Source organism: Vibrio sp. 11986-1-5 (genome assembly GCF_963878025.1).
GTDB lineage: Bacteria > Pseudomonadota > Gammaproteobacteria > Enterobacterales > Vibrionaceae > Vibrio > Vibrio injensis.
On the sequence record NZ_CAWNVW010000033.1, the window covers coordinates 288169 to 345839 of the forward strand.

General features: G+C 45.1%; 36 protein-coding genes and 1 pseudogene (1 of these 37 running past the window's edge). 23 read left to right on the forward strand and 14 right to left on the reverse strand.

Translation table 11 applies throughout. From position 1 onward, the window contains the following. Positions 1-63: 63 nt before the first annotated feature. Positions 64-756: a tRNA (adenine(22)-N(1))-methyltransferase gene (locus AACS00_RS09215; protein ID WP_110167187.1), complete on the reverse strand. Its 693-nt coding sequence runs from the start codon at positions 754-756 to the stop codon at positions 64-66. A gap of 106 nt (positions 757-862) precedes the next feature. Between AACS00_RS09215 and AACS00_RS09220 the strand changes: the two genes are divergently transcribed. The 3 genes from AACS00_RS09220 to AACS00_RS09230 all read left to right on the forward strand — a co-directional run bounded on the left by AACS00_RS09220 (position 863) and on the right by AACS00_RS09230 (position 2915). Beyond that, a complete protein-coding gene (locus AACS00_RS09220) occupies positions 863-1285 on the forward strand; it encodes a VOC family protein (RefSeq protein ID WP_110167188.1) in 423 nt (140 codons plus the stop codon). Positions 1286-1487: 202 nt separating this feature from the next. Continuing rightward, positions 1488-1841: a GlpM family protein gene (locus tag AACS00_RS09225; protein WP_072671087.1), complete on the forward strand. Its 354-nt coding sequence runs from the start codon at positions 1488-1490 to the stop codon at positions 1839-1841. Between the two features lie 33 nt (positions 1842-1874). Then, the gene (locus AACS00_RS09230) at positions 1875-2915 is read left to right on the forward strand and encodes an AbrB family transcriptional regulator (RefSeq protein WP_110167189.1); all 1041 of its coding nucleotides are present in this window, start codon (positions 1875-1877) and stop codon (positions 2913-2915) included. A 61-nt stretch (positions 2916-2976) separates the two neighbouring features. Here the strand turns inward: AACS00_RS09230 and glpD are convergent, their stop codons facing one another. The 4 genes from glpD to ahpC form a co-directional block, all read right to left on the reverse strand. Continuing rightward, positions 2977-4521 (reverse strand): glycerol-3-phosphate dehydrogenase, encoded by a 1545-nt coding sequence (gene glpD / locus AACS00_RS09235; RefSeq protein WP_110167190.1) that lies wholly within the window; start codon positions 4519-4521, stop codon positions 2977-2979. A 353-nt stretch (positions 4522-4874) separates the two neighbouring features. After that, positions 4875-5312 (reverse strand): DUF3069 domain-containing protein, encoded by a 438-nt coding sequence (locus AACS00_RS09240; protein ID WP_110167191.1) that lies wholly within the window; start codon positions 5310-5312, stop codon positions 4875-4877. A 269-nt stretch (positions 5313-5581) separates the two neighbouring features. Next, positions 5582-7150 carry an alkyl hydroperoxide reductase subunit F gene (gene ahpF / locus AACS00_RS09245; RefSeq protein WP_110167192.1) on the reverse strand — a complete coding sequence of 523 codons (1569 nt, stop codon included), beginning with the start codon at positions 7148-7150 and terminating at the stop codon, positions 5582-5584. 179 nt (positions 7151-7329) lie between these two features. Beyond that, complete coding sequence (gene ahpC, locus AACS00_RS09250; RefSeq protein WP_004396579.1) at positions 7330-7887, reverse strand: alkyl hydroperoxide reductase subunit C; 558 nt, start codon at positions 7885-7887, stop codon at positions 7330-7332. A gap of 249 nt (positions 7888-8136) precedes the next feature. On the opposite strand from ahpC, the gene AACS00_RS09255 reads away from it, so the two are divergent. The 3 genes from AACS00_RS09255 (at position 8137) to AACS00_RS09265 (ending at position 11887) form a co-directional block, all read left to right on the forward strand. Further along, positions 8137-9384 carry a S1 family peptidase gene (locus AACS00_RS09255; protein WP_110167193.1) on the forward strand — a complete coding sequence of 416 codons (1248 nt, stop codon included), beginning with the start codon at positions 8137-8139 and terminating at the stop codon, positions 9382-9384. After that, positions 9381-9740: a hypothetical protein gene (locus AACS00_RS09260; protein ID WP_072671093.1), complete on the forward strand. Its 360-nt coding sequence runs from the start codon at positions 9381-9383 to the stop codon at positions 9738-9740. Before AACS00_RS09255 ends, AACS00_RS09260 begins: the two co-directional genes overlap by 4 nt. Before the next feature lie 587 nt (positions 9741-10327). Continuing rightward, positions 10328-11887, forward strand: coding sequence for an AbgT family transporter (locus AACS00_RS09265; RefSeq protein WP_072671094.1), 1560 nt, complete (start codon positions 10328-10330; stop codon positions 11885-11887). An 81-nt stretch (positions 11888-11968) separates the two neighbouring features. On the opposite strand, the gene AACS00_RS09270 is transcribed toward AACS00_RS09265, so the two are convergent. Further along, on the reverse strand, positions 11969-12682 hold the full coding sequence (locus AACS00_RS09270; protein WP_072671095.1) for a GntR family transcriptional regulator: 714 nt from the start codon (positions 12680-12682) through the stop codon (positions 11969-11971). A 185-nt stretch (positions 12683-12867) separates the two neighbouring features. Here AACS00_RS09270 and AACS00_RS09275 point away from each other — a divergent pair, with 185 nt between their 5' ends. Next, positions 12868-14193 (forward strand): 6-phospho-alpha-glucosidase, encoded by a 1326-nt coding sequence (locus tag AACS00_RS09275; RefSeq protein WP_110167194.1) that lies wholly within the window; start codon positions 12868-12870, stop codon positions 14191-14193. Positions 14194-14252: 59 nt separating this feature from the next. Further along, entirely contained in the window at positions 14253-15815 is a 1563-nt protein-coding gene (locus tag AACS00_RS09280) for an alpha-glucoside-specific PTS transporter subunit IIBC (protein WP_110167195.1), read from the forward strand. Between the two features lie 304 nt (positions 15816-16119). Here the strand turns inward: AACS00_RS09280 and AACS00_RS09285 are convergent, their stop codons facing one another. After that, a complete protein-coding gene (locus AACS00_RS09285; protein ID WP_110167197.1) occupies positions 16120-17823 on the reverse strand; it encodes an FAD-dependent oxidoreductase in 1704 nt (567 codons plus the stop codon). A 163-nt stretch (positions 17824-17986) separates the two neighbouring features. Here AACS00_RS09285 and AACS00_RS09290 point away from each other — a divergent pair, with 163 nt between their 5' ends. The 3 genes from AACS00_RS09290 to AACS00_RS09300 are packed head-to-tail and all read left to right on the forward strand — an operon-like array spanning position 17987 to position 19202. After that, on the forward strand, positions 17987-18307 hold the full coding sequence (locus AACS00_RS09290; protein ID WP_072671228.1) for an ArsR/SmtB family transcription factor: 321 nt from the start codon (positions 17987-17989) through the stop codon (positions 18305-18307). A gap of 10 nt (positions 18308-18317) precedes the next feature. Next, the gene (locus AACS00_RS09295) at positions 18318-18737 is read left to right on the forward strand and encodes a YeeE/YedE family protein (RefSeq protein WP_110167198.1); all 420 of its coding nucleotides are present in this window, start codon (positions 18318-18320) and stop codon (positions 18735-18737) included. Between the two features lie 33 nt (positions 18738-18770). Further along, the gene (locus AACS00_RS09300; protein WP_110167199.1) at positions 18771-19202 is read left to right on the forward strand and encodes a YeeE/YedE family protein; all 432 of its coding nucleotides are present in this window, start codon (positions 18771-18773) and stop codon (positions 19200-19202) included. 103 nt (positions 19203-19305) lie between these two features. Here AACS00_RS09300 and AACS00_RS09305 read toward each other — a convergent pair whose 3' ends face one another. Further along, entirely contained in the window at positions 19306-20205 is a 900-nt protein-coding gene (locus tag AACS00_RS09305; RefSeq protein WP_110167283.1) for an endonuclease/exonuclease/phosphatase family protein, read from the reverse strand. 289 nt (positions 20206-20494) lie between these two features. On the opposite strand from AACS00_RS09305, the gene nrdD reads away from it, so the two are divergent. Then, on the forward strand, positions 20495-22615 hold the full coding sequence (gene nrdD, locus AACS00_RS09310) for an anaerobic ribonucleoside-triphosphate reductase (protein WP_110167200.1): 2121 nt from the start codon (positions 20495-20497) through the stop codon (positions 22613-22615). 34 nt (positions 22616-22649) lie between these two features. Then, positions 22650-23126, forward strand: a complete 477-nt coding sequence (nrdG, locus tag AACS00_RS09315) for an anaerobic ribonucleoside-triphosphate reductase-activating protein (protein WP_110167201.1) — start codon at positions 22650-22652, stop codon at positions 23124-23126. Here nrdG and AACS00_RS09320 read toward each other — a convergent pair. The 3 genes from AACS00_RS09320 to rtxB are packed head-to-tail and all read right to left on the reverse strand — an operon-like array spanning position 23095 to position 28729. After that, positions 23095-25263, reverse strand: a complete 2169-nt coding sequence (locus AACS00_RS09320; RefSeq protein ID WP_110167202.1) for a type I secretion system permease/ATPase — start codon at positions 25261-25263, stop codon at positions 23095-23097. The genes nrdG and AACS00_RS09320 overlap by 32 nt on opposite strands. A 2-nt stretch (positions 25264-25265) precedes the next feature. Then, on the reverse strand, positions 25266-26627 hold the full coding sequence (locus AACS00_RS09325) for an HlyD family type I secretion periplasmic adaptor subunit (protein ID WP_258306850.1): 1362 nt from the start codon (positions 26625-26627) through the stop codon (positions 25266-25268). Then, positions 26624-28729 carry an RTX toxin T1SS ABC transporter subunit RtxB gene (gene rtxB, locus AACS00_RS09330; RefSeq protein WP_181397535.1) on the reverse strand — a complete coding sequence of 702 codons (2106 nt, stop codon included), beginning with the start codon at positions 28727-28729 and terminating at the stop codon, positions 26624-26626. The genes AACS00_RS09325 and rtxB overlap by 4 nt, the downstream gene beginning before the upstream one ends. Positions 28730-29150: 421 nt before the next feature. On the opposite strand from rtxB, the gene rtxH reads away from it, so the two are divergent. From rtxH to AACS00_RS09360, 6 genes and pseudogenes are all read left to right on the forward strand, one after another. Next, positions 29151-29498 carry a protein RtxH gene (gene rtxH, locus AACS00_RS09335; protein ID WP_072671106.1) on the forward strand — a complete coding sequence of 116 codons (348 nt, stop codon included), beginning with the start codon at positions 29151-29153 and terminating at the stop codon, positions 29496-29498. Between the two features lie 25 nt (positions 29499-29523). Further along, positions 29524-29985, forward strand: a complete 462-nt coding sequence (rtxC, locus tag AACS00_RS09340) for an RTX toxin-activating lysine-acyltransferase RtxC (RefSeq protein ID WP_110167205.1) — start codon at positions 29524-29526, stop codon at positions 29983-29985. A gap of 23 nt (positions 29986-30008) precedes the next feature. Further along, the gene (gene rtxA, locus AACS00_RS09345) at positions 30009-44678 is read left to right on the forward strand and encodes an MARTX multifunctional-autoprocessing repeats-in-toxin holotoxin RtxA (protein ID WP_181397537.1); all 14670 of its coding nucleotides are present in this window, start codon (positions 30009-30011) and stop codon (positions 44676-44678) included. Positions 44679-44775: 97 nt separating this feature from the next. Continuing rightward, positions 44776-44925: pseudogene (locus AACS00_RS09350) on the forward strand (4Fe-4S cluster-binding domain-containing protein); the annotation flags it as partial. A gap of 75 nt (positions 44926-45000) precedes the next feature. Beyond that, positions 45001-46185, forward strand: a complete 1185-nt coding sequence (locus AACS00_RS09355; RefSeq protein WP_110167208.1) for an amino acid aminotransferase — start codon at positions 45001-45003, stop codon at positions 46183-46185. 23 nt (positions 46186-46208) lie between these two features. Continuing rightward, a complete protein-coding gene (locus AACS00_RS09360; protein ID WP_110167209.1) occupies positions 46209-46829 on the forward strand; it encodes an ATP-dependent zinc protease family protein in 621 nt (206 codons plus the stop codon). Between the two features lie 108 nt (positions 46830-46937). On the opposite strand, the gene fruA is transcribed toward AACS00_RS09360, so the two are convergent. From fruA to fruB, 3 genes are all read right to left on the reverse strand, one after another. Further along, on the reverse strand, positions 46938-48677 hold the full coding sequence (fruA, locus tag AACS00_RS09365; RefSeq protein ID WP_110167210.1) for a PTS fructose transporter subunit IIBC: 1740 nt from the start codon (positions 48675-48677) through the stop codon (positions 46938-46940). A gap of 78 nt (positions 48678-48755) precedes the next feature. Beyond that, positions 48756-49682 (reverse strand): 1-phosphofructokinase, encoded by a 927-nt coding sequence (pfkB, locus tag AACS00_RS09370; RefSeq protein WP_072671112.1) that lies wholly within the window; start codon positions 49680-49682, stop codon positions 48756-48758. A 10-nt stretch (positions 49683-49692) separates the two neighbouring features. Continuing rightward, complete coding sequence (gene fruB, locus AACS00_RS09375; protein ID WP_110167211.1) at positions 49693-50841, reverse strand: fused PTS fructose transporter subunit IIA/HPr protein; 1149 nt, start codon at positions 50839-50841, stop codon at positions 49693-49695. Between the two features lie 440 nt (positions 50842-51281). On the opposite strand from fruB, the gene cra reads away from it, so the two are divergent. The 4 genes from cra to AACS00_RS09395 all read left to right on the forward strand — a co-directional run. Further along, a complete protein-coding gene (gene cra / locus AACS00_RS09380) occupies positions 51282-52262 on the forward strand; it encodes a catabolite repressor/activator (protein ID WP_110167212.1) in 981 nt (326 codons plus the stop codon). Between the two features lie 74 nt (positions 52263-52336). Beyond that, positions 52337-53479: an exonuclease SbcCD subunit D gene (locus AACS00_RS09385; protein WP_110167213.1), complete on the forward strand. Its 1143-nt coding sequence runs from the start codon at positions 52337-52339 to the stop codon at positions 53477-53479. Positions 53480-53482: 3 nt separating this feature from the next. Continuing rightward, a complete protein-coding gene (locus AACS00_RS09390) occupies positions 53483-56527 on the forward strand; it encodes an AAA family ATPase (RefSeq protein ID WP_110167214.1) in 3045 nt (1014 codons plus the stop codon). A gap of 53 nt (positions 56528-56580) precedes the next feature. Continuing rightward, positions 56581-57671, forward strand: the 5' portion of a protein-coding gene (locus AACS00_RS09395; RefSeq protein ID WP_072671117.1) for an ATP-binding response regulator. It continues 958 nt past the right edge of the window; the window shows 1091 of its 2049 coding nt (coding positions 1-1091); it begins with the start codon at positions 56581-56583; its stop codon lies off the right edge, out of view.

Consider the following 57671-nt stretch of genomic DNA (forward strand, 5'->3'; position numbering starts at 1 on the left):
TTAATGGCGTTATTATGGTTGCTACCACTTGTTATCGATGCACCCCAGTTTAGGGCTGATATTTCATTCTGATAACGTGATTGAAACGGAGTGATAAGCACGGACAATTGGCGCGGCTTTTTCAGGGTGACTTTTTTCAACACGCTGATAATGGCTAAGTAACTTAGTTAAATATCCTTGAGCTTGCTGATATTCAGCGAGGGTCTTGACTTGCCAGAGTGAGTCGCCCACCAGACTGATCGTTGGTGCGTTATTATCAGTAGAAGATGGGGCCGCGATATACAGCACTTCATAATAACGGCGGTTGTCTTCGACAAGGCTTTCATGATACAGCTGGCAGGACAACTGACGTAACTGTTGTCTTAAGCGATAGGTGTGATAAACCGGACAAAGTATAAAATCGATCGATTGGTTTGGATGAGTCGTGATGATTTTGTTCATCAACTCCGCGGTTAAATCACCACCGACACCGGCGATGATCACTAAATGACGACCGCTATAGTCACTCAGTGGTAAAGCAGCTACGTCTAGGCAGTCGGCGGTCCATTGAGTTTGATTAGGAAAGTGGCGTAAAAGGCGTTGACGTAATTCATCAATCAGCTCGGGGACAATATCAACAAAATGAATGCAGCTCGCCGCTTGGCGCGTTAATAGCGCTTGTCCCAACCAACCATGATCACAGCAGCAATCCCAAATATGATCATAAGGCTGGGTAATCAGTTGCTCAATGTGTTGTAGGCGTTGGCTTAGCTTCATGGAAAATAACGATTAGTCAATTAAGGAAGCGGATTATACTCAACTTAACTCGCGAACCACAATTTTAAACGATCAAGCTAAGATAAACAGCCATAAGGAGAAAATAATGTTGACCATCCACGGTTTGGATCACGTGGTGTTACGCACCACTCAGTTAGATAAGATGCTCTATTTTTATAGCACTGTGCTTGGTTGCCCGATTGAACGCACTTTGCCAGATGAAGTTGGATTAATTCAATTACGAGCTGGTTCAGCCTTAATTGATATTGTTACCGTTGATAGTGAGCTGGGTAAATTAGGTGGCAAAGCGCCACAGCAAGATGGACGTAACGTGGAGCATATTTGTCTGCAAGTTTCTCCATTTGAAGAGACGGCGTTATTAACCTTTCTGGATCGGCACGATATCCCTCACTCTGATTTTGACACTCGTTATGGCGCACAAGGTTTTGGACGTTCGATTTATATAGAAGATCCTGAAGGTAATGTAATTGAATTAAAAGCTTTTCAGCAATATACCCTTCCTACTTGAAGCAGCAGGGGTGTTGGCTACGTTCGTTCGCCCCAATCACATAGTCTATCTATGCTCATGGGGACTCACTCACTTGCCGCCTACCTGCAACTCCAAGTGGTTTGGGTATAACGGTCTATTTTCACAGGTTGAGAACTTCATCTTTACATCTTGTAACAACTGGTTATAGTAAGCACGCGTTGAGAATAACCAAGGAATGACCATGCTGGCTCTGTTTTTGAAATGTTTATTGGGCGCAGTAGCGGTGTTGATCATTGCTATTCTTTCAAAAAGCAAAAGCTTTTTTATTGCTGGTTTAGTGCCATTGTTTCCTACCTTTGCTTTGATTGCACATTATATCGTTGGCTCTGAGCGTACCATGGCTGATCTGCGTATCACGGCTTTATTCGGCCTCTATTCTTTGATCCCTTATGCCGCCTATCTATTAGCGATTTATTATTTTAGCTATCACTTCTCTTTACTGTGGACATTGAGTTTATCTACCTTGGTGTGGCTAGCTTTCGCTGGCGTATTGATTTTGAGTTGGGGTCGCTTTCATCCAAGCATCGCGGCGTGATCGGCCGTTATATCTGTATAAATAGGAGAAAGTATGCGCATAGCAAGTGTTAACTTGATGACCATTACTCTGATTGCTTTGTGTGCCATGTTAGTGGGAAGCTTTTTCTCTTTGCCGTTAAGTGAGTTATTTATCGCTGCCATTGTTGTGGTGCTATTGCGCAATCAAGCGCAAATCACCTTGAATCTCCCGAAAAGTTTGTTGATGTTTGTACAGGTGATATTGGGGATCAGTGTTGGAGCGACCATTTCGCTGGTTGAGTTAGCGCAAACCTTGAATATATCCGTAGTCGCAGGACTGATGGTTTGTCTATTGTTGCAGACGGGGGGCGGCTTTTGGTGGCTACACAAACGGGAAGGTTGGCATCCATTTGAGGCATTATTGGGTGCCATTCCTGGTGCGATGGCGGCGATATTGGTGATCAGTGAGTCGGGGAGTAAGCCATCGAGTAAAGTGGTTTATGCTCATTCAGTTCGGTTAATTATTTTGATCTTATTGGCAGGGATTATTTCTCTTAACGGCCCCCGTATTGCGGTTAGTCATCCGTTGATGGGTATTGAACAATGGTTAGTGTTAGGAACTATTGTTGGGGTAAGTATGGTTTGTGGCAAACTGTCAATAAAATTGGGTATTCCCGCCCCTTATATGTTGGCCTCGTTACTGATCGCTGCTGCCTTCAATAGTTTCGTCCCCACCGTTTCTTTCACCGTGCCGATCCATTTGGTGTTATTTGCTACCGCTTTATTGGGCGTGTTAATTGGCGTGCGTTTGGCAGAAACGACATTGCGTGAAGCAGCTTCTTATTCTAAAGCTGGGGTGATAGTCACCCTGATTGGCTTAATGGTTGCCGCAGGCGTATCGTGGATTGCCGCTCACGTCTTGGGCATCAGTTGGTTAGTATTACTGTTATCTTGGGTGCCCGGCAGTGTTGAAGCGATGACCGCGGTTGCTTTATTACTCGGTTTAGAGCCGGCTTTTGTGATGGTCAATCATGCTATTCGATTACTGCTTTTATATACCATGCCTGCGCTGTTCAAGAAGCAGTTAGAGCAGTTACGCCCGTCTGAACAGTAAATTAATTCATCGTATAAAAAACCACCGCGCAAGGCAGTGGTTTTTCTATTTTTGATTCTGTCTATCCAGCCGCGCGTTGAGCGCTATTCGTTTCTGCTTTCGTACTTAGGTATTGAGCGACGCTATCAACACACGCCAACGTATGGTCAATACCTAGCTTGCTTCGGCGCCAGAAAATATCATCTACCTGATGGGCATATTCATGCTCAATCAAATAATCGATTTCGATTTGATACAAATCATCGCTAAACTGAAGACCCAAATCCGCTTGGTTTTGCACGCTATCAAGCATGGTATTACAGCGGGTACCATAGTTAGTGACCCAACGCTCTAAGATGGCTTGATTGACAAATGGCAGCTGTTGTTTCAATTTGGCCAGTAGCTTATCACGAGCGAAGGCTTCTCCTCCCGGTAATGCAGATTGTGCTGTCCAACTTGGTTTCATCTGTGGGAAGAAGGGGGCAAGCTGTTTCATCGCTGATTCGGCCAATTTACGATAGGTAGTCAGCTTACCACCAAAAATCGACAGCAGTGGAGCTTCATCACCGTGTTGGTCGAGAGATAAGGTGTAATCACGAGTAATGGCTTGTGGTGAGTCCGATTCATCATCACATAAAGGACGCACACCGCTAAACTCAGAGACGATATCACTGACAGCGATCTCTTTCGCAAAATGCTTATTGACGATATCAATCAGGTACTGACGCTCTTCTGCTGAAATAGTGACTTGTCTTGGATCGCCTTTATATTCGACATCAGTGGTACCGATCATAGAATACTTACCCAAATAAGGGATAACAAATACGATACGCTTATCTTCGTTTTGCAAGATATAAGCTTGTGGCTCATCGTGAATTTTCGGCACAATGATGTGTGAGCCTTTAATCAGGCGAATACCGTAAGGTGAATCGATTTGGATATTGTTATCTAAAAATTGCTTAACCCAAGGTCCAGTCGCATTGACTAAGGCATGGCTTTTACGCACAAAACGCGTTTGCGTTCGTTCATCAAAGAGCGTAACAGACCAGATATCATGTTCACGAGTGGCTTTTTCTACTCGGCAATAATTCATTACCTCTGAGCCGAGTTCTTTGGCTTGCATCGCATTAAGAATGACCAAACGAGCATCGTCTACCCAGCAATCGGAATATTCAAAACCGACCGACATTTCAGGTTTCATTACGCTGCCGGCCTGCAAGGCGACTTTTTTACTGCTTGGCAGTGACGTTCGCTTACCTAAATTATCGTAAAGAAATAGGCCTGCACGAATCATCCACGCAGGGCGAAGAAATGGGCGATGAGGAAGACGAAACCGCATCGGTGTGACAATATGCGGTGCTTTTTTAAGTAAAACTTCTCGTTCAGCTAATGCTTCACTCACTAAACGAAACTCGTAATGTTCGAGATAACGCAGGCCACCATGGATTAATTTAGAGCTGGCTGATGAAGTGGCACTGGCAAAATCTTGTGCTTCATAGAGCCCGACTTTTAAACCTCGCCCAGCGGCGTCGGCGGCGATGCCAGCACCATTAATGCCGCCACCCACCACGATAATATCTAACACTTGGTGTTCGTTAAATTGCGTTGAACTGTGCTGTTGTTTCATTTTGATGGCCTTTGTGTTCGTTTTTGTCTTTTAATGTTCGTATGAAAACATTAAATGGTCAAGATTGGCAGTTATTACGTGTGTTTTTTTGATATGGATCATGTTTAATGCGCGTTTGAAGGTTAAGGTGATTCATTAATCGCGTTACTGCGTATTTATTTACCTTAATGATCGAGAAATGTACCAATCAGATGAGTATAGGCCAGTTAAATGACGACGAAATGAAAGTTATTGGTAGTGATAACAATCAGCCAGCAGAAAGGAGAGAAGTGAAATGATCTGCGGAACTAGAAAATAAAAAAGCTCGCGATTACGGTTAGGTAACGGCGAGCTAGGTATCGATGGTTATTGAACTATTTAACAAACACGTCTTTAAAATCACGTTTTAAAATAGGATCACGACGGGCTTTCTTGATTTGCTTGACCATGTCTTTAACGCAGTTATGTAAGACTTGATCGAGTAATTCAGCACGGTATTCTTCTTTGTCTTGCTCACTCATGTCTTTTGGTAACTTCAGCGTTGGAAACTCTTCCATTACATTGACACCTGCAAACGCTTGGCTTACTGAAATCAGCGCATGGAACTGCTCAAAGTTATCAAGGATATTTTGCGCACTAGCAGGCAGGCTATTCCATGCTTCTCTAACGACCTCTTCTGAGACTTCATGAATCGAAGCTACCATGTTGTACATTTGCTCGGGTACTTGGTCAAATTCAATCACCTGACGTAGTTCAGGGGATACGGTATCCAAATTAACGATCGGCGTTTCAGCTTGAGTCGTGTCTGACATGAAAAATTTCTCATCAAGGAAAAACCTCATGCTAAAAAGTTACACTGAAAAGTCAACCTAAACGTATCAATAAAGCGCTAAGCGCGGAGATTTTGTTCGTATCATCAGCATGGCTAACAGCCGGCAAAGGTTGAAACAGAGCTTTTCTGCTAAAAATTAGACTAAAAGCCAGATCGCGATTAAATTCATGGCAAAAAAAGACTCCTACGATAGCGACCTAGAAAAGGAGTCAGCCGCATCGCAAGAGTCAGAGTCGTCATCAGGTGAGGTTAGTTCTGTTGACGGATAAGGTAGTCAAAAGCACCTAAGCTGGCCTTGGCCCCTTCGCCCATCGCAATGATGATCTGTTTGTAAGGAACCGTTGTCGCATCACCTGCGGCAAATACCCCCTCAAGACTGGTTTCACCGCGACTGCCGATTTCAATTTCACCACGTGGTGATAAGTTAACCGCGGAATCTTTCAGCCATTCGGTGTTCGGTACCAAACCGATTTGCACAAAGATCCCCGACAATTCAATGTGTTTAATTTCATCAGTATGACGATCTTTGTAGTTCAATCCGGTAACTCGTGTCCCGTCACCGATCACTTCAGTGGTTTGCGCCATCGTGATGATATCGACGTTTGGCAATGAGTTAGCTTTGTTGATTAATACTTGGTCAGCGCGCAAAGTATCTGCAAACTCTAATACCGTAACGTGTTCAACGATACCCGCTAAGTCAATCGCCGCTTCAATACCTGAGTTACCACCACCGATCACTGCAGTTCTTTTGCCTTTAAATAATGGGCCATCACAGTGTGGGCAGTAAGCCACGCCTTTATTGCGATATTCTTGCTCTCCTGGTACGTTCATTTCACGCCAGCGAGCGCCGGGGCTTAAAATCACGCTGCGACTTTTAAGGCTAGCACCGCTTTGTAAACCGACATGAATACGCCCATCATCAGTAAATTCTGCGCCCATTAATTTATTGGCTTGCTGTTCAGTAATGATGTCTACGCCGTACTCTTTTAGGTGCTCAGTTAGGTTAGCAGTAAGCTTCGGACCTTCAGTATGTTTGACTGAAATAAAGTTTTCGATAGCCATAGTATCCATGACTTGACCACCAAGACGCTGGGCAACAATACCGGTGCGAATGCCTTTACGAGCCGCGTAAATCGCTGCTGCTGCACCGGCTGGACCACCACCAACAACCAGCACATCGTAAGGGGCTTTTTCATTCAGGCTTGCCGCTGCTTTTTCGGCTGCGCCATCGTCTAACTTGTGTAGAATTTCAGTTAGACTCATGCGCCCTTGACCAAACAGTTCACCGTTTACGAATACGCTTGGCACCGCCATAATGTCGCGCTGTTTGACTTCATCTTGGAATAGAGCGCCATCGATCATCGTAGTACGAATATCGGGATTAATTGCCGACATCATATTGAACGCCTGCACGACATCGGGGCAGTTTTGGCAAGACAGTGAAATAAAAATCTCTACGTCTAATTTTTTGTCTAACTGGGCAATTTGCTCAATTACTTCTGGCTCTAGTTTCATTGGATGGCCGCCAGAGTGAAGTAGGGCAAGAACTAAAGAAGTAAACTCATGGCCCATAGGCACACCAGCAAAACTTAATTGAGTTGCTTTGTCTGGGTTACTGACGGTCATGATAGGCTTACGCGCACTGGCATTGTCGTCACGCTCGACCGAAACTAATGGGCTGAGTTCAGCAATTTCATTAGCCAGAGCTAGAATGTCTTGCGCTGCTTTACTTTCATCGAGGCTGACCACTAAACGGACGTCTTGTTTCAGATTACTGAGATATTGTTTTAATTGTTGTTTAATCGCTTGGTCTAACATAGAAACACCTTGTCGAATACGTTGAAAAAAATGGCCACTCTGGATGAATGTCTTTAAGAGAGAGCAAGCTAGGCATTTAGGTCGTCAGAGTAAAACACCCAGCCTGCTCTTAATCGGTTAACGTCTGTGCTTGCGGATGTGGTTTAACACCACAGGTTCGCTATCAGCGTTAATGAGAATTAGATTTTGCCTACAAGGTCTAAAGATGGCGCTAGCGTTTCTTCGCCTTCTTTCCATTTTGCAGGGCACACTTCACCTGGATGAGAAGCAACGTATTGTGCTGCTTTGATCTTACGCATGAGGTCTTGTGCATCACGGCCAATACCTTCAGCAGTGATTTCCATCGCTTGGATAACACCTTCTGGGTCGATAACGAAAGTTGCACGGTCTGCTAGGCCTTGACCTTCACGCATTACACCGAAGTTGTTGGTGATGTTGCCAGTTTGGTCACCTACCATGTAGTAGTTGATTTTGCCGATAGTGTCAGAGCTGTCGTGCCATGCTTTGTGAGTGAAGTGAGTGTCTGTCGATACAGAGAACACTTCAACACCGCGTTTTTGTAACTCTTCATAGTGATCAGCAAGGTCACCAAGTTCTGTTGGACAAACAAACGTGAAGTCAGCTGGATAGAAGAAGAACACGGCCCATTTACCGAGAACATCTTTTTCTGTGATTTCTACGAACTCACCGTTTTTGTATGCAGTTGCGCTAAATGGTTTGATTTGAGTGTTAATCATTCTTTACTTTCCTTTTCTGTAAGTTTTTGATTTCGCAATGTGTTGCGCTCGGTAAGTATATTCCCACTTTGAGTTGATAAAAGAAAATTGCTTATGTCTATCCTATTAATAGGCGAAAGCTATTTTAATGGAAGAGACGTTATCTAGATATGTTTAAAAAATACAAACACATACAAAAAGTTGCTATATTTATCAGCCACTAAAATTATACTGGATGCATATCATAAGGATGAGGGGTAAGGATTATTTATGCGTAACACAATAGGTCTTTTATTGGCCGCTGGATTGGTTGCTGGGCCAGTAGTGGCAACAGAATCGACAGAAATGCAAACCAGTTTTTCGAGTCGTATTATTGGTGGAGAACCAGCAGAAAAAGGTCAATGGTCTTTTATGACTGCGTTGATAAGAAATCAAGCGAGCAATAGTTATGAAGGACAATTTTGTGGGGCGAGTTACTTAGGTGATGGCTGGGTGTTGACCGCTGCCCACTGTGTGGAGAGAATCAACTTTAACGATTTCCATGTGCATATTGGCGTGCATGATCTGCTGAGAGCGAGCATTGAAGGTGAACGTGCCGAGATTAAAGCAGTTTATGTAAATGAAAAATATGCAGATGCTAGTGATTACAGCAATGATATTGCTTTGATTGAGTTAAAGCCGAAACCTAATGCTGACGCAGTAGCACTAAAAACAACTGAAGGAGATCTGTCGGAAGGGAAACTTCTAACAGTCATGGGCTGGGGAAATACGATATCAGATCGTAATCAAACACCCCAATATCCATCAGTGTTGAGACAAGTTGATTTGCCTTATGTGCCGAGGGCAACTTGCCAAAATCTTGGTGGTGATTATAGCGATATTGGTGACGATGCCATTTGTGCTGGCTTTCCAGAGGGTAAAAAAGATTCTTGCCAAGGGGACAGTGGCGGCCCATTAGTGTACAGCCATAATGGTAGCATTGAGCAGGTGGGTGTGGTGAGTTGGGGAAATGGCTGCGCTCAGCCAAACGCCTATGGGGTTTATGCTAATGTTGCTTATTTTCAAGATTGGATCGCTGAGATAAAAGAATCGGGTATCAGTTATACCCAATATACTTATCGTAAAGTGACTCAATCAACCGTAGAGGAAAAGCTTGTTATAGAGAATACCTCTAATACGGAATTGTCTATTCTTGACATAGAACTTGAGCCTGATTCCAAACTCACCATAACAACCAATACTTGTCTTGATGCGACTTTGGATCCTTCTGATAGCTGTAGTATCCATCTAACCTCAACCTCAAAAAAACTGTTTACTCAACTGGATGATATTCGCGAGGTACAACAGTTAGTGGTGACGACTGACCGCTCGAATGATGAATTATCGCTTTTCTTGGTGTTTGAACGTGATAAACCAGATTTGCCTTCTTCTTCTGGTTCAGGCGGCAGTATCGGTTGGTCTTTATTTGGGTTAGGTTTACTCGGCTGGTTCCGTTTTCGTAAAGGAGTGAGATTATGATAAGAGTCGTATTCAGTACATTATTAGTATTCATATTGAGCGCTTGCAGCGGTGCAGAGAGTGCAGCAACTGACCCAGTAGTTGGAGATAAAATTCCTCTACTGAGTTATCAAGTTAATCCCAATCATATCGCCTTTGAAGCGCTAGGTAATGGATGCAGTCAAGCGGATCATTTTGCGCTACAAATCGATTCAATCCACCGACAAGCAGCAACGGTATCGGTGATACGCGTTAAACAAGATATGTGTCGTCGTATGCCGATGTGGGAATCGTTCACGCTTGCTTTACCTAAAGAGATCCAAGGTAAAACCCTTTCCGTGACCAATCCCCAAGGGCAGGCAGATAGTAAAGGTTAATAATCACAACGTGTTTATGGTTTGTGAGATAAACCAGCGGCGCAGTGCCTAGTTATGGCTGCGCCGTTTGAGTTTTTAACGCGCTAGGTTATCAAGGGTCGATCATTCAGATCAGGTTAAATCAGGTAGCTAGAAGATATCTCGCTAATTGAGCCTGTTTTGAAGAGAATCATTCTGTATATAAATTAAACCGCAGGCTTACTTTTCCTCCCTTCTTTTGACAGTTTTCTTCAACAAATACCGATATCAGTACTCATTTTTAATCATTTATGACCTTTATTGATAGATAATGCTTGAAATGTTCCATTAACTTTTGATTTACTCTGCGGCAGCATTGCTAAGGTGAATGCAATTTACTTGGTGATATATGCTGAGTTGATGAACAGTAACCTCGGTTAGTCTGCTGAAATACTGAATCAGCTCATCGCAATGACTCGGCTCACTTTCTTACTATTGATAGCAATGGCTGCATAAACATCCTTATACGCCCTCATTCATCCCAATGATCTAGGTCGATATAGGCGCTGCAGTGAAGTAGTTTGAGCATAGCTATGATTTTAATGGATGACATAAGGATAGAGAAATCAATGAGTGAAATCGCGGATAAGGAATCAACGCAAGGCCGTGGTGTACTGCGTTTTATTGCCCTTGCGGGACAGAAAATCCCAGACCCTATTGTGATATTTATGGTGCTATTTGCTGTCTGCTTACTCCTCACTGGGGTGATGAATGGTGTGCAGTTTGTAACCACGGGAGCGGATGGCGCGAGCACCACGCACAGCATTAAAAACATGCTGGCAACCGAGCACGTGCGTTGGGTATTTGATAATGCGTTACTACAAAACTGGCTAGCCTTTGGTGGCGGTGTTCTGGGCGTCATTTTGATCGTCATGATTGGTGTCGGCATTGCCGAACATTCCGGTTTATTGAGCACCGTAATCAAACGAGTAGGCACTAAAATCAGTGATCGTTGGTTACCTTTGCTACTGGTCTTTTTAGGGATTATGAGCTCGATCGCCAGTGATGCTGGTTATTTAGTCTTAATTCCTTTAGCTGGTATGCTTTACGCTGGTTTAGGTAAAAACCCACTAATCGGTATGAGTGCGGCATTTGCGGGTGTTTCTGCCGGCTTTAGTGCCAACTTGATCCCCGCTACGCCTTCAGACGTGATCATCGGCGTTAATGCCCGAGTCTTTGCTGAAGCGCAAGGTGTGCCGTTTGTGAATGCGGCGGGAGAGGCGCTTAATCCTGCAACAATGCACTATTATTTTATTTTTGTTTCCACCATTTTGCTTGCCGTTGTTGGTGCTTGGGTGACAAAACGTTTCGTAACTCCACGCTTAGAGAAGATGAGTTATCAGCTTCCTGAAGATTTGAATTTAGATGACTTTAAGGTTACTGAGAAAGAGCAAAAGGGATTACGCGCTGCAGGAGTGGGTCTAGTTCTTGCGCTGTTAATGGTGTGGGGACTGATTGTTGGCCCATTAGCAACCTATACTGATGCCTCTGGCCGTGAAGTTACGCCGTACCTGAATAATGTCATTTTATTGATTGCCTTAGTTTTTACCATTATTGGTGTGTTTTTTGGTGTCGCGAGCGGTAAATTCAAGAAAGTTCAAGACGTCGTACAAGCGATGGTTAAGCAGATGAACACCATGGGCTATATCTTAGTCTTGACCTTTTTCTGCTATAACTTCTTGGCTCTGCTTAGTTATTCCGGTCTTGGCACTTATATTACCTATCTTGGTGCGACCTTCTTGCAATCCCTTGGGCTGCAAAAATTCCCGATCTTATTGATTGTTGGTTTCTTGCTGACCACGGCGGTAATTAACCTCTTTGTCGGTGGTTTAACCTCGAAATGGATGTTATTAGGCCCTATTTTTGTACCTATGCTGTATCAAGTAAACCCGAATATGACGCCAGATTTAGTGGCTGCGGCCTATCGTGTTGCGGATTCATCAACCAATATCATTACGCCGATGATGAGTTATGCTGGAGTTATTTTAGCCTTTATGCGTAAGTACAAACCGGAGCTATCGTTTGGTGATGTGATTGCGATGATGATCCCTTATTCTGTTGCTTTCTTAGTCTCTTGGACAGTATTACTGATTGCTTTCTTCACTCTCGGATTACCATTAGGTTTCTAAAGTGATGTTATTCTAATAAAAAGCCCGATTGCATATCGGGCTTTTTATTATCGATAGGTAGGTTGTTCGGGTATATTTGAGTTAACGTTTACGATGCGCAACAAACTCAAAACTGTATTGATGGAGCCTAAAATAGTTAATAGTAAATTCAAACGGTCGACCATCAACTAATTCACCCACCGATTCGACGCGAAGGATAGGGGCTCCCACCTCGCTATTAAGTAAAGAAGCTAGCTTTTCGGTCATTGTATCCGGCCAAATGACTTGTCGGCTTAAGGCTATCGTCAGTCCTTTTTGATTCTCAATATAATCATATTTTGAGGTTTGCATCACTTCTAAACTTAAGTCGGTAAACATTTCGACCGGTAAATAAGTGCACTCTAAAATTTCCGGTTCTTTATCGATCAAACGCAAGCGTTGTACGGCGTAGATAAGTTGCCCTTCTTCTAGTTGTAATTTTTGGGCAATTGAAGCATTGCAGGGCTGAATTTCAAATGTGATCACTTGCGAAGACGGTTCTCTGCCTTGTGCTGACACTTCTTCAATAAATCCGCTTAACTCAAAGGCATTATGTTGAGTTTTTGGTGCTTTGACGTAAGTACCACTCCCTCTGACACGAACAAGTAAATCTTGTTCAACCAAGATCTCCATGGCTTTACGAATCGTCACGCGGCTCACCGAAAATGTATTTTGTAGTATTGCTTCTGTGGGGAGCAGTGTTCCCGGTTTGTATTCACCACTTTTGATACCTGCGATCAATTGATCGGCAATCTGTAAATATCTTGGTTTGTCCACGCAAGTCCTCCTTTCATTAATGCTAGCTATGATAGCAAAACTGTGATCGTTAATACATTTAAAATACATTTTCGATAGGCTAGTGTCGTGCGGATCAAAAAACACCCTAATATGTATTACTAATGTATTATTTGTTTGGTACTTTAACAATACAAAGTGGCTGGTTACAGAATGAGGATAACAGCATGAAAAAACAAAAACTCACCATCGTTGGAGCGGGTAGTACCTATACATTAGGTATGATCAATAGCTTGATTGCAGAGAAAGAGAATTTTCCACTCAGTAAAATTACTTTCTATGATATTGATGAACAGCGCCAGGCTTCGAATGCTTTAGCGACCGAAATTGTTCTGCGTGAAGCCTATCCAGAAGTTGAAGAGTTTGTCTATACCACGGATAAAGCAGAAGCGTTTAGCGATAGTGATTTCTTTTTTATTCAGATCCGTACCGGTGGCCTAGCGATGCGGGAACGTGATGAGCAAATTCCGCTTTCATTCGGTTGTGTCGGTCAAGAAACCTGTGGGGCAGGTGGCATGGCTTATGGACTGCGTTCTATTGGTGACATGATCACCTTAGTTAATGAGATCCGCCATTATGCTCCGGATGCATGGATTTTAAATTATACCAATCCGGCAGCCATTGTTGCAGAAGCCTTAAATCGAGAGTTTCCTGACGACAAACGAATTCTTAATATCTGTGATATGCCGGCGGCGATCATGGTCAGCTATGCTCAGCTACTTAACTGCGAAATTTGGGATTTGGTTCCAGAGTATTTTGGCCTCAACCATTATGGATGGTTTACTAAAATTCGTAATCGCCAAGGGGAAGATCTGACCGATAAGATTAAACACATTATCCTTGAGCAAGGGATCAGTGCCGTGGATGCCGAAATTGCCGATGATCCTTCATGGCAAGCAACATTTAAAAATATGCAGATCATGTTACGTGATAATCCGCAATTTTTGCCTAATACCTACCTGCAGTATTATCTCTATCCAGAAAAAATGGTTGCTAAAGAAGACATTAATAACACTCGTGCCCGTCAAGTGATTAATGGCCGAGAAAAGCGAGTGTTTGAGCTTAACCGACGCATTATTGAAGCGGGCACAGCACAGCATGAGCAGTTGCATGCCGATATTCACGGCCGTTATATGGTCAGAGTCGCCGCTTCATTAGCCTATAATCTTGGAGAAACCTATCTTGTGATAGTGCCGAACCAAGGTGCAATTGCAAACATTCAATCCGATGCCATGGTTGAAGTACCAGCAGCATTGACCAATGACGGCCCGAAACCTTTTGCGGTTGGCCATATTCCAACCTTCCAAAAAGCCATGATCGAAACTCAATTGGGTTATGAAAAATTAGTGGTTGATGCTTGGTTTAGTGGTTGTCGTCAAACCTTAGTTAACGCTTTAACGCTAAATCGCACCGTGGTAAATGTACCGACGGCACAGGTCATCGTGGATAAATTATTAGCAGAAAATGCCTCCTACTTACCTCAATTTCAATAAATTATCAGGCCCAGCGATACGGGCCTGTTTTATAAGATAAACCAAAGGATGAGGTCATTATGAAAGATATGATCCAACGTTTTGGCGCTGCGATGTTTGTTCCAGTGCTATTGTTTCCGGCAGCAGGGATGCTGCTTGGATTCTCAGTTATGTTACTCAATCAAGATTTATTTCCTTGGGCTATTGAAGGGAGTACTTGGGTAAAAGTATCCACTATCTTACTGCAGGCATCATTGGCGGTATTTAAGAATATGTCTTTGGTGTTTGCGGTGGGATTACCGATCGCCTTGGCAAAATCAGCCTCTGGCCGTGCGGTACTGGCTACTTTAGTTTCTTACATTACCTTTAATTATGTAGTGGGTGGGATACTACAATTTTGGGGGCCAGAATTAGGGGTTAATTATGTCGCGGGTGAGCGTGGTTTAACGGATATTGGCGGAATTTTAACCCTGGATACTAACTTGATTGGTGCAATTGTGATTGCAGGGATCTCGGTATGGGTTCACAACCGCTACTTTGACAAAAAATTACCAAACTGGGCGGCGGTGTTTGGCGGCACCCCATTAGTCGTGATCATTAGCTTTCCCATTATGGTATTGCTGGCGATCGTCACCTGTTTAGTGTGGCCAAGCATTCAACATGGCATCAATAATTTACAAACCTTTTTAGTCTCTGCTGGTTCATTTGGGGTGTGGGCATTCACCTTCCTTGAGCGAATTATGATCCCAACAGGATTACATCACTTTGTTTATGGTCCGGTGTTTTATGGCCCTGTGGCTGTGGATGGTGGGACGGTGGCCTATTGGATTCAACATATTCCAGAGTTTGCGGCTAACCCAGCGCCACTGACCGAGCAGTTTCCTCAAGGTGGTTTGATGCTAACCGGAATGGGTAAAGTCTTTGGTTGTACAGGTATTGCACTCGCTTTATATTCCACAGCGAAGCCAAACAACAAAAAAATGGTCTTGGGTTTAGTTTTGGGCGCGTCTTTGACGGCCATACTCACCGGGATCACTGAGCCGATTGAGTTTACTTTCTTATTTATTGCTCCGCTATTGTTTGCTTTACACGCTGCGTTATCGGCGACCATGGCAACGGTTGCTTATTGGTTTGGTGTGTCAGGTAACTTCCAGACAGGTTTGATTGATTTTGTGTTCCAAAACTGGCTACCTTTGGGCAGCAATCATGCTGGAACTTATATCATTCAAGTTTTCATTGGCTTAAGTTTTACCGCTATCTATTTCGTTGTTTTTCGTACCTTAATTTTAAAATACGATATTCCTACTCCTGGGCGTGGTGATGCGCAAGCTAAGCTATACACTAAATCTGACTTTAAAAAAGGTGCGGCGGTTGGTGAGGAAGCGAACGCTAGCGAAGACAGCCAAGCGCAGGCCTTTATTGAGGGGTTAGGAGGTAAAGAAAATATTGCGTTACTGACTAACTGTGCCACTCGCTTAAGAGTAAAAGTACATTATCCAGAAAACGTTGCTGAAACAGAATTCTTTCAACACCATGGAGCAGTAAATGTGGTGAGAAATGGCGACAGTTTTCAAATTATTGTTGGTTTAACCGTTCCTCAAGTTAGAGAAGAAATGAGCCAGCATATACGATTACCTGCCTAATCACCGGTTTGTTCCTGTGCTTATAGTTGTTAGGTAACCCCCAGTTCCTTCAAGTTATTTACAGGGGCATTTTTAATACTTGAGTATTGAATTTTATAACTTATATCCTCTTCTACCTGAAGCAGCAGAGGGTTGGCTACGTTCGTTTACTCCAGTCACATAGCTTGCCTATGCTCATGGGGACTCGATATCGGCAACTCCAAGTTGTTTGGGTATAGCTATTTATGTAAACAATCAGTGTTAGTTTTGAAAGCCAAATATATCAATACCAGCTATCTTTGGCTGGTATTGATATTTGATAACATCACACTTTGGAATAAAAATAAGTACGATAACCACCAATCAAATTACGAGCTTTAAAGCCGTTGTTGACTAGTTGACGATAAGCGACATTACCGCGTAACCCAACTTGGCAGTAGATGATGATCTCTTTGTCTTTAGGTAGCTCATTAAGCCGTTGGCGTAATTGATCAACCGGAATATTGATATCCCCTTGTAGATAATACCCTTCTTGGCGTTCTTCAGGATTGCGCACATCTAAAATGATCTGATCGTCACTCAGGGTTGCGAGTTGATCAAAGTGAATCGCTTTTGCATCACCTTTCATCAGGTTGGTAGCCACAAACGCGGCTTGGTTAATCACATCTTTTGCACTGCCGTATGGTGGTGCGTAAGTCAACTCTAGGTGCTGAAGTTGTTCCACTGTCATACCAGCGCGTTGCGCTACGGCCATGACATCAATACGTTTATCAATTCCGTCTTTGCCAACCGCTTGCGCGCCGAATATTTTGCCGTTATTGGGATCAAATAACATTTTAAATGAGACAATTTCTGCTCCCGGGTAGTAGCTGGCATGGCTAGCGGTGTGGACGTAGACTTTTTCGTATTCGATCCCTTCACGCTTTAACTGTTTTTCGTTTTTACCCGTTGAAGCAACGGCAAGATCAAAGACTTTACAAATAGCGGTGCCTTGTGTGCCTTGATACGTTTCTTTGCGACCGAACATATTGTCGGCTGCCATTCTACCTTGCCGATTCGCTGGACCTGCTAGTGGTACGAGTGTTGGCTTACCTGTTACAAAGTCTTGCTCTTCAACCGCATCGCCAACGGCGTAAATGAAAGGATCACTGGTTTGCATTTCTGCGTTAGTCCAGATACCACCGAGTTGACCAATCTCTAATCCTGCTTGTTGTGCTAGCGTGGTTTCAGGCCGCACGCCTATTGCCATAATCAATAGCTCAGTGGTTAACGATTCGCCATTGCTTAATGTTAATGAAAGTTGGCCACATAAATGCTGAGTAGAAGCTTGCTCACCAGCGTCGGTATTCGCAATGGAAGTGGTTGCAACAAACTCAACCGATTGCAAGGCGACTCCTAAACGTAAATCGATGCCTTGACGGCGAATTTCATGGTGGACAAAGCCAGCCATTTCTCTATCGACGGGGGTCATGACTTGATCAGCCATTTCAATCAGCGTGGTGTTAATACCAAGTTGATGAAAAGCTTCCATCATTTCTAAACCAATAAAACCACCACCCACTACCGTCGCGTGAGTGGGCTTATTCATCTGGATCGTTTGGATAATGCGATCCATATCGGGAATGTTACGTAGCGAATGGGTAAGTGGATTATCAAGACCAGCAATAGGAGGAACTATTGGACTTGCCCCTGGGCTAAGGAGTAAGAAATCATAGGATTCGTGATATTCAGTGCCGTCGACAAGGTTTTTCACGGTAACCGTTTTTTCTGAGCGATTGATCGCTATCACTTCATTCATCACTCGTACATCCACGTTAAAACGAGCGAGAAAACTTTCTGGTGTTTGTAGTAGCAATTTGCTGCGATCTTGAATATCGCCACCGATGTGATAAGGCAAGCCGCAATTAGAAAATGAAACGAACGACCCCCGTTCAAACATGATAATTTCTGCATCTTCACTTAAACGGCGAGCTCTGGCTGCGGCAGATGCGCCACCTGCGACGCCACCAATAATAACGATCTTGGTCATAATTACCTCTTCTAGCTTCTAAAAAAATAGTTAGCTCTTAAAAATACTGGCAACAGTATAAGGTTATTAATTAGATTTATCTAATTTTTATTTAGCTAAATAAGTGTTGACTAATTTAATGTTTGGTTACTATTATGTTGACAGTGTGACCGGAGAGAAGCGTATGGCTGAGATAAATATTGATCAAATGCAAGTTCATATTGATGAGGTCACGGAATTATTAAAAATTATGGCTCATCCTGAACGGATGATGGTGCTGTGTCAGTTGATTGAAGGTGAAGTCGCGGTAGCTCAGTTACAACAAGCGTCTTTATTGAGTCAATCAGCCTTATCGCAGCATCTTGCTTTACTGCGTAAACAGCGATTGATCAGCGCACGTAAACGCTCTCAACAAGTTTTTTATTCTTTGGCCGATCAGCGTGTTCAACAACTGATTGCCAGTTTACAACACATTTTTTGTCACCCAAATAACGCTAATTCATGATGAGGTAACTATGACATTTTCAATTCCTTGGTATTCGCTATTCGGCGGAATGTTACTCGGAGTCTCCGCTACTTTGTTGTTATTGCTGAACGGTAAAGTCGCTGGGATCAGTGGTATTCTTGGTGGTTTGTTCACCCCTAAAGCGCAAGATACTGCATGGCGCTGGCTATTTATTATTGGCTTAGTGGTGGGAGGCGTGTTTGGGGTTCGTTTATTCGCCGCCGAGGTGCCTTTGCAGTATTCATCGAGCACAGGGATGCTAATCATCGCTGGCTTACTGGTTGGTTTAGGGACTCGCTTAGGTAATGGCTGTACCAGTGGTCATGGAATTTGTGGGATTGGGCGTTTGTCACTGCGCTCTATTGTTGCGACGGGGATCTTTATGTTGGTTGCTGGCATTACCGTCTTTGTCCGTTTGCATCTTCTTTAAACGCATAACTCCTTTTATTAGTAAGGATAGATCATGAATACGTTCTTATTTCGTTTTACGTCACTGGTAACCGGCTTACTGTTTGGTCTCGGTATGGTGATTTCTGGTATGGCGGATCCGACCAAGGTGATAGGCTTTTTAGATGTTGCTGGCGCTTGGGACCCAAGCCTAATATTTGTGATGGGCGGTGCGTTATTGGTCTTTATGCCGGCTTATTTCATTATGATCAAACCAAAAGCTAAGCCGCTTAATGCCTCGAGTTTTAGTTTGGCGAATAATCCCCATCTCGATAGTCGTCTGATTAGCGGCGCGGTTATTTTCGGCTTAGGATGGGGGTTAGCAGGCATCTGCCCTGGGCCAGCAGTGTCAAGTTTGGCACTAGGTAACCGTGACGTATGGGTATTTTTTGTGGCTATGTTGACCGGTTTATTCGTCATGGGACAATGGCTAAAAACCAAAAATTAGTGACGATCTGTTAGTTATTTAAGATGTTTAGGTCTATGGCGTATTGAAAAATGTCATTCAATACGCCTATTTTTTTATCTGGTCTTAATAGACTGTAAAAGAATTACCAGTGAAATTGACCATTGATCGGACAATGATCACTCAGTCGGTAGCGTAATACTTCATCGGTGGGAAAAACCATTTGCTGTACTTGCTGATAGGTCACTTGGCGACTAACAATGATATGATCAATTAACGAACGAAAACGGTGTAGTTTATCTGGCTGACGACGAGAGCGAACTTGGCAGCGTGCGGGCGTTTCTTGAGTTGCGAGTTGCACTGGCTCGTTTAACTCTTGGTTAATTATTTTCCATAGCCAATCCCCATGGTAAGCGAGATTATGATTGAAATCTCCTAAGATCATAAAGGCGTGTTGATGGCGCTCTCGTTCTTGTAGCCAGCGGTTGAGTGCTTTGCCCTGAGTTTTTAAAGTCTGGCAACTGTCAGCATTGGGATGAAAGGCTCCAGCGCACCCGGCTTTTAAATGCACTGCCAGCAAATGCATTTCTTTTCGAGTATCAGGATAGAGAATCACATACGTGGCGAAGCGCAGTTTATGATTAGCCCGTCCATAGAGATCAATATCAGCTGGTGTTGCAAAAGGGATCGCCGATTTGATAGCAAAGCCAGTGTATTGATTGAGTGTTCTAAATTGATGTTGTTGATGTCGTGACGTGGCACGGTCAGACAAGACAATCCGATAATCATTGCCGACCACTTTTTGTATCGCTGCAACACTATCGACTTCTTGAAACGCCAGTACATCAGTGCTGAAACGCTGAAAATGTCGAGACAAGGCTTGAAAATCCGTTTCGCTACGTTTGCCCTTATCGTCAGGCGCATCGAGATTTAAGTTCAGCCATTCTATATTCCAGGTTGTGATACTGATCGGTTGTGCATAGCTACCAAATGAGCTGAGCAGTATCACACAGAGAGCCAATCGTGACAGAAATCGGGTTATCATGGTTATTTTCATCCGTTGAATCTTAAGTCCTTAGCCTAGCAGGCTTTTTAAAAAATCAATACGTTGTTTGAGAAAATGCCTATTTTCATCGTTTCTCAATAGATTGAGATCATTGACCTAATTATCGTCTTCTTCTTGTCCATGGCCTGATTTTTATTGATCTAAATCAATACGTATCATGGCGGCATTTCGTCTAATACGCCACAACATATTGTGTTAGCGGTGCAGACTTTTATCTATATGGTGTATTTGTGGATAAGCGTGTGGATATACTGGGTAAGGAGATATCATGAAACCAATCGTAATCAAGCGTGACGGCTCTAAAGCGTCGTTTAGCCGAGATCGTATTCAAGCCGCGGTAGAAAGCGCTGCTGATCAAGTCACCAGCGAGATTGCTATTTATGCACTCAATGTCGCGTTAGCGGTTGAATTACAACTTGAGGGTCAGCAGCAGGTTCATATTGCTGAGATTCAGACCTTGGTTGAAAATGAACTGATGCAAGGGCCGTATAAAGGTTTGGCTCGCTCCTACATTGAATATCGTCACGATCGCGATATTGCCCGTGAAAAGCAGAGTACGCTAACCAAAGAAATTGAAGGTCTGATTGAAGAAAGTAATGCCGATCTACTCAATGAGAATGCCAATAAAGACGGTAAGGTGATCCCAACTCAGCGTGACTTGTTAGCAGGGATTGTCGCTAAACACTACGCTAAGACGCGCATTCTGCCTCGAGACATTGTACAAGCCCATGAGCAAGGCGATATCCACTATCACGACCTTGACTACGCGCCATTTTTCCCAATGTTTAACTGCATGCTGATTGATTTGCAGGGGATGCTCACTCATGGTTTCAAGATGGGCAATGCGGAGATTGATACACCGAAATCGATTTCTACCGCCACTGCCGTAACCGCGCAAATTATCGCCCAAGTCGCTAGCCATATTTACGGTGGCACCACAATCAACCGTATTGATGAAGTGCTCGCCCCTTACGTGACGGCAAGTTATCACAAACATTTAGCGATTGCTGAAGAATGGCACATTGCTACCCCGCAAGATTTTGCCATGTCACGTACTGAGAAAGAGTGTTATGACGCGTTTCAATCATTGGAATATGAAGTCAATACCTTGCACACAGCTAATGGGCAAACCCCTTTTGTCACCTTTGGTTTTGGTTTAGGGACATCGTGGGAAGCGCGCTTAATTCAGCAATCTATCTTAAAAAATCGTATTGCTGGGCTTGGTAAAAATCGTAAAACCGCCGTGTTTCCTAAGTTAGTCTTTGCAATTAAGCAGGGGATAAACCATAAACCCGGTGATGCTAACTACGATATTAAGCAACTGGCTTTAGAGTGCGCGTCGAAGCGTATGTACCCTGATATTCTTAATTACGACAAAGTGGTTGAAGTTACCGGTTCATTTAAAACCCCGATGGGATGTCGAAGCTTCCTCAATACATATCAAGAGCAGGGTGAGCTTGTTCATGAAGGGCGTAATAACTTAGGTGTGGTGAGTTTAAACTTGCCGCGTATTGCACTTAAAGCCAAGGGTGATGTCGACCAGTTCTATCGTTTATTAGATCAGCAACTACTGCTGGCTCGTCGAGCCTTAGAGACTCGGATTAACCGTTTAGAGAATGTTAAAGCACGGGTTGCGCCGATTCTTTATATGGAAGGGGCTTGCGGGGTTCGTTTGCAAGCCGATGATACGATTGCGCAAATATTTAAACATGGCCGCGCGTCGATTTCATTGGGTTATATTGGCCTACATGAAACCATTAATGCGTTATTCGGTAATGATAAGCATGTCTATGATAGCCCCACATTAAGAGATCATGCGCTGCACATTATTAGTAGATTGCGTGCCGCGGTTGATCTATGGAAAGAAGAAACCGGCTACGCGTTCAGCTTGTACGCAACGCCAAGCGAAAATCTATGTAGTCGATTTTGCCAAATTGATACCAAAGAGTTTGGGATTATTGCTGGTGTGACCGATAAAGGTTATTACACCAATAGTTTCCACTTGGATGTTGAAAAGAAAGTTAATCCATACGATAAAATTGATTTTGAAATGCCATACCCAGCGATATCCAGCGGTGGTTTTATCTGTTATGGCGAGTTTCCTAATATGCAGCTTAATATTGAAGCATTGGAAAACGTCTGGGATTACAGCTATAGCCGAGTGCCATACTACGGCACCAACACGCCGATAGATGAGTGTTATGAGTGCGGCTTTACTGGTGAGTTTTCTTGTACCAGCAAAGGGTTTGTCTGTCCGAAATGCGGTAATCATGACTCGGCAAAAGTGTCGGTCACGCGCCGAGTTTGTGGTTATCTTGGTAGTCCAGATGCAAGACCGTTTAACTTCGGCAAACAAGAAGAAGTCAAGCGACGAGTGAAGCACCTATGACGGTTTTTTTCATCAGATCATCAGTGGTTGAGCTATGAATTATCATCAATATTATCCCGTTGATGTGGTGAACGGGCCGGGGACACGCTGCACTTTGTTTGTCTCTGGCTGTGTGCATCAATGTAAAGGTTGTTATAACCAAAGCACTTGGTCGTTGAATTCTGGTTTGCCGTTTACTACGCAATTAGCCGATCAGATCATTGCTGATCTCAATGATCAGCGCATTATTAAGCGGGGTTTGTCACTGTCCGGTGGCGACCCTTTACATCCGAGTAATGTCCCTAGCATTTTAGCTTTGGTGCAACGAGTTAATCAGGAATGCCCGGGTAAAGATATTTGGTTATGGACGGGTTACCGTTTATCTGAATTGAACGCTCAACAGCGCCAAGTGCTCGATCATATTGATGTATTAATTGATGGTAAGTTTGAGCAAGACAAAGCGGATCCAAGTTTACCGTGGCGTGGCTCAAGCAACCAATTTATTCACCGACTTGCTGCTTCCAGAGCTTAGCGTATAGCCCCTGCTGTGTAAGCAACTCTTCATGAGTACCACTTTCGGCGACTTGGCCTTGGTCTAACACAAAAATGTTGTCAGCATGGCGAATGGTGTTGAGTCGATGGGCGATACTTATCACGGTCCGACCACGACATATTTCATCCATGTTGCTCATGATCGCGGCTTCAGAGTTATAGTCGAGTGCCGAAGTCGCTTCATCAAGTAATAAAATTCTGGGGTTGACCAACAGAGCTCTAGCGAGCGCAATACGTTGTCTTTGGCCACCAGACAGTGCGCTGCCTTTTTCGCCAACGGGTTGGTTGAAACCGTGTGGTAGACCTTCAATGAATTCTAATGCTCCGGCAAGTTGAGCTGCGTGGCGAATTGCTTCATCTGTGGCTTGTGGTTGACATAATCGAATATTGTCCGCCACACTGCCTGAAAATAAGATGCTTTCTTGTAATACTACGCTCATATTACGACGCAGAGAAACTGGGTCAGCAATCGCAAGATCCATTCCATCAACTAAAACTTGTCCATGCTGAGGTACATACAAACGCTGCAGCAAACGAGTGAGTGTACTTTTTCCTGAGCCAGAAGGGCCAGTGATACCAATAAATTGCCCTGGTTTGATCTTGAGTGATAGGTTGGCCAGCACTTCAGGAGCATCTTGGTGGTAACGAAAGCGAATGTTACTAAATTCAATGCCGCCTTCGAGTTCTGGCACAGAAGCTAAGCCTTGTTTACTGTTTTCTCTTGGCTCATCGAGAATATCGCCGACTCGTCTTAACGCGATGAGCGTGTGCTGAAAATCTTGCCAAATTTGTGCCAGTCGCAGAACAGGTTGAGTCACATGGCCTGCGAGCATATTGAAGGCGACAAGCTGACCGGGTGTGATTTCCCCCTTGAGTACCGCGCTAACTCCCCACCAAAGCAGCAGTGCCGCCGTCAGTTTTTGTACCAGCGCGATAGCTTGTCCAGCAATTAAACCGGATTTTTGTGCATTGAAGCTGCGGGTTAACTGCTGGCTCAGAATGCGTTGCCACTGCTCAAGAAAACGGTGTTCCGTAGCGGTGGTTTTGATGGTTTCAATACCGGTAACGGCTTCGGTCAAAAACGTTGTGGCGTTAGCATCAGACTCGTACTCAGACTCGACTTTTTTGCGGATCAATGGTCCTGCAATCAACCACAGCAGAAAATAAATCGCCAGTGAGCCGATCACTAACCAAGTTAGCGTGCTGGCGTAATGAAACATTACGGCGAGAAAGACGGTGACAAAAATCAGATCCAGCAGCAGCATGAGGGTTGAGCCAGTTAGAAACTGACGAATTTGCGCCATTTCACGTACGCGAGCAATAATTTGCCCTGTTTGACGCTGCTTGAAATAGGTTAACGGTAAGCCAACCAAATGACGATAGAGTCGGCCTGAAAGCTCGGCATTCACTTGACTAGCAAGATGACCAAAAACGGTATTGCGTAAATAGCTGTATGCTGGCTCAGCTATCGCTAACGCTAACATCGCCAGCGCCAGCACATGCAAGCTTGAGAGACTTCGCCCAACGAGTACCTTATCAATGAGATTTTCAAACAGCATTGGGCTAACCAGTGCAAACACCTGGAGTGCAATCGCATAAAAAAAGACATCTCGCAGTTGGCTTTTTTGACGAAGAATAGAAGGTGCGAACCAACTTAAACCAAATTTGACCTCTTTTGTGCTTAATGCTTCATCGGCAATCAGCATGACTTTATAGCTTGTTTCAGAATCCGGAGCTGAGAGTGGCTGGATTTGCAGCTCTTGTGTTTCGGGATTGTACAAGGTCCAGTGTTTGTCATCGATTTGTGTCATGACTTTCCAGCTCCCCTGATTATCGATCAGTGCTGGGAGTGGAAGCGTAGCAAACTCTTGAATGTGTATGTTTGTTATCTGGCTTTTGAGGCCGAGATAATCGGCGGCCTCTCTCATTTCCATGTCAGAGAGGCGGGCATGACTTATCCCTAACGCATGTTTAAGCTGCGAGATGCTGGATTTCTTATGAAATTGCTGACCTACGTAAACGATCGCTTCAAGCCCGTAATTGTCGTTGGGAAGCCTTTGCGATAATTCTTGCTCAGAATGATGAATTGGTTTGTCGGTCGATAAAGTCGCTTGCATCGTTACCTTTCCCTCAAAGCTTCAGCTTGGTATTCTCGAATTGGGCTGAGTAGATAGTCAATAACACGTCGTTTATCCGTTTTAATTTCAGCCACAACCGACATGCCGGGTGTGAGCTCGACTCTCTGACCATCGATGAGAATATTGTTTGTGTTCAGATGCACTTGCGCTGGAAAAACTAATCCTAGCTTTTCATCCGTGGTGGAATCGCGCGAGATACTGAGTAACTCAGCGTCTATCGTGCCATATCGAGTGTAAGGAAAAGCATCGACTTTGACGGTCACGGACTGACCTGGATAGACAAAGCCGACATCTTTATTCAAGATCTGAACTTCCGCTTGTTGGACGTCATTTTCTGGCACAATGATCATTAAGTTTTGCGCAGGTTGCAGCACTGCACCAAGAGTATAAACACTTAGCTGTTGTACTGTGCCATCGACAGGAGAGCGAATGATTTCTAGCTGCTCTCGCTCGCGAACTTTAGAAAGCTCTTGATCTAAGGCCGCGAGTTGCAGTTTGGCTTGTCTGCGTTTTTCCAACCACTCTCGCTGTTTTTGTGCTTTGAAGCCAGTTTGTCTCTCTTCAAGAGTTTGATATTGGGATTTAAGTACCTCTAGCTCTGCACGTTGCTGGGCGACTTGACGCTGTACTTCAAGCAACTCTTTTTCTTGCTCTAGATACTCAATGTGCCCAATCACTTTGACTTGATTGAGTTTCTTACGCGCCGCAAGGCGTTGGCTAATGTTTTCTGTGAGGTGCATTAAAGCATTGATATCGCTTTGACGCGCCGCTTGTGAAGTACGGTTAACCCTCATCTCGGCAACAATGCTCGCTAGCGTCGAATCGAATTCGTTTTTTTCACTGAGATAGTTTTCCTGGACTACATCTTGTTGCTCGGTAGATAAGGCGACAAACATCGGATCTTGAGACAAGGGTTGCCGATTAAGTAACGCACGATAACGAATCAGCTCGTTGGTTTGAAATTCTGCTTGGCTTATCAAACGAGTGATATCTTGGTTAACTCCCAAGGTATCGAGGGTGAGTAATGGTGCGCCTTGCTTTACTCGCTGACCATCTTTGACATGGATACTTAATACTCGGCTTTGTTCATAAGATTGGATCACTTGTGAACGCCCAGATACTACAAGGCGGCCAGTAGCCGTGGCTTGTACATCCAGTTTGCCCCAATATGCCCAAAGTAGGGCGGCAAGCACACCTAAGTTAAGGGTGATGGCCGTTAAACGAGCAAAAGGTGACGGCGGGCGATGAGCCAAAGCAAGATGTGCGGGCAAAAACGTATAATGATGTTCGGCTTTGTGATGTGGTTTTTTTTTAGTGAGCCACAGTTTCACGATGTTCTTCATCCGATAGCGTCCTCTTGTTTGAGCTCTTGCTGAAGCTGCCATAACTGTTTGTATTGTTTGCCGAAGGTGAGTAATTCTTGGTGTGATCCTTGCTCAACAATATTGCCCTGATGTAACACTATGATGCGATCGCAATCTCTTACCGTAGATAAGCGGTGAGCAATGGTGATGACTGTGCGTCCTTTGGCAATGTTAGCCATATTGGCTTGAATTAACGCTTGAGATTCATCATCCAGTGCACTGGTCGCTTCATCTAATATCAATATTTTGGGATCCGATAACAGTGTGCGAGCAATGGCGAGGCGCTGTCTTTGACCGCCAGAAAGCGATTGACCACCTTCCGCTAATATGGTGTCGTAACCCATGGGGAGTTTGAGGATGAAGTCATGGGCACCAGAAAGTTTTGCTGCCGCAATAATTTCTTCTAAGCTTGCTTCGGGTTTAGATTGGGCAATGTTTTCACTCACACTTTTGTTAAATAAAAAGTTCTCTTGTAGCACCACTCCAACTTGTTGTCTCAGTTGTTGAACATTGATCTGATTCAGCGGAATGCCATCAATGGTAATGCTGCCTTGCTCAGGGCTATACAGGCGCAACAGCAGACGGGCGAGGGTGCTTTTCCCTGAACCTGAAGTGCCGACGATCCCCAATGTTTCACCCGCGCGAATTTCTAGTGACAAATTGTTAATGGTCGGTGGGATATCTGGTTGATAACGAAAGAGAATATTTTTGAAGCTAATCGTACCGTATATAGTGACATTGTCACTCCCGGTATGCTGTTCCACGGGAAGGTTAAGCATGTCTCCGAGCTTCTCGATGGCAACACGGGTTTGAATGAATTGTCCCCATAGCTCAACCATACGCGCCAAGGGCTGCGCGATGTGGTTGGTCATCATATTAAAAGCAATCAACTGACCAATCGTCATCTCGAGTGAAAGCACTTCTGTCGCCCCCAGCCACAAAATCGCCACACTGGTTACCTTTTGCAGTAATTGTACTAAGTGGTTTGAGCGGTTATTGAGTTGTTGGACGTCATAGCCCGTTGTGACCATTTTATTTGTTTGTTCGTCCCAGCGTCGGATAAATCTCGGTTCAACAGCTAAACTTTTTAGCGTTTCACTACCAGCTACGGTTTCGGTGAGAAATGAGGTATTTGCTGCTGCATGTGAGAACTGTTTTTCTATTGCACCTTGCATTCTTGGGGTAAGCCACCAAGCGAGTACAATATAAAAGGGGATAGTGGCGATAAACAACCAAGTAAGAATCGAAGAAAGTAAGCTCATCACATAAATAAAGACGAACACGAACAGCAGCTCTATGCTTAAAGTAAACATAGATCCAGTCAAAAACTCGCGAATCGTGTCGAGCTCGCGTACTCGTGTAACAATCGCGCCAATTTGGCGAGATTTGAAAAACATGAATGGCAAACCAAATAGATGTTTGACCATTTTTAGTCCAAGCTGGATGTCAATCCTATTTGCAGTATGTGCGTATTGATATTCTCGCAGAGCGCGCAGAACCACTTCGATAACCCCTGCTACCAATAGGCCAAAAACAAGTACATCAAGAGTCGACCAAGCCTGATGCACCAGTACTTTGTCCATGACAACTTGGAAAAAAAGCGGTGAAATGAGAGCCAGTATTTGCAAAACGAAAGAAAACAAAAAAATCTCACTTAACACTCTTTTATGCTGAAGAAATTCAGGAATAAACCAAGTGATATCAAAGCGAGCCTGTTTTTGATTGATTTTTAAAGATTTCTTGTTCCAATTTTCCTTGAGTTCATCATAGGAAATAACTTCAGGCGTTTCTTTATTAGGCCTTTGCACTAAACATTTATCTTCATTAGTTTTTGCTAAAATAAATGGTGAGCCTTGATTGTCGAATAAGATAACGGGTGTTTTAATCTTATTGATTTTTTTAAAATGTAAGTTTTTTGTAGCTATTTTTATTTTGTATTTATTTTGTATTTTATCGAGTTCTTTCTGGAAGTCATCAGCTTTTGTTAAATTAGTATTTTCTTTAAATCTATCTTTGTTGCTACTGATAATGCTTAAATAAAAATGAATGCATATCAGCGTTAACCTTTCATCGTTGGACATACTTAAATTACTTTGCCGATTAATTACACTTGTTTCGGAAGGGCAAAATCCTAGCACCTTAAGTCAATGCGTTCAATTATCAATTGCATTTGTCTTATCTAAAAAGTACGCGTGTTGGTTATTTTGTCTTCGATTTTCGGTTTTTATTATGATTCAAATCACATTGCCTTGCAATGATTTTGTTGTTTACATTTTTGCAAGCTGAATGAGTAAGCGTCGAATGAAATAGAGTTTTAACTCTAATTTAGCATGTTAAAGTATATTGATAGCAATGAGTTAACGATGTAATATCCAACTTGTAAGAAAATGTTACCATGATAAATGGTTTATTTTTTTATATTTGTCCCTTTGTTCTTACTAGTAGAGATTGTTATTGAAAAATAATCTCTTCCATTTTTGTATAAAATAAGTTTGGAAATTTATGATTGAGAAGTTTGTTCAAACGGTATCGAGTGTTAACTACAATAAAGGGGTTTTTTCTCTTTATTTCGTCGGTCAGGATCAAAATAATATGGCTAACGGCGTAATGGCTGAAAGCGATAATGATCTTGAATTAAAGCAAGTTGTGCATATGCCTGCGTCAGGTTTTATGTATATGGTTTCTATGATCAAGAATATGCTTGAAGATCCTCGTATGGAAGCTGAATTTAATAAGCTCGTCGCGGCTGGTTTTTTACCAGCAGGTGATGTCTCCGCAAATTCAACAGAAGATGCCGTCGCAGAAGAGAAACCCGCAGTGAAGAAACGTCCTGCTCAAATGAAAAAATAACCGTGTATCGGTTGAGATAGGGCTTATGTCTATAACACATCAACCCGCAAATCTCACATTAGCGCAAATACAACAGATGATCGGTGGTGTGATGCTGCTCAGCCAGCATTCGCCGCTTCATCGTCGTTATGTGGTTGCAGAATGGCTGCAACGCATTATGCCTGCGTTTGAGCTAAACCAGTTTTGCTATTACGAAGATGAGCATGGACGGCCAATTGCCTTTTGTAATTGGGCGTTTGTCTCTGAGCAGATCCGAGGTGAGCTGCTCTCTGGTGTGCGCGAAATATCTCCATCCGACTGGCGTTCGGGCCAGCAAATCTACATTCCAGAGATGATTGCTCCATTCGGGCATGGTCGCGAGATTGTCAATGATCTGCGTCGCCGTGTATTTCTTCCGTGGCAGGGGCAGAAAGTCTGTACTGTCCGCGGCAAAGTGGATGCTCAAAATGACCGCTGTATCCGAAAGGTACAGTGGTTTTCTATTTAATTCTTAAAAGAAGAGTTTGGCTTATGGGAAAACCATTTTGGAGAAGTGTCGAATACTTCTTCACAGGAAACTATTCCGCCGACGATGGAAACAACAACATTGTAGCCATTGGTTTTGGGGGACAAATTCATGCCTACGGTGGTGACGACCATATTACTGTGGGATCGATTGGCGCTACCGTATATACGGGGAGTGGCAACGATACCGTTGTAGGGGGCTCTGCATACCTAAAAGTAAATGACACAACAGGCCACCTTACGGTAAAAGGCGCGGCCGGATATGCCGATATTCATAAAAATGGCGATGGCAATGTGTCGTTTGCTGGTGCCGCTGGCGGTGTCTCGATTGATCACTTAGGTAATCATGGCGATGTAAGCTATGGTGGAGTAGCAGCCTATAATGGTCTTAGTCGCAAAGGGGTGAGTGGCAACGTCACCTTTAAAGGTGCGGGTGGTTACAACAGTCTTTGGCACGAAACTAATCAGGGTAATTTATCATTTATCGGTGCTGGAGCTAGTAACAAGTTAGATCGAACGGCATTTAATCGTTACCAAGGCTCTCGTGGTGATGTGACCTTTGATGGTGCCGGTGCCGCGAACAGCATTAGTTCACGTGTTGAGACTGGTAACATCACGTTCCGTGGCGCAGGTGCTGATAACCATTTAGTCCGTAAAGGCAAAGTGGGCGATATAACCCTGCAAGGTGCTGGAGCTTCAAACCGCATTGAACGGACACATCAGGCCGAAGATGTCTACACACAAACCCGCGGCAATATTCGTTTTGAAGGTGTGGGTGGTTACAACAGCCTTTATTCTGATGTGGCCCATGGTGACATTCATTTCTCGGGTGGCGGTGCGTACAACACCATTATTCGTAAAGGTAGCGGTAGTGATTTTGATGCCCAAGGTATGGAATATGCCAAAGCAGATGAGATTGTACTCACTACGGCTCAGATGCACGGTTTATCGATCGCTAACGGCAACAAACTCCATGCTGTCACTGCCATAAAATCACAGCGAGAGCCAAATACTTATCTGTTCGCTATTGTTGATGATACCTACACCAAAATCAACAAAGTCCGTCTTTATAACGATGCTGAAACGGGCAAGCTGAACTATTACTCAGAAGCGTGGTTCAAAAGCGGCAATCATCTGGAAAGCCTAGCCAACGCTGATGTTTCCTCTTCAGGTGGCTTTGAACCTAATCCACTCAAAGGTGGCTACACTCTTTCTCATATTTCCATTGAACAGCAACAATCCGTCACCGTTCATGCGGTTGAAAAAAGCCTGACTGAATATGAGTGGGTGACTTACGCCAATGGTGCGGTGATTGATGCGAAAGAGGTGTCATTGTCGGATGCCAAAATGGGCGGTCATGCGATTTATGCAGATGGCACTAAGGTGGATGTCAAAGCGGTAAAATCCAACCGCCAACCCAACACTTACATTTATGCCAAAGTACTTGGGCCTTACACAAAAATTGTGGTGGTGGAGCTGGCAAATGATGCTGAAACCGGGGCACTGAAATATCAAGCTCGCTCTTGGTATAAAGAAGGTGATCACACGGCCAATATAGCCAACCAAGATATTTCATCTGCAACTGGGTATAACCCAATGGGCAAAGGTGGCTACTCGCTTAGTGACTTGCACTACAGCGTAAACGCCGTTAGAAGTACCAGCGAAACCGTAGCGGATATCGAAGAATACACAGATCAAACGTTGTTTAAACCCGCTAACGATAGCGGTGAAAGCTCGGGTGATGTTCGTTTCAACGGTGCCGGTGGCGGTAACGTCATCAAATCAAACGTGACGCGTGGTAATGTGCATTTCAACGGTGGCGGTATTGCCAACGTGATCCTGCATAGCTCCCAATTTGGTAATACCGAATTTAACGGTGGTGGTGCTGAGAACGTCGTTGTCAAAAGTGGCGAAGAAGGGGATCTCACCTTCCGCGGCGCAGGTTTGGCGAACGTCTTGGTACACCAAAGCCAACAAGGCAAGATGGATGTGTACGCGGGCGGTGCGGTAAACGTGTTGGTTCGCCTTGGCGATGGGCAATATCTCGCGCATTTACTGGCTTACGGTAATATTTCAGTTCACAAAGGCAGTGGTGATAGTCGCGTTGTGATGCTCGGTGGCTACAACACCCATACCCAAGTCGGTTCTGGTAACGGATTATGGTTGGCGGCGGGCGGTTTCAACGTGATGACGCAAGTTGGCAAAGGTGATGTTGCTGCGGTACTTGCTGGCGGCGCAAACGTACTGACCAAAATGGGTGAGGGCGAACTCACTACGGGTATGCTGGGTGGTGCGAACGTAATAACCCATATCAGCAATGATGATCAATTATCGAATACCACGGCAGTGGCACTTGGCGGTGCAAATATTCTCACCAAAAAAGGCAAAGGGAATACCCTTGCTGTGATGGGCGGTGGCGCAAACGTGCTTACCCATGTTGGTGATGGCACCACAACGGGTGTTATGGTCGGTGGCGCGAACATCCTAACGAAAATCGGGAATGGCGACACGACTGGCATTATGCTTGGCGTTGGCAACGTGCTGACGCATGTGGGTGATGGCCAAACCCTGGGTGTAATGGGCGCGGCGGGTAACATCTTCACCAAAGTGGGTGATGGAACCTCTATTGCGGTCATGATTGGCGCGGGCAACATCTTTACCCATGTGGGTGAAGGCAATGCTTGGGCGCTGATGGGCGGCTTGGGTAACGTCTTTACTAAGGTGGGCAACGGTGATGCTCTCGCGTTAATGGTGGCAGAAGCCAACGTCTTCACTCACATTGGCGATGGTATGTCGGTGGCACTGATGTTAGCCAAAGGTAACGTTGCGACAAAAGTGGGCAATGGAACCACACTGGCGGCGATGGTGGGGAACGCCAACATCTTTACCCATATTGGTCATGGCAGAACGTTTGCGGCGATGATCGGCCAAGCCAACATCATGACCAAAGTGGGCAATGATCTCACGGCGGCGCTGATGGTCGGCAAAGCGAATATCATGACCCATGTTGGCGATGGTACCAGCCTAGGGCTGTTTGCTGGCGAAGTGAACGTGATGACTAAGGTTGGTAACGGCACCACGCTAGCGGCGATGTTCGGTAAAGCCAACATCATGACCCATGTCGGCGATGGCTTAACTGGTGTACTCGCACTGGGTGAAGCCAACATCGTTACCAAAGTGGGTGATGATTTCATGGGTGTGGTGGCCGCGGCTAAAGCCAACGTCGTGACTCATGTCGGTGATGCAACAACCGCGGCTGTGTTGGCTGGCAAAGGCAATATCCTCACCAAAGTGGGTGAAGGTACAACCGTTGGTTTATTGATCTCCGATGTTGGCAATGTGATGACCCACGTTGGTGACGGCACCACCATTGGTATTGCCAAAGGTAAGGCTAACTTCATTACCAAAGTCGGTGATGGTTTGGGTGTTAATGTCGCTTGGGGTCAAGCCAACGTGTTAACTCAAGTCGGTGATGGAGATCGTTACAACTTCGCCAAAGGCGAAGCCAACCTCATCACCAAAGTGGGTGATGGCCAAGAAGTCTCCGTTGTGCAAGGCGAAGCCAACATCATTACTCATGTCGGTAATGGCGACGACTACACCGGAGCTTGGGGTAAAGCGAACGTCATTACCAAAGTCGGTCATGGCCAAAACGTGGTGCTAGCCAAAGGTGAAGAGAATATTGTTACTCAAGTGGGTAATGGCGACAGCTTCAACGCTCTATGGAGTAAAGGCAACATAGTTACCAAAGTGGGTGATGGTATGCAGGTGACGTCGGCAAAAGGCCAAGCCAATATCACCACCACGGTGGGTAACGGTTTAAGTGTCACTGCTGCCTACGGCGATACTAATATCAACACCAAAGTCGGTGATGGGGCGTCAGTGAATGTCGCTTGGGGTAAATACAATCTCAATACTCAAGTCGGTGATGGCCTGAATGTCGCAGTGATGAAGGGCAAAGCTAACGCCAATATTCACGTTGGGGACGGCCTCAACATCAATGCTTCCTACGCTCAAAACAACGTTGCCATCAAAGTCGGTAACGGCGATTTCTACAGTTTGGCGGTGGCATCGAGCAATACCAGCAGCAACAAGCTCTCTGCCTTGTTTGATAACATCAAACAAACCGTACTGGGTGTCGGTGGCAGCCAAGCCATCAACTACTTAGTTCAAGGCGATGAAGCCTCCTCATCAGGCACGCATAAAGGTCGTGGTGCGATTGCAACGCCTGAAATCACCAAGCTAGATGGTTTCCACATGGACGCCATTAAGGAAGTCGGTTCTGACCTCGGTGATAGTCTCACGGGCAGCGTGACTAAGGTAGATACTCCTGACCTCAACAAGATGCAACATGCACTCAATGTTGATGATTCTTCCGTGCAAGCTCCAAATCTGATTGTGAACGGTGATTTTGAGCTGGGCGAACATGGCTGGCAATCTACCCATGGGGTTGAAGCCTCTTATGCAGGCAGTGTATATGGCGTAGAGGGTGAAGGTCACGGCGCACGTGTGACCGAGCTCGATACTTATACCAACACCAGTCTCTATCAAGATCTGACTGATCTAGCGCAAGGTGAAGTCATTGCGGTGAGCTTTGATTTTGCAAAACGCGCGGGCCTCTCTAATAACGAAGGCATCGAAGTTCTTTGGAACGGTGAAGTGGTGTTCTCATCGTCGGGTGATGAGTCTGCTTGGCAGCAAAAAACCTTAAAACTGACCGCGCAGGCCGGCAGTAATCGTATCGAATTTAAAGGCACAGGCCACAATGATGGGCTGGGCTACATCTTAGATAATGTGGTGGCGACATCAGAGTCATCGCAACAAGCTAATTCAATCCGTGAGCACGCAACACAAAACCAAGCGACACAGAATGCTCTGTCTGATAAAGAGCGTGCAGAAGCGGATCGCCAACGTTTAGAACAAGAAAAGCAGAAACAGCTTGATGCTGTCGCAGGTTCACAAAGTCAGTTGGAAGCGACCGACCAACAAGCCTTAGAAAATAACGGTCAAGCTCAACGTGATGCGGTGCAAGAAGAATCGGAAACCGTGACCGCCGAGTTGACAAAACTGGCGCAAGGTCTTGATGTGCTTGATGGCCAAACCTCGCATACGGGACAATCTGGTGAGCAATGGCGCAACGAATTTGCCAGCGGTCTGCTGGCTGGCGTTCAAACTCGGCTCGACGATGCTAAGCTGCTCGCCAATGCCAAGATTGCTGAGGCGAAGCAGACGCACGCGGACAATAAAAATAAAGTCAAAGATGCGGTTGCGAAGTCAGAAGTTGCTGTGGTGAAAGCTGAACAGAACCTATCGGAAGTAGATCAAGACATTGCTCATGCTGAAGAAAATGCTGAAAAACGTAAAGCTGATGCTTTAGCAAAAGGCAACGACGCAAAACAAGCCGAATTCGATGCACACAATGCGGTAAATCACGCTCAATCACGCGGTGATCGTGATGTGCAAATGGCAGAAAACAAAGCCAACCAAGCGCAAGCAGACGCTCAAGGTGCTAAACAAAACGAAGGTCATCGTCCTGATCGTCAAGGTGTAAATGGCAGTGGTCTTTCGGGTGAGGCATATCAGGTTGAAGGCGCAGGTGAAACCGCAAGCCATGTTAACGCAGACACACAGGCTAATGCCGATGGCTTCTTTAGCGAAGGTTTGACCGAACAAGAGCAAGAAGCGCTAGAGGGGGCAACCAATGCGGTTAACCGTCTACAAATTAACGCAGGTATTCGAGCGAAAAACAGCGTTAGCCGGGTTACTGCTATGTTCTCTGCAACAAATAGCGAGAGCGTCGTTATTCCTACCACTGTCTCCCCGGAGCTAAATCGCCAAGAAGTGACTCGCAGAGACGTCCGTATCTCAGGAGTGAACCTCGAGAGTCTAAGTGCTGTACAGGGAAGTCAACCAACGGGTCAACTGGCTTCGAAAAGTGTTCCCGGATTTAAAAGTCATTTCGCATCGACATCCATTGGTATAGAAAATGAGCTATCCGGTCTGGTTGTAGTTTTGCCGAAAAACTCGGCGCAGACATTTGGGTATGTGCATGATTCACAAGGTAACCCATTGTTCATGCTAACCAAAGACATGAATCAAGGTGGTTATAGCAATCCTGTTGGTATCAGTGATATTCAAGGGGTGAACAACTGGCAGACGCATACGATTGAACTGGTTACCTATCCTAGTGAAATCAGTGATACGGCAGCGGTTGAAAGTCGTAAAGAGGCAATGCTATGGCTTGCGAAAGAGTTTACCTCTCATATCAATCAGTCTAACCACCAAAGCTTGCCTCACTTAGTGAGTGATGACGGACGCTTCACACTGGTTATATCGAACTATAAGCATCTTATCGCCGCGGGTAACGGGACCTCTATTGATGCACAAGGCAAGACCATAGGGATGACCCCTAGTGGTCAACAAGCCACAGTAGCGATCAGTGCGAAAGAATTTGGTACAAGCTCGTCATCGGAAGTTAGATTACTTGAATCTGCGCCTTGGTATCAGGCAGGGCTAAGAGAAGAGTTTTTAGCAAACTCGAAAAACGCTAAGTTGGATGATCCTGCTACAGCGCAAAATGTGTATGCCTATCTCACATCTGTCTATTCAAAAACAGCAGATTTGGCCAAAGAGTATGGGATCTACATCAATGATTGGGATCCTGCCACTGAAGGTTTTTCTCCGAATGCTCAAGGGTTAACAGATCCGAAAGTCAAAAATGCTTGGAGCATATTGCCAAGAACTAAACCCGTTAGAATGCTGGAACTTCTCAGTGCGGAAGACTCACGCTATGTAAGGCAACAGATTGCGGAAAAGCTGAAAGGCTCCTATTCAGAAAGCCTTGCTAAGAACGTATTTGAATACTTCCAATATGGTGGAGAAGTCGCTGGACATGGAATTAATAATGCGACGACAGGAAGTGTGCAACAGCCTGAACCAGCGATCTTATTTGAGTTTCGCAGTGTACCGAGTGCATTAAGTGACTTTGTACCCAAAACAGAGTCAACCGTGAAAGTAGATGTTAAGGCACTCGATCATTTTAACTCGGCAAGCCGTAAAGCCATCATCACTGAAGTAAATGCTTTGGTTAGCGGTAGTGAGGATTTCGACGCTTGGTATCAGGAGTATCGAGTAAGCAAAGGACAGCCGCCAGTCAAAAATCCTAAGTCCAGTGCATCCGCCAATCACAAAGCTGAATGGTTGATGACGCAGCATGCTGAACAATGGGCGAAAATTACCGCTCCTTATACTGATAACCATGAGACGCTCACATCTACCAAGCTTGCTTCTAACGATAAAGAAGAATTACACGCTTTAGGTGAAACGCCCAATCTAGAACATAACAAGCAGCAAGAAAACGTCGTTTCCATAATTAACACCACGTTAAATGACATGCTGCCATTCTATTCACTGCGTACTGAACGAAACCTACTGATACAAGAAGGAGATGAAGGTTTTGAAGTGCGTGTTTGGCCAGGAACCGATGGCAAGAGTAAAACCATCATTCTTGAGGACCCTGAAGACGCGGCTCAACACAAAGTCATCGAACGCTTCATTCTGGCCAACTTCGATAACTTCGAACAAATGCCTGACGAGCTCTTCTTGGTGGATAACAAGGTGATTTCACACCATGAAGGTCGTACACATGTGTTGGCGCAAAAAGTCGATGGCACTTGGCACTACAACACTAAAGTGGAGCTGATGTCAGTCACTGAGCTGCTGGATGCGGCGAATGTAACAGGCAAGATCCGCGGTGAAAGCTATCAGCAAGTGATTAACGCATTAGCCGAATATCACTCTAGCGTCACTGAATTCTCTGATTACGAGCAGGAATCAATAGAAAAACTGCTCAACCTACGTAAAAAAATTGAAGGCTATGTACTCGGACACCCGGATTCGGGGCGTATTGCAGCAATGAACTCACTGTTAAATCAGGTGAATACTCGTTTAGATGAAGTTTCGGTGCTGTCAGATGCTGAGCAAAATATCCAAGCGAAAGACAGTTTCAGCCGATTATATGACCAGCTAGAAGCCGCCAATTTGAAAGAGAGTAAGCACCTTTATCTGGATCAACAGGGTGACTTTGTTACCAAAGGTAAAGGCAATCCTGCCAATATCGATCTGCTAGGTAGCAGCGAAGCTGCGCTTGAAAAAGTGAAGTCGACAGTAAGTCACGAGTACGGACAAACCGTTGCAGATACAATCTTTGCTGGATTATCAGCCAAAGATCTTGCCAAAGACGGTAAGGGTATTGATATCACTGGCCTTAAAAAAGTGCATTTAGCGATTGAGCAACACTTATCACCCGTCAGCGCAACACTATTTCTTTGGAAACCGAGTGATCATAGTGTCCTTGGACATGCCGCGCTGCAAATTGGTCAGGGCCGTAATCAAATCAATACAGATCAAGCACTAGCATATAACCAGAGTAATTATGTTAGCTGGTGGCCAATGGGGAGTAAGTCATCGAGTTTAAATCATCTATTTGATGTGTCATCAGAAGCGATGCCAGACCTTAAATTGCGCTGGAAAGATTTTAGCCAACCCGCCGCGCAGGGGGAATCTTTAGCGTTTGATATGCAGTCGGAAGAAAATGATGATTTCGGATTAAAAAGCGCTGAAGATAAATTGAAGGATTTTATCAAGCAGTTGGCTTCAGCCTCTGGTGTTGATGAGAAATTTAAAGATATTTCTGAAACGTTTACCATGATGGCATTAATGAACCCTGATATTTTGGAATCGGCCAATATTCCTGAGCATATTTCTAAACCGTTTGTTGACCAATGGAATGACACTAGCTACGACATGCAAGATGTCGCGCAGCGCTTTGCGAAAGAGCTGCAAGAACAAGCGAAAGTTGCGGTTAACTCGGAACAAATGGAACAGCAGATATCCGAAGTTGTGCTGCGATTTGCACAGGATGAACTGGATAAAATTCAAACCTTTAAAGAGATGCAGGCTGACCAAGGCCGAGTATTTCGCATTAACCTAGAAGGTCTTGATGTAGCGGCAATGCAAGCCGAATGGCATCGTCTTAGCAACGATTCGGATGCTCGCTATCAATTGCTGAACAAAAACTGCTCAAGTATAGTCGCGAAGGTTTTGAAAGCGGGTGGGGCAGATAAACTGATTGGGCACACATGGCGACCTAAGTTTGGTGTTTGGACACCGACAGAGTTGTTTAACTTCGGTCAGGCACTACAAGAAGCTCAGCTTGAAATTACCGCCAAGAAGCAAAACCACCAAGTGACAGATGTTCTTGATGTCTTATCAGGTAATGACAAGCAGAAAGAAAACGTCGCGATTGAAAATGATGGTACGCCACCGCGCGATAAAGAATCTCTGAGCCCATTGACTCGATTCCTCAATAATGAGTTATACGGTGAGAAAGACGCGCGTCGTAAGATTGGCGAAATCACACAAACTCTACTTGACCATGCGGTAGAAAACGGTGAATCACAGAAAGTCACTCTGCAAGGGGAAGCTGGCCGTTTAACGGGGTATTACCATCAGGGGGCAGCATCAAGCGAAGGCGACACGAGCACGACAAGCGGCAAAGTCGTATTGTTCTTACATGGTTCTGGTTCTTCAGCCGAAGAGCAAGCGAGTGCGATTCGTAGCCACTATCAGAAACAAGGCATCGATATGCTCGCAGTCAACCTGCGTGGCTATGGTGAAAGTGACGGCGGGCCAACTGAAAAAGGCTTGTACCAAGACGCTCGCACTATGTTCAACTACCTAGTAAACGACAAGGGTATTGACCCAAGCAAGATCATCATTCATGGCTACTCAATGGGTGGGCCGATTGCTGCCGATCTCGCGCGTTTTGCGGCGCAAAATGGCCAATCAGTTTCAGGCTTGTTGCTCGATCGTCCTATGCCAAGTATGACTAAAGCGATCACCGCACATGAAGTGGTAAATCCTGCTGGTATTGTAGGTGCAATCTCTAAGGCAGTGAATGGTCAGTTCTCTGTAGAGAAGAATCTTGAAGGTTTGCCAAAAGAGACGCCGATTCTGTTGCTAACGGACAGTGAAGGTTTAGGTAAAGAAGGCGAGAAGCTACGATCTAAACTTACGATTGCTGGCTACAACGTCACGGGTGAACAAACCTTCTATGGACACGAAGCAAGCAATCGCTTGATGGGTCAGTACGCAGATCAAATTGTCTCCGGTCTGTTCAATGCAGAGCAAGCGGCGGAAAAAGCAGGTGAAGTGCTGAAAGGGCTAGAGAAAGATTTTAAACGCTATGGTGACGCGCTAAAACCAGATACTAGCGTACCGGGTAAATCGAAAGACATTCGTACGACCAAAGATTTCCTAAATGGCTATAAAAACGATCATGCTAAGGCGATCGTTGATGGCTTCCGCTCAGATATGAACATCAAGCAACTGGTGGATCTGTTTGTTAAAGGCAACTTAGGTGCAGAGCAAAAAGGTGCGCTAGCTTGGGAAATTGAAAGTCGTGCACTGAAAGTGACGTTCCAGAACAAGTCTGAGAAGTACAACCGACTGTTCCGTGAGGTTGCCTCTGCTGGGGTGGTGGATACGAAAGCGACCGAACAACTTGCGCCACAGTTAATGCTGTTGAACTTATCGAATGATGGTTTTGGTGGACGTTGTGATCCACTTTCTAAACTCGTTTTGGTTGCTAAACAGCTCGAAAATGATGGTCAAGTCGGCGTTGCAAGACAACTACTGGAGAAGATGTATTCTGCGGCAGCGGTGCTGAGCAATCCAACCCTTTACTCAGACAGTGAAAAAGCTAATGCAAGCAAGTTGCTCAGCAGCTTAGCGGCCATTCATGCAAAGAACCCAATGCATGATACGTCGATGAAAGTGTGGCAGGAAAAGCTGGAAGGTAAGCAAGCGCTGACCGTAAACGGTGTGATTGAGAAGATCACTGATGTATCGGTTAACGGTAAACCTATATTGTTGGAACTTGATGCTCCTGGGCATGCGATGGCGGCTTGGGCAAAAGGCTCAGATGAAGATCGTGTCTACGGCTTCTATGATCCAAATGCTGGCATTGTTGAGTTCTCGTCAGCAGAGAAGTTTGGCACCTACTTAACACGTTTCTTCGGCACATCTGATCTAAAGATGGCTCAAAGCTATAAGTTGGGTAAAAACGACACAGGTGAAGCGATCTTCAACCGTGTGGTGGTAATGGATGGCAACACGTTAGCAAGCTACAAGCCGACCTTTGGTGACAAGACCACCATGCAGGGGATCCTCGATTTACCTGTGTTTGACACAACACCGATTAAAAAGCCAGGTACTCCAGATGTAGATAGCAATGCAAAAGTTGTAGATGACACGAAAGAAGCATTGGCTTATGGAAAGACACTTCATAATCAAGATGTCAATGGCTGGGATCCTATAGCGGTTACGCCAACGACAGAAGGCGGTAAAAGCCGCTTTGATGGTCAAGTGATCGTGCAAATGGAGAACGATGATGTTGTTGCAAAAGCGGCTGCGAACCTTGCAGGTAAGCATCCAGAAAGCAGTGTCGTGGTGCAGCTCGATTCAGACGGCAACTATCGCGTGGTGTATGGCGATCCATCAAAACTGGATGGAAAGCTACGTTGGCAGTTGGTGGGGCATGGCCGCGACCACTCAGAAAGTAACAACACTCGCTTAAGTGGTTACAGTGCCGATGAGTTGGCCGTGAAATTGGCCAAGTTTCAGCAGACGTTTAATCAAGCGGAAAATATCAGCAGCAAGCCAGACCATATCAGTATTGTCGGTTGCTCCTTAGTGAGTGATGACAAGCAGAAGGGCTTTGGTCATCAGTTTATTAACGCGATGGATGCCAATGGTCTTCGTGTCGATGTCTCTGTACGTAGCTCTGACATAGCGGTAGATGCTGAGGGGCGTAAATATACCAAGGACGCGAATGGCGATTGGGTTAAAAAGGCAGAAAACAACAAAGTTTCACTAAGCTGGGATGCGCAAGGTGAGGTTGTTGCCAAGGATGAACGTATTCGCAATGGTATTGCGGAAGGTGACATCGATCTCTCTCGTATTGGTGTCAGCGATGTCGATGAACCAGCTCGTGGCGCGATTGGTGACAATAGTGACGTGTTTGATGCGCCAGAAAAACGTAAACCAGAAACGGAAGTGATTGCCAATTCTAGCAACAGTAATCAACTCAGCTACTCAGGTAACATTCAAGTTAACGTGGGCGAAGGGGAGTTTACGGCGGTGAACTGGGGGACATCGAATGTGGGCATTAAAGTCGGTACTGGTGGCTTTAAATCGCTGGCCTTTGGTGACAATAACGTTATGGTTCATATCGGTGACGGTGAAAGCAAACACAGTGTTGATATCGGTGGCTATCAAGCACTGGAAGGTGCGCAAATGTTCCTCGGTAACCGTAATGTGAGCTTCAATATGGGACGAAGCAATGATCTGCTGGTGATGATGGAAAAATCCATCCCGACTCCGCCACTGGTCAATCCATTCGACGGTGCTGCGCGTATTTCTGGTGTACTACAAAACATTGCAACTTCAGGGCAAGGAGAGGGTTGGCTTGCCGCTCAAGAGCAGCAATGGACTCTCTCTGGTGCGAAAAAGTTCGTCAAAGATATGTCTGGTTTGGATCAAAGCAGCAGTGTGGATTACAGCACATTAGTTGAATTGGATTCACAAAATGAACGTGATAGCCGAGGCTTGAAGCACGATGCAGAAGCGACACTGAATAAACAATACAATCAGTGGCTAAGCGGTAACGGTAATAGTGGCACGAGTCAGCTCAGCCGCGCTGACAAGCTTCGTCAAGCCAATGAAAAGCTGGCGTTTAACTTTGCCGTAGGTGGACAAGGGGCGGATATTCAAGTCACGACGGGTAACTGGAACTTTACTTTCGGCGATAATATTCAGTCGATTTTGGATACTAACCTAGGTTCACTGTTTGGTCTGATGACACAGCAATTCACGGCAACAGGGCAGGCTAAAGCCACCTTCACTTATACGCCACAGGATCTGCCGCGTCAGCTCAAGAATAAGCTACTTGGTAAACTCGCTGGTGTAGGCGCAGAAACCACGTTGGCCGATATTTTCGGTGTCGATTACACCGCATCTGGTCAAATTGTTTCGCGTAATGGTCAAGCCGTCGATGGTGTTGCGATCCTCAAAGAGATGTTGGAAGTCATTGGTGAATTCAGTGGTGACCAGCCGCAAGCCTTTATCGACCCGGCTAAGTTACTAGATAGTCTGAAAGCGGGTATCGACATGGGAGCGGATGGCATTAAGTCTTTTGCTGAAACTCATGGTTTGAAAGAGAAAGCGCCAGAAGAGGAAAAGGACAACTCTTCGGTTTCTGTCAATGGTGCGAGCGCGAACAGTACGCAAGGTGCAGCTGATGGCAACACCGAAACAACAGAAACACAAGATCGTGCCTTTGGCTTTAACTCGCTTAACCTGCCTAACTTGTTTGCGACTATCTTCAGTCAAGATAAGCAGCAGGAAATGAAGTCACTGGTCGAGAATCTTAAACAGAATCTCACTGCCGATTTGCTGAACATGAAGGAGAAAACGTTTGATTTCCTTCGTAATAGTGGTCATCTCCAAGGAGATGGTGATATCAACATCTCTCTAGGAAACTACAACTTCAACTGGGGTGGTGATGGTAAAGATCTCGGTGCGTATCTCGGAGACAACAACAATTTCTGGGGGGGCCGAGGCGATGATGTGTTCTACGCAACTGGCACATCAAACATCTTCACTGGCGGTGAAGGAAATGACATGGGCGTTCTGATGGGACGTGAAAATATGATGTTTGGGGGTGAGGGTAACGATACAGCGGTAGTTGCCGGACGAATTAACCATGTGTTCCTTGGTGCGGGTGATGATCAATCATTCGTCTTCGGTGAAGGTAGTGAAATTGACACAGGAACCGGTCGTGACTACGTGGTTACCTCTGGCACCTTCAACCGAGTCGATACCGGTGACGATCAAGATTACACCGTGACGATTGGTAACAACAACCAAGTGGAACTCGGAGCGGGTGATGACTTTGCCAATGTCTTTGGTAACTATAACCGCATTAATGCTGGTACTGGTAACGATGTGGTTAAACTGATGGGTTACCATGCTGTACTCAATGGTGGTGACGGTGATGATAATCTGATTGCTGCTGCCATCTCTAAGTTCAGCCATTTTGACGGCGGTGAAGGTCGAGATCTGATGGTACTTGGCGGTTACCAAAATACCTTCAAAGGTGGCACAGATGTCGATAGCTTTGTCGTAAGTGGCGATGTTATCGACAACCTTGTGGAAGACATCCGCAGCGAAGACAACATTGTCTTCAATGGCATCGATTGGCAGAAACTGTGGTTCGAACGCAGCGGATATGACCTGAAATTGTCGATTTTGCGCGATCCGTCAAACGACAGCGACCAAGCCAAGTTTGAGCATATTGGTTCGGTGACGTTTAGCGATTACTTCAATGGCAATCGTGCTCAAGTGGTGATCGCTATGGGTGATAAAGACGCAGCCGGTGAACGGAATTATACCGCATTATCGGATAACGCTATCGATGCCTTAGTCCAAGCCATGAGTGGTTTTGCGCCTCAAGTGGGAGACAATGGATTTATCGATAGCCTAGACAGCAAGTCTCGAGTCGTTGTCACCACAGCGTGGGCAGATGTCGTTCACCAAAAAGGCTTAATCGCATAAACAAGTATCAACTCAAAACTTAAGCTACAACAAATAAAATAGCTTAAATGCCCGCAAACCCCACCTTAGTGTGGGGTTTATTTTGGGTACAGCGTGCCATCGTTTATCAGAATTGAACGCTCAACAACGTCAAGTGCTCGATCATATTGATGTATTAATTGATGGTAAATTTGATCAAGACAAAGCGGATCCAAGTTTACCGTGGCGGGGTAGCCATAATCAGCTGATATATAGTTGTAAAGTGTAAAAATTACTTTCGGTTTTATGGTTTCTGGTGTTTACTTGAAAGTCATTACTTGAATTTCAAAGGGTTGTGACTTTCATGCTAGACCATTTATCTGAACCAGTATTAGATCCTATTCTTTCTCTCTCCGTTGCTTTTCGCCAAGATCCCCGTCCTGAAAAGGTCGACTTAGGCATTGGCGTCTATAAAAATAGTCAAGGCCAAACGCCGATCATGCAGGCGGTGCAACTGGCCCAGCAAAAGGTGATGGAAACGCAAACCACTAAATCTTACGTTGGGCTTGCCGGTTGTGAAGAGTTTAACCACAGTATTACCCAATTAGTCTTAGGTCATGAACACTCATTATCTGACCGTTTAACTACCATTCAAACTCCCGGAGCCAGTGGCGCATTACGAATGTTGGGGGATTTGATGCGTGTTGCCCAGCCCGATACGACGGTATGGTTAACCAATCCCAGCTATATTAACCATAAACCAGTCATGGAAGCGGTAGGATTAAAAGTAAAATACTATGCTTATTTTAGTCCGGAAACCAAAATGGTTGATCTTGCTGCCATGATGGACGATCTGGCTCAAGCTGGGCCGAAGGATGTGGTGTTACTGCATGGCTGTTGCCATAACCCGACAGGAGCGGATATTGATTTTTCCGTCTGGCAGATGATAACAGAGTTATCACTTAAACAAGGTTTTACTCCATTTGTGGATATTGCTTATCAAGGTTTTGGTGAGTCACTTGAAAGCGATGCTCAAGGTGTGCGTTATATGGCACAACGGGTAGAAGAAATGCTAATCACTACTTCGTGCTCGAAAAACTTTGGCTTGTATCGTGAACGGACAGGAGCGGCAATCGTATTAGGTAAAAACGCTCAGCAGGTCGCTAATGCTCGAGGTAAAATGCTGACCCTAGCACGCGCTACTTATACTATGCCGCCTGATCACGGAGCAGCTTTAGTAAAAACCGTGTTACAAAATGAAAAGTTGACCAACATTTGGCAGCAAGAATTGACTGAAATGCAGCAGCGATTGTTAAGCCTTCGTCAAACCTTGTGTAATGAGTTGAGAAATCAACATAATACGTCACAATTCGACTTTATCCAAAGCCACAAAGGGATGTTTACTATGCTCGGTTTTAGTCCAGAACAGATGGGTCGTTTACGTGATCAGTTTGCGATTTATGCGGTGGCAGATGGCCGAATTAATATTGCAGGTCTAACGGAGAAAGACATCCCTTATGTAGCAGAGGCCATCGTTAGCGTGTCATAAAAGTAGTTGAATGAGGTAAATGAATGAAACAACCATGGAAAATCCTTCTAACGTTGCTGCTCAGTGGTGGTTTAGTCGCTTGTGCGATGGTACCGCCTTCTGAGCAAACTGAAACCTCAACACAAATTGAGCAACCCGAGCCAGAAACAGAATCTGCAAAACCGGAAGTTGAAACCCCAGAGATTGTTGAGCCAGAAGTGCCGGTGGCGACCAAAACGCCCGATGGTAAACTGATTTTTGGTGAAAAAGAGTGGGTTTATGTTCCTGCTATTGAGGAGAGCTTTCGGGCTCGCATCGATACTGGAGCCACTACTTCTTCAATTAGTGCGGTAGATGTTGAAGCTTTTGAGCGCGATGGACAAGATTGGGTCAAGTTTCGTATTGAACATGATGGAATAAAAAGTGGTGAGATCAATTTACCTGTTGAACGTTGGGTACGCATTCGTCAATCGTCTGATAATAATTATCAGCGTCGTCCGGTGGTAATGATGTGGGTACAGCTTGGGGAAATGAAAGATCATACTCAGTTCACTTTAGCTAATCGAACTCATCTCACCTTTCCTATACTACTAGGGCGTAGCTTTTTTCGGGATGTCGCAGTGGTCGATGTGAGCCGAGAATATGTCCAAGGTAAGCATCAATAACATCCACAGTGGTAGAAGTAATGAAACAAAAAAGTCAGCGTATTGCTGACTTTTTGCTTTTTTGAACAAGGAGCACAGAGCCTGATAGCTTGCACCATGGCTGAGAGATTAAGCTTGAACAGCTTGTGTACTTGCTGCTGCGCGTGATTTTAAAAACGCATAGCCTACACCTGTCACGATAGTACCGGCGGCGATCGCTACTAAATACATCAATACTGGCGTGATAGCATTAGGGATCAACAAGACAAATAGCCCACCATGCGGAGCCATGAGTTGTGCACCAAACAGCATGGATAGTGCTCCGGTTAATGCCCCGCCCACCATACACGCTGGGATAACTCGCATTGGATCTTTGGCAGCAAAAGGAATTGCCCCTTCAGAGATAAAACACAAGCCCAGTACAAATGAGGCTTTGCCTGCTTCACGTTCACTTGCTGCAAATTTATTTTTGGCTAAGAAGGTAGCAAGGCCCATTCCTAATGCGGGGACCATGCCTGCCGCCATGATCGCAGCCATGGGAGCATAGGTGTTTGAGGCAAGGAGACCAACACCAAAAGTATACGCCGCTTTGTTAACTGGGCCACCTAAGTCAAAGCACATCATTGCACCAAGAATAATGCCTAACAACACGGCATTGGTTGAACCCATGCTATTTAAAAACTCCGTCATTGCCGACATGATGCCTGAAACTGGCCCACCGACGATATAAATCATCACTAAACCGGTGACTAAGCTGGCGATGAACGGAATGATTAAAATCGGCTTAAGCGCTTCCATTGACTGAGGCAATGATACGTTGTCAGCAATCCATTTTGCGCTATAACCGGCGATGAAACCGGCGGCAATGCCACCTAAAAAGCCAGCGCCCGTTGAGCTAGCGAGCATGCCACCAATCAGACCAGGTGCCAGACCAGGACGGTCTGCAATAGAAAAGGCAATATAACCAGCCAGTACGGGGATCATCAGTGCAAAGGCGGAACCACCACCAATCGCCATTAAAGCCGCGGCAAGGGTGCCTTCTTCTTTAAAAGCTTCAATACCAAACACGAAAGAGAGGGCGATCAGTAAGCCACCAGCAACGACCACTGGGAGCATGTGTGAAACCCCAGTCATCAGGTGTTTATAGACGCCTTTTTTCTCGTCACTAGACGATGCACTACTTGATCCTGAGTGTTGGTAAGTGGTGGCTTGGATCAAGGCTTTATCCATCTCTTCAGCCGTTTTTTTCAGTGCTGGGCCAGTTTTGGTGCGATACAGCGCTTTACCATTAAAGCGCTCAAGAGGCACTTCAATATCGGCGGCAATAATCACTAAATCGGCCTCGGCAATATCTTGTGCCGTGAGTTGATTTTTGGCACCGACCGAGCCGCGAGTTTCGACTTTAATTTGGTGGCCACGACGCTTGGCTTCTTCTTCCAGCGCTTCCGCTGCCATGAAAGTATGAGCAACACCGGTTGGACACGCGGTGATAGCGACGATTTTTTTCACCGCTGATGTAGTGGATGAACTTGGCGCCGTAGTGGTAACGGCTGAGGCGTTAAGCTCGGTCGCTTGTTCAACGGCGGTGGTTAAGTATGCAGTGGGATCGCTGGTGCAGGCTGAAATCTCACTTTGGTAAACTTTTTTACCGACAAAACGTGAAGTATCAACTGGCGTATTGGCAGCGATGATCACAACATCGGCTTGAGCAATGTCGGCTTCGGTTAACGTGACTGTATTTAGTATCGAAGAGTGGCACTCGACAGCGGCATTCCAGTTCAGCGATTTCGCAGCTTGTTCTAATAAACCTGCGGCGATAATGCTATTGGCAACCCCGCTGGGGCATGCGGTAATGATGGCAATATTCATAGTGTTGACCTTTTATCGTTATGGTTAGTGCATAGACTAATCAATGGTTTATCCTAGTAACTTTGTTAAGTTGTGTGGTTATAATTGGATATCATTTTGTAGAGCGGTGACTTTTTCTATATCAGGAACGCCAACCCCCACTTGGGTGACTGCCAGAGCGGATAGCGCGGTTGCAAAGGTGATCAATGATGGTTTATCCATATTTTGCATATGCCCCCAACACAGGCCTGCCACTAAGGTATCGCCAGCACCGACTGTACTCACAACCGGCATTTTAGGTGGCTTGGCGTGCAGCCATTGACCTTGATTGAGCCACATTGTGCCTTGTGCGCCCATCGACACCACAATATTAGCGATACCTTTATCGGCCAGTTGTTGAGCGGCAGCTTGACAGGCTTCTGGGCTATGCAGTGGATAGCCCACAAACTGAGCCAGTTCTTCTTCATTGGGTTTAATTAACCATGGCTTTGCATCGACTCCGGCGATTAGGGCCTCGCGGCTACTGTCAAACAACACTTTTTTACCCAGTAACCCCAACTGCTCAATCCAGCTGGCGCAGCGTTGTGGTGAAAGGCCGGATGGTAAACTGCCTGCAATAATGAAGTACTGGTGATCTTCGGCGAGCTGAAACAACCTTTGTTCGAAACGTTGAATATCTTGTTCATTAACATGAATGCCGGGGAAATTGATGTCGCTGACTTGGCCAGATTGCTCGACCAATTTGACATTAATTCGTGTCGCTCCAGGTAGACGAATAAACTGATCGTTTGCCCCTATCTCAGTGAAGAGTTGACAAAACATTTCTTGGTTATCTTGACCAAGAAATCCTGTCACCGTGACTTGAGCGCCAAGGTCGCTGAGCACTTTGGCCACATTGACCCCTTTACCTGCCGCATGTAATGAACCTTGTTGGACTAAGCTCACTGAACCAAGATGGAGCTTTTCCATACTGCCAGTGAGATCAAGTGCTGGATTCAAGGTAATGGTAACGACTTTCATATTCATCATCGGCTCCTTAATGCTCACCAAGACCGGATTTAATCGCTGCGCCAATCGATTCAAGGGCAAGAGCGGCATCTGGTCCTTCAGCGCTAAACTGGAGTTGGTGGCCGTGTTTCACTCCGAGGGCGATCACTTTCATCAAGCTTTTCGCGTTAGCTGCTTTACCATCACCATCTAAATTGACCACCTTGATGTTGGCTTGAAACTTTTTCGCTTCTGCGACGAGCATAGCTCCAGGGCGAGCATGCAAACCATGTGAATTGGTAATTTTAAAGATAGCGGTTTCAACATTGGCGTTGGTTTCTGGGTGGCTTGAAGCGACTTGGGCGTTGTCTTGAGAAAACAACGCGACCAATTGATGGGCATCCGCTTGTAATAATTGCTCTTGCTGCTGGTTGAAGACAAGCTGGGTGATGATGTTAAGAAACGAGCGATGGGCATCATTACAAGCGGCAATAGCGATCAAGGCTTTGACAGCAATGCCTTGGTACTCACAATGATTAGCGGTAGAAACAAATGACATCGCACTGCGAGTGACACTTTTATCACTACTGACTAACCATAATCCTTGGCCTAAATGCGTTGGAGATTTGGTGACCAGATCGGCGACAAAAGCACTATCAGTACAGCCAGTATTTTTCAGTAAACCACCCGCGACCGCTGTCATTTGCAGCATGTCACTGGCAGGAAAGAGTAGTTGAATCAATGCAGGATCAAAATCAGCGCTAAATTGTATTTCACCATTAAGCAGTGCGACTAAATCACTCGCTTGCTGTACTTGCTTAAGCTGATTTTCAACGCCATCGGCAGAGAGCACCTTGGTCAGTTGCTTTAATATGCCTAAATGTTCATCGGATTTGGCTGCAATACCAATTGCAACATACACAATATTACCGTCCCCCCAATCAACACCATTGGCAAAATGATGCACGGTGACGCCAGTCTGTTTAACCAGATCGCGAGTTTCAATCGTGCCATGGGGGATGGCGATACCACCGCCTAAAAAGGTTGAATTTTGCGCTTCGCGATTAAGCATACCTTGAACATAGCCAGACTCGACCAGCTGTCTGTCGGTAAGATCTGCTGCGATAGCACGAATGGCATCTTGTTTGTTTGAGGGTGTCTGCGCTAATCGAATATCTTGCGTAGAGAGTTGCAACATGTTTGGCCCCTTAGCCAGAAATGGCTTGTGCTGATAATGCGAGTTACTTTTCTGTTTATACCCTTCCTACTTGAAGCTGCAGGGGGGTTGGCTACGTTTGTTCACCCCAGTCATAGAGTCTATCTATGCTCATGGGGACTCACCCACTTGCCGCCTACCTGCAACGCCAAGTTGTTTGGCTATAGAGTGGCATTATCGTGATTTATGATTAAGCTGAATCGTTTCAGCTTTAAGTTTAAAAAAATTTAGCAAACGCTATGCTTTAACTAATCAGTGGCTTTTTATTAGGTTTAGTCCAAAAAACTCGACTTGGCTACCAATTTAAACCTTTGCTGAATCCTTTCAGCTTTGATACTGAATCGATTCAGCTTATAATTCAACTCAATTAAGGATCAAAAAATTGTTTCTATGATCCCACGCACAGAACCCGAGTAGTGGATATGACACTAGATGAAATTGCCAAATTAGCTGGCGTGTCAAAAACGACGGCCAGCTATGTGATTAATGGTAAAGCGACCAAATATCGCATTAGCCAAAAGACTCAGCAAAAAGTCATTGCCATTGTTGATCAATACGATTACCGCCCAGATTTGGCGGCTTCTTCGTTAAGGGCGGGTAATAGTCGTTCGTTTGGTTTGATTATTCCTGATTTAGAAAACACCAGTTATGCCAAATTAGCTAAATTACTTGAATACAATTCACGCCAAGCGGGCTATCAAATATTAATTGGTTGTTCTGATGATGATGCAGAAATTGAAAAAAATGTTGCCCACGCTCTCGTCTCTCGGCGGATTGATGCTTTATTTGTGGCCAGTAGCTTGGCAGATGCCAGTGAGTTTTATTGGCAGGTTCAACAAGCGGGCACGCCGGTGATTGCTATTGACCGACCTTTGGATGATGAATATTTCCCTTGCGTGGTCAGTGAGGATTTCAGTGCTGCTTTTGAGCTGACTCAATCGGTGTTGAGTGATGAAGTGACCAGCGTTGGTTTGATTGGCGCATTGCCTGAATTGAGTATCTCCCAAGAGCGGCAAATGGGCTTTGAATCAGCCCTGAAACAGGCAAATAAGCACATGATGCTCGGTTATGGTGAGCACTTTAATCGCGAGGACGGACGGCGAGTGTTCGCACAGTGGTACGCACAAGGCCAGGTGCCTGATGCCGTAGTGGTGACTTCTTATACCTTATTAGAAGGGGTATTAGATGTGTTGTTAGAGCAGCCGTCACTAATGGAGAAACTAAGACTGGCAACCTTTGGCGATAATCGATTATTAGACTTTTTGCCGATTAAAATTAATTCATTACCCCAGCAGTTTGAATTGATCGCGGATAGTGCGATGGCATTAGCCTTGAACGCTTCGGCAAAACGTTTTTCCAATGGCATTGAGCTGATCCCACGTCGGCTAAAAGTTCGCCGCTGATCAATGAAAGCGATGATCTTATAATGGCTTAAGGTTATCATAGGCTTAACATAACCTTTGCTTATAGGCTGGCAATGAAGTTTTTACACACTTCCGATTGGCATTTAGGCCGCCACTTTCACAATGTCTCTTTATTGGATGACCAACGGCAGGTCTTAAACCAACTTATCGATTATATCACTCATCATCCGGTGGATGTTTTGTTGATCGCCGGTGATATTTATGATCGTTCTGTACCACCGACTGCCGCAATTGAGTTATTGGATGAAGTGTTAACGCGCATTTGTCAGCAATTACAGACCCCAGTGATCATGATTCCTGGCAACCATGATGGCGCGAAACGTTTAGGTTTTGCGGCAAAACATATGCAGTCGTCTGGTTTGCATATTATCAGTGACTTTACGCAAATGTTACAGCCTGTGGTGCTTAGCTCAGAGCAAGCCGGGGAAGTGGCTTTTTATGGTATGCCTTATAGCGATCCTGAGCAGGTTCGTGATGCGTTTAAAAATAAGGTCAGTACTCATGATCAGGCGCATCAATTTCTTTGTCAGCAGATTGTCGACACGTTTAATCCCAGCCAACGCCATGTCTTGCTCAGTCATTGCTTTGTTGATGGCGCAAGTACTTCTGATTCAGAGCGACCACTGTCGATTGGTGGCGCTGACTGTGTGAATCACCAGCATTTTTTACCCTTTGATTACGTGGCGCTAGGGCATCTACATCAGCCACAATATAAAGGTCAAGACTATATTCGCTACAGTGGCTCACTGATGAAATACAGCTTCTCTGAGCAATATCATAAAAAAGGCATGACTTTGGTTGAATTGAATCAACAGGGTTTTGTTTCAGCACAATCGATTCCGCTCACTGCGCCTCATGATATGCGTATTGTCGAGGGCGAGTTAGAGGCATTACTGGCCCAAGGTCAACAGGATCCTCATGCAGATGATTATCTGCTAGTACGTTTAATGGATAAGCATGCCATTTTAGATCCGATGGAAAAACTGCGTAAAGTATACCCAAATGTGTTGCATTTAGAGAAACCGGGCATGCTAATGGACAGCCAGCAGCCGATGGGGCGTGCTCGCTTGGCGCGTGGTGAGATGGATATGTTTCGCGATTTCTTTCTTGAAGCTAAGCAAGAGCCGTTAACGGAATTGCAAACGCAGGCGATTAGTCAAGTCATCCAGTCACTGAAAAATCAGGAGTCAAATTAAGTTATGCGTCCAATTACTTTGACTCTGCAAGCTTTTGGTCCATTTGCCAACCAGCAAGTAGTCGATTTCAGCGCTTTTGGTCATGCGCCGCTATTTTTAATCAATGGTCCAACTGGGGCGGGGAAAAGTTCGCTGCTCGATGCAATATGTTATGCCTTGTATGGTGAAACCACGGGTAGCGAACGTTCTGGCGACCAAATGCGCTGTGATTATGCGCCGGATTCTGTTCTGACGGAAATAGAGTTTGTATTTGAACTGCATCAGCGGCGGTTTAAGATCATTCGTAGCCCGGATCAGCAGGTCGCTAAGCAGCGCGGTGAAGGTACCACTAAAAAATCCCATGCAGCCAGCTTAATTGAACTGATGGCTCATGAGGAAGAAAAGCTGCTGGCTCACAGTCCGAAGCGTGTTGCTGCCGCCGTATTGGAATTAATTGGCCTAGATGTCAAGCAATTTCGCCAAGTGATGGTGATCCCGCAAGGTAAATTTCGAGAATTATTGGTAGCGAACTCAAAAGAGCGTGAACAAATCTTTGGTCAGCTTTTTCAAACCCATATTTATGCGCAAATTGAACGAGAACTCTCAGAGCGTGCCGTTGGGATCAGTCGTCAAAAAGAACAATTTGATCAGCAAATAAAAGGGGCGCTGAATGTGGTTGCCATGGCCAATGAAGAGGAATTGCAGCAAGCACTGATCAGCATTGAGCCAACCCTAAAAAACAATGAGCAAAGCCACCAACAGGCTCAACAGCAGCTTGATGTCCTCAAGCAGCAATGGCACGCGGGGCAAGAGTTACAAGAGAAATTCAGTCAGCAAGAGCAACTGGCTCGCGAACAAGCACAATTAACGGCACAACAGACTGAGATTGATGAACTGCAACTAAGACTGCAACAAGGCCAAAAAGCGGCGCAGCTCGATTTACCTTATCAACAATTATCTGATGCACGCCAGCAATTGACGCTGGCGGAGCAAGCGCAAAAAAGCCATCAACAAGCGGTGACTCAAGCAGAGCAGCAAGTGGCTAGCGCAAGGTTGGCTCACCAACAGGCTGAGCAAGCCGCGCAACAAATTGAGACGCTAAACCAACAGTTGTATCAACTGGAAAGTATTGGCAAAAAATGGGTGGAGTTAGAGCAACAACAGCGTCAGCAGAGTAAAGCACTTACGGAGTTAAAGGCGGAGCAGACTCAGCATCAGCAGTTGAAAAATCAGCTGACTGATCTCGACAATCAGCGTCAACAGCAGCAGCAAGCGTTAGAGTTGCTAGTCAGTCAGCGCAGCGGTCTAGAAGCCAAGCAATTGCAGCTTAGTCAATTAGATGAACACATTCAGCTGCGTGTTAAGCAGCGCGCTTTAACTGAACAAATCAATCAGTTACAGCAGGCGCATCAACAAGCTGGGCAAGCTTATCAGCAGGCGCAGCAGCAAACGTTGCAGGCTAGCCAGCACGCTGATCAGTTGGAATTTTATTGGCACAGTAATCAAGCCGCAGAATTGGCACAGAAACTCGTACAAGGCAATCCATGCCCAGTTTGTGGTAGTGAGCATCATCCCCATATTGCTCAATTTACTGGTCAAGTAGTCAGTAAAGAGCAAGTTCAGCAAGCACGTCAGGCGCAGCAGCATCATCAAGCGAGTGAAACCGAGCAGCTAAAACAATACCAAAACGCTGAGAATAATCTGAATTATTATCAGCAGCAGCTCAAGCAGCTTGCAGAGCAAATTGAGCACAAAGCTCTGCCAGAATTAACCTTATTACAACAGCAATATCAGACCTTAGCCGCGGATATTGAGCGCTTAGCGCAGTTAAATCCGCAAGCACTTGAGCAGCAACTGAGCCAAGTGATGGTGGCCTTGCAGCAAGTTCAGTTACAACTTGAGCAGCAGCAGTATAGAGTCGAGCAAGCCAGTAAAGCAGAGATTGAAGCACAAACTAAAGTCGCCAGTTTACAAGCCGAAGTTGCTAGTGAATTTACGGATGCCGCACAAGTGCGCGAAGCCTATGGGCGAGTGAAAAAACAAATGACTGCCTTGCAGCAAGCTGAATTACAGGCACGAACGCAACTCGCGGAGGCGCAGCAAGGGTTTTCTTCCGCTCAAGCAAGTTTAACCAGCGCCGAGCAGCAAGCGAAACGTTGGTTGGCAAGTGAGCAGCGCTTAGCTCAAGAATGGCAAATGGCGCTTAATGGTAGCACTTTTTCCTCGCTAGAAGATTATTTGCAAGCCAAGTTGACAGAAGAGACGCGTTTATCCATCGAGCAGAAAGTTCGTCAATTTGAACAGCGTCGAGCGACGCTTCAAGGGCAGAGGGATGCTTTGGCTAAGGTATTACACCATCAAACACCACCGAATCTCACCGAACTCAAGGCCGCGGTAGAACAGCAACAAGCGTATGTTACGCTTTGCTTGCAGCAGCTCAGTGAAGTTCGTTCACGTTACGACGGTTTACGTCAAGTGAGCGATAAGCTGGTCACGCTGTATCAAAACAATGCGCAATTGGAAAAAGAGTATCAAATTTACGGCACATTAAGTGATATAGCCAATGGACGCACAGGCGCTAAAGTGAGTCTGCATCGCTTTGTGTTAGGTGTGCTGCTTGATGATGTCTTGATTCAGGCCTCGCAACGCTTACAGATCATGAGTAAGGGACGGTATTGGTTAAAACGCAAAGAGGAACGCGCCAAAGGTAATGCCGGTTCAGGGCTCGATTTAATGGTCGAAGATGGCTATACCGGAAAATGGCGCGATGTGGCGACATTATCGGGCGGAGAATCTTTTATGGCGGCGTTAGCATTGGCATTAGGTTTATCCGATGTGGTGCAAGCCTACAGCGGTGGAATTCGTCTCGATACCCTGTTTATTGATGAAGGATTTGGCAGCTTAGATCCTGAATCGTTAGATTTGGCAATTCAAACCTTAGTGGATTTGCAACAGGGAGGGCGTTGCATTGGTATTATTTCTCACGTTGCTGAGCTCAAAGAGCAAATTGCATTACGTTTGGATATCGTGACTTCAACCCTCGGCAGTAGCATTAAACTTGTTGTATAGTTCAAAGATAGGATAGAGGATTGATCAATGGATCATAGGCAGCGATAACTCATATGGATGCGGTAAAAAAAATATACCAATACGCAGAACCAAACTTAACGTTAGTTGGATGGATGGGCTTCATCGGTTTTCCGATTTACTACTATGTATGGACTTATCTCTTTCCTCAGGGCTATGAATCATTTTGGCTGCGGGGATTTTGCTCGTTGTTGTTTGCTGGGATTGCTTTTCGCCATTCATTTCCTAAAGTTTTACAGCGTTATTTACCTTATTACTATCTCCTGTCGATAGGTTTTTGTTTGCCTTTCTTCTTTTCTTTCATGATGTTGATGAACGACTGGTCAACAGTCTGGGCGATGTCTTTCATGGCCTCAATTTTCTTGCATATTTTGTTAGTTCATGAAACGAAGATAATGTTGCCACAAGCCATTATTGCCGTGCTATTGGCCTACTTCTCGGTTTATGTTGTCGTAGATGCCGCCCCTAGTCAGATGATTTCTTGGACTTATGTGCCTATTTTTATTTTTACTTATGTATTCGGCAATCTGTTCTATTTTCGTAATCAGGTCTCACACGAGAGCAAAGCATCATTAGCAAAATCGTTCGGCGCTGGAATTGCACACGAAATGCGTAACCCACTCAGTGCGCTCAAATCTTCGCTAGATGTTGTTCGCTCTCTGGTACCGGCTCCTCATTCAGGTTTGCAAACCTACATCATTAATCAACAAGATTTACAGCAATTGCATGAAATACTAAATGATGCGGATGAGGTGATTCATTCTGGTAATGAAACGATAGATTTACTGCTAACATCGATCGATCAGCACCGTGTCTCGACGTCGACTTTTCGCAAGTTATCGGCCGCTGTGGTGGTTGAAAATGCTATCCACTCTTTTGCCTACAAACGAGCGGTTGATCGAGCGGCGGTTTCATTTGTTGTTCATCAGGATTTTAACTTTTTTGGTAGTGATACCTTACTCAAATTTGCGTTGTACAATTTATTGAAAAACGCGTTTTACTATCAAAGCAGCGAAGCTTTTTCAATTCATATTGAATTAAACAGAGTTAATGGACAGAACGTTATTACCGTTAAAGATAATGGCATCGGCATTGAAGCCGAACGGCTCGAAGAAATTTTTAAGGA

What these genes read in the sequence shown, in the direction of transcription:
- ahpF (WP_110167192.1), bottom strand. Translation starts at nt 7,150, where the DNA reads ATGTTAGACCAAGCGATTAAACAACAATTAAAACAATATCTCAGTAAT.
- nrdD (WP_110167200.1), top strand. Translation starts at nt 20,495, where the DNA reads ATGAAACCAATCGTAATCAAGCGTGACGGCTCTAAAGCGTCGTTTAGC.
- AACS00_RS09305 (WP_110167283.1), bottom strand. Translation starts at nt 20,205, where the DNA reads ATGATAACCCGATTTCTGTCACGATTGGCTCTCTGTGTGATACTGCTC.
- AACS00_RS09290 (WP_072671228.1), top strand. Translation starts at nt 17,987, where the DNA reads ATGGCTGAGATAAATATTGATCAAATGCAAGTTCATATTGATGAGGTC.
- nrdG (WP_110167201.1), top strand. Translation starts at nt 22,650, where the DNA reads ATGAATTATCATCAATATTATCCCGTTGATGTGGTGAACGGGCCGGGG.
- AACS00_RS09230 (WP_110167189.1), top strand. Translation starts at nt 1,875, where the DNA reads ATGCGCATAGCAAGTGTTAACTTGATGACCATTACTCTGATTGCTTTG.
- rtxC (WP_110167205.1), top strand. Translation starts at nt 29,524, where the DNA reads ATGTCTATAACACATCAACCCGCAAATCTCACATTAGCGCAAATACAA.
- AACS00_RS09280 (WP_110167195.1), top strand. Translation starts at nt 14,253, where the DNA reads ATGAAAGATATGATCCAACGTTTTGGCGCTGCGATGTTTGTTCCAGTG.
- glpD (WP_110167190.1), bottom strand. Translation starts at nt 4,521, where the DNA reads ATGAAACAACAGCACAGTTCAACGCAATTTAACGAACACCAAGTGTTA.
- AACS00_RS09220 (WP_110167188.1), top strand. Translation starts at nt 863, where the DNA reads ATGTTGACCATCCACGGTTTGGATCACGTGGTGTTACGCACCACTCAG.
- AACS00_RS09275 (WP_110167194.1), top strand. Translation starts at nt 12,868, where the DNA reads ATGAAAAAACAAAAACTCACCATCGTTGGAGCGGGTAGTACCTATACA.
- pfkB (WP_072671112.1), bottom strand. Translation starts at nt 49,682, where the DNA reads ATGAATATGAAAGTCGTTACCATTACCTTGAATCCAGCACTTGATCTC.
- AACS00_RS09300 (WP_110167199.1), top strand. Translation starts at nt 18,771, where the DNA reads ATGAATACGTTCTTATTTCGTTTTACGTCACTGGTAACCGGCTTACTG.
- AACS00_RS09390 (WP_110167214.1), top strand. Translation starts at nt 53,483, where the DNA reads ATGCGTCCAATTACTTTGACTCTGCAAGCTTTTGGTCCATTTGCCAAC.
- fruA (WP_110167210.1), bottom strand. Translation starts at nt 48,677, where the DNA reads ATGAATATTGCCATCATTACCGCATGCCCCAGCGGGGTTGCCAATAGC.
- AACS00_RS09240 (WP_110167191.1), bottom strand. Translation starts at nt 5,312, where the DNA reads ATGTCAGACACGACTCAAGCTGAAACGCCGATCGTTAATTTGGATACC.
- AACS00_RS09255 (WP_110167193.1), top strand. Translation starts at nt 8,137, where the DNA reads ATGCGTAACACAATAGGTCTTTTATTGGCCGCTGGATTGGTTGCTGGG.
- AACS00_RS09225 (WP_072671087.1), top strand. Translation starts at nt 1,488, where the DNA reads ATGCTGGCTCTGTTTTTGAAATGTTTATTGGGCGCAGTAGCGGTGTTG.
- AACS00_RS09285 (WP_110167197.1), bottom strand. Translation starts at nt 17,823, where the DNA reads ATGACCAAGATCGTTATTATTGGTGGCGTCGCAGGTGGCGCATCTGCC.
- ahpC (WP_004396579.1), bottom strand. Translation starts at nt 7,887, where the DNA reads ATGATTAACACTCAAATCAAACCATTTAGCGCAACTGCATACAAAAAC.
- AACS00_RS09320 (WP_110167202.1), bottom strand. Translation starts at nt 25,263, where the DNA reads ATGCAAGCGACTTTATCGACCGACAAACCAATTCATCATTCTGAGCAA.
- AACS00_RS09385 (WP_110167213.1), top strand. Translation starts at nt 52,337, where the DNA reads ATGAAGTTTTTACACACTTCCGATTGGCATTTAGGCCGCCACTTTCAC.
- AACS00_RS09325 (WP_258306850.1), bottom strand. Translation starts at nt 26,627, where the DNA reads ATGAAGAACATCGTGAAACTGTGGCTCACTAAAAAAAAACCACATCAC.
- AACS00_RS09215 (WP_110167187.1), bottom strand. Translation starts at nt 756, where the DNA reads ATGAAGCTAAGCCAACGCCTACAACACATTGAGCAACTGATTACCCAG.
- AACS00_RS09355 (WP_110167208.1), top strand. Translation starts at nt 45,001, where the DNA reads ATGCTAGACCATTTATCTGAACCAGTATTAGATCCTATTCTTTCTCTC.
- fruB (WP_110167211.1), bottom strand. Translation starts at nt 50,841, where the DNA reads ATGTTGCAACTCTCTACGCAAGATATTCGATTAGCGCAGACACCCTCA.
- AACS00_RS09295 (WP_110167198.1), top strand. Translation starts at nt 18,318, where the DNA reads ATGACATTTTCAATTCCTTGGTATTCGCTATTCGGCGGAATGTTACTC.
- rtxB (WP_181397535.1), bottom strand. Translation starts at nt 28,729, where the DNA reads ATGTCCAACGATGAAAGGTTAACGCTGATATGCATTCATTTTTATTTA.
- rtxA (WP_181397537.1), top strand. Translation starts at nt 30,009, where the DNA reads ATGGGAAAACCATTTTGGAGAAGTGTCGAATACTTCTTCACAGGAAAC.
- AACS00_RS09360 (WP_110167209.1), top strand. Translation starts at nt 46,209, where the DNA reads ATGAAACAACCATGGAAAATCCTTCTAACGTTGCTGCTCAGTGGTGGT.
- AACS00_RS09260 (WP_072671093.1), top strand. Translation starts at nt 9,381, where the DNA reads ATGATAAGAGTCGTATTCAGTACATTATTAGTATTCATATTGAGCGCT.
- AACS00_RS09265 (WP_072671094.1), top strand. Translation starts at nt 10,328, where the DNA reads ATGAGTGAAATCGCGGATAAGGAATCAACGCAAGGCCGTGGTGTACTG.
- rtxH (WP_072671106.1), top strand. Translation starts at nt 29,151, where the DNA reads ATGATTGAGAAGTTTGTTCAAACGGTATCGAGTGTTAACTACAATAAA.
- cra (WP_110167212.1), top strand. Translation starts at nt 51,282, where the DNA reads ATGACACTAGATGAAATTGCCAAATTAGCTGGCGTGTCAAAAACGACG.